At 45.6% G+C, this 56,239-nt stretch carries 57 protein-coding genes, 20 tRNA genes, 1 riboswitch and 1 other annotated feature; of the genes, 15 read left to right on the top strand and 62 right to left on the bottom strand.

The genetic code is table 11. The annotated features are described in order from the left end of the window. Window positions 1-15: 15 nt before the first annotated feature. Window positions 16-660, top strand: a complete 645-nt coding sequence (locus D2910_RS00385) for an acetoin utilization AcuB family protein (protein WP_084246543.1) — start codon at window positions 16-18, stop codon at window positions 658-660. Next, the gene (locus D2910_RS00380; protein ID WP_205854571.1) at window positions 630-1,820 is read left to right on the top strand and encodes an acetoin utilization protein AcuC; all 1,191 of its coding nucleotides are present in this window, start codon (window positions 630-632) and stop codon (window positions 1,818-1,820) included. The genes D2910_RS00385 and D2910_RS00380 overlap by 31 nt, the downstream gene beginning before the upstream one ends. Before the next feature lie 62 nt (window positions 1,821-1,882). Here D2910_RS00380 and ccpA read toward each other — a convergent pair whose 3' ends face one another. From ccpA to D2910_RS00315, 13 genes are all read right to left on the bottom strand, one after another. Further along, a complete protein-coding gene (gene ccpA, locus D2910_RS00375; protein ID WP_101801684.1) occupies window positions 1,883-2,884 on the bottom strand; it encodes a catabolite control protein A in 1,002 nt (333 codons plus the stop codon). A gap of 318 nt (window positions 2,885-3,202) precedes the next feature. Continuing rightward, window positions 3,203-4,288, bottom strand: a complete 1,086-nt coding sequence (locus D2910_RS00370) for a bifunctional 3-deoxy-7-phosphoheptulonate synthase/chorismate mutase (protein ID WP_117312043.1) — start codon at window positions 4,286-4,288, stop codon at window positions 3,203-3,205. 168 nt (window positions 4,289-4,456) lie between these two features. Beyond that, window positions 4,457-4,786 carry a bacillithiol system redox-active protein YtxJ gene (gene ytxJ, locus D2910_RS00365; protein WP_117312042.1) on the bottom strand — a complete coding sequence of 110 codons (330 nt, stop codon included), beginning with the start codon at window positions 4,784-4,786 and terminating at the stop codon, window positions 4,457-4,459. A gap of 16 nt (window positions 4,787-4,802) precedes the next feature. Next, window positions 4,803-5,612 (bottom strand): YtxH domain-containing protein, encoded by an 810-nt coding sequence (locus tag D2910_RS00360; RefSeq protein WP_117312041.1) that lies wholly within the window; start codon window positions 5,610-5,612, stop codon window positions 4,803-4,805. A 35-nt stretch (window positions 5,613-5,647) separates the two neighbouring features. Continuing rightward, window positions 5,648-6,139 carry a DUF948 domain-containing protein gene (locus tag D2910_RS00355; RefSeq protein WP_084246554.1) on the bottom strand — a complete coding sequence of 164 codons (492 nt, stop codon included), beginning with the start codon at window positions 6,137-6,139 and terminating at the stop codon, window positions 5,648-5,650. Between the two features lie 140 nt (window positions 6,140-6,279). Further along, window positions 6,280-7,593 carry a UDP-N-acetylmuramate--L-alanine ligase gene (gene murC, locus D2910_RS00350; protein WP_117312040.1) on the bottom strand — a complete coding sequence of 438 codons (1,314 nt, stop codon included), beginning with the start codon at window positions 7,591-7,593 and terminating at the stop codon, window positions 6,280-6,282. Between the two features lie 140 nt (window positions 7,594-7,733). Next, window positions 7,734-10,184, bottom strand: a complete 2,451-nt coding sequence (locus D2910_RS00345) for a DNA translocase FtsK (protein WP_117312039.1) — start codon at window positions 10,182-10,184, stop codon at window positions 7,734-7,736. 6 nt (window positions 10,185-10,190) lie between these two features. Next, complete coding sequence (ytpR, locus tag D2910_RS00340; RefSeq protein ID WP_117312038.1) at window positions 10,191-10,799, bottom strand: YtpR family tRNA-binding protein; 609 nt, start codon at window positions 10,797-10,799, stop codon at window positions 10,191-10,193. Beyond that, on the bottom strand, window positions 10,796-11,611 hold the full coding sequence (locus tag D2910_RS00335; protein WP_084246560.1) for a DUF1444 family protein: 816 nt from the start codon (window positions 11,609-11,611) through the stop codon (window positions 10,796-10,798). Before D2910_RS00335 ends, ytpR begins: the two co-directional genes overlap by 4 nt. Window positions 11,612-11,672: 61 nt before the next feature. Further along, a complete protein-coding gene (locus D2910_RS00330) occupies window positions 11,673-11,990 on the bottom strand; it encodes a thioredoxin family protein (RefSeq protein WP_117312037.1) in 318 nt (105 codons plus the stop codon). 12 nt (window positions 11,991-12,002) lie between these two features. After that, the gene (locus D2910_RS00325; RefSeq protein WP_233208542.1) at window positions 12,003-12,518 is read right to left on the bottom strand and encodes a hypothetical protein; all 516 of its coding nucleotides are present in this window, start codon (window positions 12,516-12,518) and stop codon (window positions 12,003-12,005) included. A gap of 60 nt (window positions 12,519-12,578) precedes the next feature. Then, on the bottom strand, window positions 12,579-13,100 hold the full coding sequence (locus D2910_RS00320; protein ID WP_117312036.1) for a DUF84 family protein: 522 nt from the start codon (window positions 13,098-13,100) through the stop codon (window positions 12,579-12,581). Between the two features lie 44 nt (window positions 13,101-13,144). After that, on the bottom strand, window positions 13,145-14,218 hold the full coding sequence (locus tag D2910_RS00315) for a M42 family metallopeptidase (RefSeq protein ID WP_084246568.1): 1,074 nt from the start codon (window positions 14,216-14,218) through the stop codon (window positions 13,145-13,147). A gap of 172 nt (window positions 14,219-14,390) precedes the next feature. Here D2910_RS00315 and D2910_RS00310 point away from each other — a divergent pair, with 172 nt between their 5' ends. Together D2910_RS00310 and D2910_RS00305 are read left to right on the top strand one after the other, a co-directional pair. Next, entirely contained in the window at window positions 14,391-14,705 is a 315-nt protein-coding gene (locus D2910_RS00310; protein WP_084246570.1) for a peptidase M4, read from the top strand. 97 nt (window positions 14,706-14,802) lie between these two features. Beyond that, entirely contained in the window at window positions 14,803-15,360 is a 558-nt protein-coding gene (locus D2910_RS00305) for an AAA family ATPase (protein ID WP_117312035.1), read from the top strand. Window positions 15,361-15,719: 359 nt separating this feature from the next. Here D2910_RS00305 and D2910_RS00300 read toward each other — a convergent pair whose 3' ends face one another. The 6 genes from D2910_RS00300 to pepV all read right to left on the bottom strand — a co-directional run bounded on the left by D2910_RS00300 (window position 15,720) and on the right by pepV (window position 21,168). Next, window positions 15,720-16,574 (bottom strand): YtnP family quorum-quenching lactonase, encoded by an 855-nt coding sequence (locus tag D2910_RS00300; RefSeq protein ID WP_117312034.1) that lies wholly within the window; start codon window positions 16,572-16,574, stop codon window positions 15,720-15,722. 18 nt (window positions 16,575-16,592) lie between these two features. Then, a complete protein-coding gene (gene trmB, locus D2910_RS00295; RefSeq protein WP_117312033.1) occupies window positions 16,593-17,240 on the bottom strand; it encodes a tRNA (guanosine(46)-N7)-methyltransferase TrmB in 648 nt (215 codons plus the stop codon). Between the two features lie 18 nt (window positions 17,241-17,258). Next, on the bottom strand, window positions 17,259-18,170 hold the full coding sequence (locus D2910_RS00290) for a diacylglycerol/lipid kinase family protein (protein WP_117312032.1): 912 nt from the start codon (window positions 18,168-18,170) through the stop codon (window positions 17,259-17,261). A 22-nt stretch (window positions 18,171-18,192) separates the two neighbouring features. Then, the gene (thpR, locus tag D2910_RS00285; protein WP_165850116.1) at window positions 18,193-18,732 is read right to left on the bottom strand and encodes an RNA 2',3'-cyclic phosphodiesterase; all 540 of its coding nucleotides are present in this window, start codon (window positions 18,730-18,732) and stop codon (window positions 18,193-18,195) included. 131 nt (window positions 18,733-18,863) lie between these two features. Beyond that, a complete protein-coding gene (gene dat, locus D2910_RS00280; protein WP_117312030.1) occupies window positions 18,864-19,715 on the bottom strand; it encodes a D-amino-acid transaminase in 852 nt (283 codons plus the stop codon). A gap of 73 nt (window positions 19,716-19,788) precedes the next feature. Further along, window positions 19,789-21,168, bottom strand: a complete 1,380-nt coding sequence (pepV, locus tag D2910_RS00275; RefSeq protein WP_117312029.1) for a dipeptidase PepV — start codon at window positions 21,166-21,168, stop codon at window positions 19,789-19,791. Window positions 21,169-21,478: 310 nt separating this feature from the next. Between pepV and D2910_RS00270 the strand changes: the two genes are divergently transcribed. Next, on the top strand, window positions 21,479-21,700 hold the full coding sequence (locus D2910_RS00270; RefSeq protein ID WP_084246586.1) for a DeoR family transcriptional regulator: 222 nt from the start codon (window positions 21,479-21,481) through the stop codon (window positions 21,698-21,700). Window positions 21,701-21,920: 220 nt separating this feature from the next. Here the strand turns inward: D2910_RS00270 and D2910_RS00265 are convergent, their stop codons facing one another. Both D2910_RS00265 and D2910_RS00260 read right to left on the bottom strand, forming a co-directional pair. Next, the gene (locus tag D2910_RS00265; protein ID WP_117312028.1) at window positions 21,921-22,634 is read right to left on the bottom strand and encodes a pseudouridine synthase; all 714 of its coding nucleotides are present in this window, start codon (window positions 22,632-22,634) and stop codon (window positions 21,921-21,923) included. Window positions 22,635-22,643: 9 nt separating this feature from the next. Next, window positions 22,644-24,251: a putative polysaccharide biosynthesis protein gene (locus D2910_RS00260; RefSeq protein ID WP_117312027.1), complete on the bottom strand. Its 1,608-nt coding sequence runs from the start codon at window positions 24,249-24,251 to the stop codon at window positions 22,644-22,646. Window positions 24,252-24,440: 189 nt separating this feature from the next. Between D2910_RS00260 and D2910_RS00255 the strand changes: the two genes are divergently transcribed. Next, window positions 24,441-25,706, top strand: coding sequence for a BaiN/RdsA family NAD(P)/FAD-dependent oxidoreductase (locus D2910_RS00255; protein ID WP_117312026.1), 1,266 nt, complete (start codon window positions 24,441-24,443; stop codon window positions 25,704-25,706). Between the two features lie 266 nt (window positions 25,707-25,972). Here the strand turns inward: D2910_RS00255 and leuS are convergent, their stop codons facing one another. The 4 genes from leuS to D2910_RS00235 form a co-directional block, all read right to left on the bottom strand. Beyond that, a complete protein-coding gene (gene leuS / locus D2910_RS00250) occupies window positions 25,973-28,384 on the bottom strand; it encodes a leucine--tRNA ligase (protein WP_117312025.1) in 2,412 nt (803 codons plus the stop codon). 44 nt (window positions 28,385-28,428) lie between these two features. Continuing rightward, window positions 28,429-28,635 (bottom strand) — a binding site (T-box leader). Window positions 28,636-28,680: 45 nt separating this feature from the next. After that, on the bottom strand, window positions 28,681-29,334 hold the full coding sequence (locus D2910_RS00245; RefSeq protein ID WP_117312024.1) for a 3-oxoacid CoA-transferase subunit B: 654 nt from the start codon (window positions 29,332-29,334) through the stop codon (window positions 28,681-28,683). Between the two features lie 17 nt (window positions 29,335-29,351). Then, window positions 29,352-30,044 carry a CoA transferase subunit A gene (locus D2910_RS00240; RefSeq protein ID WP_117312023.1) on the bottom strand — a complete coding sequence of 231 codons (693 nt, stop codon included), beginning with the start codon at window positions 30,042-30,044 and terminating at the stop codon, window positions 29,352-29,354. A 184-nt stretch (window positions 30,045-30,228) separates the two neighbouring features. Further along, window positions 30,229-31,431, bottom strand: coding sequence for an MDR family MFS transporter (locus D2910_RS00235; RefSeq protein ID WP_117312022.1), 1,203 nt, complete (start codon window positions 31,429-31,431; stop codon window positions 30,229-30,231). A gap of 156 nt (window positions 31,432-31,587) precedes the next feature. On the opposite strand from D2910_RS00235, the gene mnmL reads away from it, so the two are divergent. The 3 genes from mnmL (at window position 31,588) to D2910_RS00220 (ending at window position 33,584) form a co-directional block, all read left to right on the top strand. Then, window positions 31,588-32,541 (top strand): tRNA modification radical SAM protein MnmL/YtqA, encoded by a 954-nt coding sequence (mnmL, locus tag D2910_RS00230; RefSeq protein WP_101803472.1) that lies wholly within the window; start codon window positions 31,588-31,590, stop codon window positions 32,539-32,541. Then, complete coding sequence (gene mnmM, locus D2910_RS00225) at window positions 32,538-33,089, top strand: tRNA 5-(aminomethyl)-2-thiouridylate-methyltransferase MnmM (RefSeq protein WP_117312021.1); 552 nt, start codon at window positions 32,538-32,540, stop codon at window positions 33,087-33,089. The genes mnmL and mnmM overlap by 4 nt, the downstream gene beginning before the upstream one ends. Window positions 33,090-33,251: 162 nt before the next feature. Next, entirely contained in the window at window positions 33,252-33,584 is a 333-nt protein-coding gene (locus tag D2910_RS00220; protein WP_117312020.1) for a hypothetical protein, read from the top strand. 57 nt (window positions 33,585-33,641) lie between these two features. Here the strand turns inward: D2910_RS00220 and D2910_RS00215 are convergent, their stop codons facing one another. Both D2910_RS00215 and D2910_RS00210 read right to left on the bottom strand, forming a co-directional pair. Continuing rightward, the gene (locus tag D2910_RS00215; RefSeq protein ID WP_117312568.1) at window positions 33,642-34,670 is read right to left on the bottom strand and encodes an LLM class flavin-dependent oxidoreductase; all 1,029 of its coding nucleotides are present in this window, start codon (window positions 34,668-34,670) and stop codon (window positions 33,642-33,644) included. Between the two features lie 34 nt (window positions 34,671-34,704). Beyond that, the gene (locus tag D2910_RS00210; RefSeq protein WP_117312019.1) at window positions 34,705-35,508 is read right to left on the bottom strand and encodes an alpha/beta fold hydrolase; all 804 of its coding nucleotides are present in this window, start codon (window positions 35,506-35,508) and stop codon (window positions 34,705-34,707) included. A 112-nt stretch (window positions 35,509-35,620) separates the two neighbouring features. Here D2910_RS00210 and D2910_RS00205 point away from each other — a divergent pair, with 112 nt between their 5' ends. Next, on the top strand, window positions 35,621-36,133 hold the full coding sequence (locus D2910_RS00205) for a gamma carbonic anhydrase (protein ID WP_117312018.1): 513 nt from the start codon (window positions 35,621-35,623) through the stop codon (window positions 36,131-36,133). A gap of 41 nt (window positions 36,134-36,174) precedes the next feature. Here D2910_RS00205 and metK read toward each other — a convergent pair whose 3' ends face one another. Beyond that, window positions 36,175-37,371, bottom strand: a complete 1,197-nt coding sequence (gene metK / locus D2910_RS00200) for a methionine adenosyltransferase (protein ID WP_117312017.1) — start codon at window positions 37,369-37,371, stop codon at window positions 36,175-36,177. Window positions 37,372-37,574: 203 nt separating this feature from the next. After that, window positions 37,575-37,689: riboswitch (SAM riboswitch) on the bottom strand. 235 nt (window positions 37,690-37,924) lie between these two features. Here metK and pckA point away from each other — a divergent pair. After that, window positions 37,925-39,514 carry a phosphoenolpyruvate carboxykinase (ATP) gene (gene pckA, locus D2910_RS00195; RefSeq protein ID WP_117312016.1) on the top strand — a complete coding sequence of 530 codons (1,590 nt, stop codon included), beginning with the start codon at window positions 37,925-37,927 and terminating at the stop codon, window positions 39,512-39,514. 39 nt (window positions 39,515-39,553) lie between these two features. On the opposite strand, the gene D2910_RS00190 is transcribed toward pckA, so the two are convergent. The 3 genes from D2910_RS00190 to D2910_RS00180 all read right to left on the bottom strand — a co-directional run bounded on the left by D2910_RS00190 (window position 39,554) and on the right by D2910_RS00180 (window position 41,301). After that, complete coding sequence (locus D2910_RS00190; RefSeq protein WP_117312015.1) at window positions 39,554-40,345, bottom strand: alpha/beta hydrolase family protein; 792 nt, start codon at window positions 40,343-40,345, stop codon at window positions 39,554-39,556. Beyond that, window positions 40,326-40,784: an RNA deprotection pyrophosphohydrolase gene (gene ytkD / locus D2910_RS00185; protein WP_117312014.1), complete on the bottom strand. Its 459-nt coding sequence runs from the start codon at window positions 40,782-40,784 to the stop codon at window positions 40,326-40,328. The genes D2910_RS00190 and ytkD overlap by 20 nt, the downstream gene beginning before the upstream one ends. A 70-nt stretch (window positions 40,785-40,854) precedes the next feature. Beyond that, a complete protein-coding gene (locus tag D2910_RS00180) occupies window positions 40,855-41,301 on the bottom strand; it encodes a Dps family protein (protein ID WP_084246624.1) in 447 nt (148 codons plus the stop codon). A 114-nt stretch (window positions 41,302-41,415) separates the two neighbouring features. Here D2910_RS00180 and yidD point away from each other — a divergent pair, with 114 nt between their 5' ends. The 3 genes from yidD (at window position 41,416) to D2910_RS00165 (ending at window position 43,288) form a co-directional block, all read left to right on the top strand. Further along, entirely contained in the window at window positions 41,416-41,646 is a 231-nt protein-coding gene (gene yidD, locus D2910_RS00175) for a membrane protein insertion efficiency factor YidD (protein ID WP_205854570.1), read from the top strand. 88 nt (window positions 41,647-41,734) lie between these two features. After that, complete coding sequence (locus tag D2910_RS00170; RefSeq protein WP_117312012.1) at window positions 41,735-42,733, top strand: metal ABC transporter solute-binding protein, Zn/Mn family; 999 nt, start codon at window positions 41,735-41,737, stop codon at window positions 42,731-42,733. A gap of 129 nt (window positions 42,734-42,862) precedes the next feature. Further along, entirely contained in the window at window positions 42,863-43,288 is a 426-nt protein-coding gene (locus D2910_RS00165) for a hypothetical protein (protein WP_117312011.1), read from the top strand. Between the two features lie 24 nt (window positions 43,289-43,312). Here the strand turns inward: D2910_RS00165 and D2910_RS00160 are convergent, their stop codons facing one another. From D2910_RS00160 to D2910_RS00110, 11 genes are all read right to left on the bottom strand, one after another. Next, the gene (locus D2910_RS00160) at window positions 43,313-43,720 is read right to left on the bottom strand and encodes a group-specific protein (protein ID WP_117312010.1); all 408 of its coding nucleotides are present in this window, start codon (window positions 43,718-43,720) and stop codon (window positions 43,313-43,315) included. Continuing rightward, a complete protein-coding gene (locus D2910_RS00155) occupies window positions 43,720-44,298 on the bottom strand; it encodes a hypothetical protein (RefSeq protein ID WP_117312009.1) in 579 nt (192 codons plus the stop codon). Before D2910_RS00155 ends, D2910_RS00160 begins: the two co-directional genes overlap by 1 nt. Continuing rightward, window positions 44,299-45,195: a hypothetical protein gene (locus D2910_RS00150; RefSeq protein WP_117312008.1), complete on the bottom strand. Its 897-nt coding sequence runs from the start codon at window positions 45,193-45,195 to the stop codon at window positions 44,299-44,301. It abuts the gene before it with no gap. Continuing rightward, on the bottom strand, window positions 45,182-45,445 hold the full coding sequence (locus tag D2910_RS00145) for a hypothetical protein (protein WP_084246638.1): 264 nt from the start codon (window positions 45,443-45,445) through the stop codon (window positions 45,182-45,184). The genes D2910_RS00150 and D2910_RS00145 overlap by 14 nt, the downstream gene beginning before the upstream one ends. Further along, the gene (locus D2910_RS00140; protein ID WP_084246640.1) at window positions 45,442-45,666 is read right to left on the bottom strand and encodes a hypothetical protein; all 225 of its coding nucleotides are present in this window, start codon (window positions 45,664-45,666) and stop codon (window positions 45,442-45,444) included. The genes D2910_RS00145 and D2910_RS00140 overlap by 4 nt, the downstream gene beginning before the upstream one ends. Before the next feature lie 112 nt (window positions 45,667-45,778). Next, window positions 45,779-46,858 (bottom strand): o-succinylbenzoate synthase, encoded by a 1,080-nt coding sequence (gene menC / locus D2910_RS00135; RefSeq protein WP_117312007.1) that lies wholly within the window; start codon window positions 46,856-46,858, stop codon window positions 45,779-45,781. Further along, window positions 46,849-48,282 carry an o-succinylbenzoate--CoA ligase gene (locus D2910_RS00130; RefSeq protein ID WP_117312006.1) on the bottom strand — a complete coding sequence of 478 codons (1,434 nt, stop codon included), beginning with the start codon at window positions 48,280-48,282 and terminating at the stop codon, window positions 46,849-46,851. Before D2910_RS00130 ends, menC begins: the two co-directional genes overlap by 10 nt. Window positions 48,283-48,343: 61 nt before the next feature. Beyond that, window positions 48,344-49,162 carry a 1,4-dihydroxy-2-naphthoyl-CoA synthase gene (menB, locus tag D2910_RS00125; protein WP_084246646.1) on the bottom strand — a complete coding sequence of 273 codons (819 nt, stop codon included), beginning with the start codon at window positions 49,160-49,162 and terminating at the stop codon, window positions 48,344-48,346. After that, on the bottom strand, window positions 49,159-49,980 hold the full coding sequence (menH, locus tag D2910_RS00120; protein WP_084246648.1) for a 2-succinyl-6-hydroxy-2,4-cyclohexadiene-1-carboxylate synthase: 822 nt from the start codon (window positions 49,978-49,980) through the stop codon (window positions 49,159-49,161). The genes menB and menH overlap by 4 nt, the downstream gene beginning before the upstream one ends. Next, complete coding sequence (gene menD / locus D2910_RS00115; RefSeq protein ID WP_117312005.1) at window positions 49,970-51,676, bottom strand: 2-succinyl-5-enolpyruvyl-6-hydroxy-3-cyclohexene-1-carboxylic-acid synthase; 1,707 nt, start codon at window positions 51,674-51,676, stop codon at window positions 49,970-49,972. Before menD ends, menH begins: the two co-directional genes overlap by 11 nt. Next, complete coding sequence (locus D2910_RS00110) at window positions 51,663-53,054, bottom strand: isochorismate synthase (protein WP_084246652.1); 1,392 nt, start codon at window positions 53,052-53,054, stop codon at window positions 51,663-51,665. Before D2910_RS00110 ends, menD begins: the two co-directional genes overlap by 14 nt. Before the next feature lie 172 nt (window positions 53,055-53,226). Here D2910_RS00110 and D2910_RS00105 point away from each other — a divergent pair, with 172 nt between their 5' ends. After that, entirely contained in the window at window positions 53,227-54,138 is a 912-nt protein-coding gene (locus D2910_RS00105) for a 1,4-dihydroxy-2-naphthoate polyprenyltransferase (protein ID WP_117312004.1), read from the top strand. A gap of 148 nt (window positions 54,139-54,286) precedes the next feature. Here D2910_RS00105 and D2910_RS00100 read toward each other — a convergent pair. From D2910_RS00100 to D2910_RS00005, 20 genes are all read right to left on the bottom strand, one after another. Further along, window positions 54,287-54,358 (bottom strand) — tRNA-Glu (locus tag D2910_RS00100). A 6-nt stretch (window positions 54,359-54,364) separates the two neighbouring features. Then, window positions 54,365-54,455: transfer RNA gene (locus D2910_RS00095), tRNA-Ser, on the bottom strand. Between the two features lie 4 nt (window positions 54,456-54,459). Beyond that, window positions 54,460-54,534, bottom strand: a tRNA-Asn gene (locus tag D2910_RS00090). 1 nt (window position 54,535) lies between these two features. Then, window positions 54,536-54,612: transfer RNA gene (locus D2910_RS00085), tRNA-Ile, on the bottom strand. A gap of 12 nt (window positions 54,613-54,624) precedes the next feature. After that, window positions 54,625-54,698: transfer RNA gene (locus D2910_RS00080), tRNA-Gly, on the bottom strand. Between the two features lie 4 nt (window positions 54,699-54,702). Then, window positions 54,703-54,778: transfer RNA gene (locus D2910_RS00075), tRNA-Phe, on the bottom strand. 16 nt (window positions 54,779-54,794) lie between these two features. Next, window positions 54,795-54,870: transfer RNA gene (locus D2910_RS00070), tRNA-Asp, on the bottom strand. Between the two features lie 3 nt (window positions 54,871-54,873). Continuing rightward, window positions 54,874-54,950 (bottom strand) — tRNA-Met (locus D2910_RS00065). A 151-nt stretch (window positions 54,951-55,101) separates the two neighbouring features. Then, window positions 55,102-55,194 (bottom strand) — tRNA-Ser (locus D2910_RS00060). 14 nt (window positions 55,195-55,208) lie between these two features. Continuing rightward, window positions 55,209-55,285: transfer RNA gene (locus D2910_RS00055), tRNA-Ile, on the bottom strand. Between the two features lie 8 nt (window positions 55,286-55,293). Continuing rightward, window positions 55,294-55,367 (bottom strand) — tRNA-Met (locus D2910_RS00050). 22 nt (window positions 55,368-55,389) lie between these two features. Further along, a tRNA-Ala gene (locus D2910_RS00045) sits at window positions 55,390-55,462 on the bottom strand. Window positions 55,463-55,469: 7 nt separating this feature from the next. Next, a tRNA-Pro gene (locus D2910_RS00040) sits at window positions 55,470-55,546 on the bottom strand. A gap of 27 nt (window positions 55,547-55,573) precedes the next feature. Further along, a tRNA-Arg gene (locus tag D2910_RS00035) sits at window positions 55,574-55,650 on the bottom strand. A gap of 34 nt (window positions 55,651-55,684) precedes the next feature. Further along, window positions 55,685-55,773 (bottom strand) — tRNA-Leu (locus D2910_RS00030). A gap of 26 nt (window positions 55,774-55,799) precedes the next feature. Further along, a tRNA-Gly gene (locus D2910_RS00025) sits at window positions 55,800-55,874 on the bottom strand. Between the two features lie 6 nt (window positions 55,875-55,880). Further along, window positions 55,881-55,965: transfer RNA gene (locus D2910_RS00020), tRNA-Leu, on the bottom strand. Window positions 55,966-55,987: 22 nt separating this feature from the next. Beyond that, a tRNA-Lys gene (locus tag D2910_RS00015) sits at window positions 55,988-56,063 on the bottom strand. A 10-nt stretch (window positions 56,064-56,073) separates the two neighbouring features. Beyond that, window positions 56,074-56,149, bottom strand: a tRNA-Thr gene (locus D2910_RS00010). 14 nt (window positions 56,150-56,163) lie between these two features. Then, window positions 56,164-56,239: transfer RNA gene (locus D2910_RS00005), tRNA-Val, on the bottom strand.

Here is a 56,239-nt window from a genome sequence, read left to right as displayed (position 1 = left end):
TAAGGGGTGTTGTAAATGCTGTTGGAAGAAATAATGAAAACCGAAGTCCATTCGTTGAACCCTGATCAGACTGTACAGAATGTCATCGATCTATTTGAAAAAGAAAGGATTCGCCATGCACCTGTTGTTGAAGACGGAAAAGTCGTCGGTGTCGTTTCCGATCGCGATTTGAAAGACGCTCTCCCTTCCCGCTTCACAGTATCTCCCAAAGGAGATCCCTACAAGAAAACTGTCCGGGAAATCATGACTTCAGATCCAGTAATCGCCCATCCAATGGATTCTGTGGAAGAAATAGCGATGGTCTTCTACGAACAGCAGATCGGCTGCTTGCCGGTGGTCAGCGGAGGTAAACTTGCCGGATTCATAACTGAAACGGATCTGTTGTATACTTTCATCGAATTGACCGGCACCCATCAGCCGGGATCCCAAATCGAAGTCCGTGTGGCGGATCGCTCCGGTGTGCTGCTCGAAGTATCAAAAGTGTTTTACCAGCATAATATCAATGTGCTCAGTGTGCTTGTTTATCCCGATAGAGAAAAGAAAGAAAACAAAATCCTCGTCTTCCGGGTACAAACCATGAATCCCCTGGCGCTCATTAACGACTTACGTAAAGAAGGTTTTGATGTCTTATGGCCAAACATGCCGCAAATAAACGAATAAAACATGCCGTTTTCATTTATTCTGAAGACCAACTGGGCTATAAGTTCTCGGAAACCCACCCATTCAATCAGAAACGGCTCGTTTTGACAATCGATCTGCTGCGCGAAATGAATGCGCTTTCAGAAGACCTTATCGTTCCCGCCCGTATTGCTTCAGACGAAGAATTACTGTTGGCGCACGATCAGCGTTATATCGACATTGTTAAAAAGGCCAGCAATGGGGAAATTTCTTCAGAAGCCGGTGAAAGTTACGGGATCGGTACGGAAGACACCCCGATTTTTGAAAATATGCATGAAGCCAGCGCCCGGCTGGTAGGTGGAACTTTGACAGCTGTAGATTATGTCATGGAAGGCAAAGCCCAACATGCCCTTAATCTTGGCGGCGGCCTTCATCACGGTTTCCGTGGAAAAGCTTCCGGTTTCTGTATTTATAACGACAGTTCTGTTGCCATCAATTACCTTAAAAAGAAATACGGAGCGCGTGTGCTTTATATCGATACAGACGCCCATCATGGCGATGGCGTCCAGTGGTCCTTCTACGATGACCCTGATGTTTGCACCGTATCGATACACGAAACTGGACGATATCTGTTCCCAGGCACAGGAAATATCAACGAACGCGGCAACGGCCAAGGATATGGCACTTCCTTCAATTTTCCAATAGATGCATTCACGGAAGACGAATCGTTTTTGGAAATTTATCGTACAGCCATGCGTGAAATCGTCGAACATTTTAAACCTGATGTGATTCTTTCCCAAAATGGCGCAGACGCACATTACCTGGACCCGTTGACTCATTTATACGGGACGATGGAAATCTATAAGGAGATCCCTAAAATTGCTCATGAACTGGCCCACGAATATTGCGATGGCAAATGGATCGCTGTGGGCGGCGGCGGTTATGACATCTGGCGAGTAGTTCCTCGCGCATGGTCATATTTGTGGATGGAAATGAATGATATACCTCTTCCAACCGGCAATTTACCGCAAAAATGGCTGGATAAATGGCAGACGGAGTCACCTGTCCCGCTCATCAAGACCTGGGAGGATCCTGAGAATATGTATGATCCGATTCCGCGTAAAGAGGAAATCACTGAAAAAAATCATCAGATGCTGGAAAAAGCTCTATACATTATCCGGCATACTCAGAAAAATTTATGATAAATCAAAAAGCTGCAGCGGAATTAACTTCCCCTGCAGCTTTTATTTTTATGGAAAAACCATCAACCATCATTTTTAGTTGATTGGCGTTCTTCAATACGATATGGAAGAATAACCTGGTTCTCATCAATTTCTTCTTTATTCATATACTTCGTCAATAACCGCATGGAAACTGCTCCGATATCGTATAAAGGCAACGCCACAGAACTCAGCATCGGGCGTGCCATACGCGCCAGTTTGGAATTCTCGTAACTTATGATCTCGACTTCTTCAGGAATCTTTTGTCCTTCTTCCTCCACCTGGTGAATTACACCAATCGACATCTCATCATTGCTGACGAAATAAGCTGTCGGTTTGTGAGGTCTCAGTTCTTTCACCGCTTCGATTCCTTCATCGTACGAATTATTGCATTCGACCACTAATTCGGATTTAAATTCGATTTTGGCGTCTTCCAGCGCTTCCCGGTATGCCTTCATCTTATAATCCCTGTTTATCTTAGAGGTTAAAGGACCCGATACAAAAGCGATGCTCTTATGTCCATTGTCGATCAATTTCTTAACAGCTTCATAAGCCGCTCCGTAATAATCGATATTAACGGAAGCGATTTTGCCTGTCTCTTCAATTGATCCGGCCAATACAATCGGAGTAGGAGACCGTTCCAGCTCATGCAGCAATTCAGGTGTGATGACATCACTCATGAACACAATTCCATCCACTTGTTTGCCGAGCATTGTTTCAAGCAGCTGTAATTCCTTGTTTTCATTTTGGTCTGAATTGGAAAGGATAATATTATATCTGTACATCGTGGCTATATCTTCAATGCCTCTAGCCAGTTCCGCATAGGTGCTGTTCGATATATCCGGGATGATGACACCGACCGTAGTGGTCTTCTTGCTAGCTAGTCCCCGTGCTACTGCATTCGGGCGATAGCCTAATTCTTCAATTACTTTCAATACTTTTTTTCTTGTAGCCGGTTTAACGTTCTGGTTCCCATTAACTACACGTGAAACGGTTGCCATGGAAACGTTCGCTTCCCTTGCCACATCATAAATCGTTACGGTCATGTAAGCGCCCTCTTCCCTTTTCTTCAATCATACGACAATAAGTTTATGTATATCAACTAAATATGTTGATTTATATATTATGTGGACTGATATTCCGCAAAACAGCTCGCTTGCCTGGGGGCTAGCGCTGAGATCCACTCGTGCTCGTTTCACTTCGCCCGAGTGGATCTCAGCACTTCGCTTAGTCCCCTGGGCGTCTTCGCTGTTTTGCTCCATATCTTCAAAATACTCTAAGTGTCACATTTTTATATGTAGCTGATAAATTAATTTAATTTATATAAAATAAATAAAAGCCGGGGTTACGCCCGACTTTTGGCATTACATTTTCATCTCATATTGCTTCATGAATTTCATCAGCGAATCGTAGTATTCGTCGAATTGTGGAAGATTCATTTGTTGTTGAGCGTCCGATAAAGCGACTGCTGGGTCCGGATGCACTTCCGCCATCACGCCGTCTGCACCAATCGCGATTGCCGCTTTGGCAGCTGGCAATAGAAGATCACGGCGCCCAGTCGAATGCGTCACATCGACGAATACCGGCAAATGCGTTTCCTGCTTAAGAATCGGCACAGCTGATATATCCAATGTATTGCGGGTCGCTTTTTCGTAAGTGCGGATTCCGCGTTCGCAAAGAATGATCTGGCTGTTGCCGGAAGCAATGATGTATTCAGCCGCGTTGATGAATTCATCAATTGTAGCCGCCATCCCCCGCTTCAGCAATACAGGTTTATTGATGCTGCCCACAGCCTTCAATAATTCGAAGTTCTGCATATTTCGTGCACCGACCTGAACTACATCGACATAGTCAAGAGCCTCTTCCAAATGATGTGGTGTGACGATTTCAGAAACAACCGCCAAATTGTATTCATCTGCTGCTTTTTTCAGCATCTTCAGACCGTCCAACCCCAACCCCTGGAAATCATATGGAGATGTACGGGGTTTGTAAGCTCCACCGCGTATCATTTTAAGTCCTTTGCCGCCAATCGCTTCAGCTACAATCGACACCTGTTCCTGTGATTCAACTGCACATGGGCCAAAAATGAATGATGGCTCTCCTTGCCCAATTTTTTCACCATTGATATCAATTACTGTATCTTCAGCTTTTTTCTTCCGCGATACAAGCAAAGCTTTACGTGTATCTTCTTCTTGCATATCAAGCGCGGATTTGAAAATTTCCTTGAATATATGATCAACCGTTTTTTGATCCAAAGGACCATTATTATTATCTTTCAATAAATCCAGCATATGACGCTCACGAAGCGGGTCATATCTTTTCATTCCTTGTTTTTCCTTGATCTTGCCGATTTCCTGTATAACTGAAGCCCTCTCATTGATCAGGGACAGAATTTGCAGGTTTACTGCATCGACCTGTTCTCTCAGCTGTTCTAAATCCATCTGGCTCATCCTAATTTCCCCTTTCATAAATCACCTTTAATCGGTGACTTATCTTAACATGATAGGACTATTATATGCAAAGTATTCGGGAAAGTCACGAAAAATGTTTTAGCGCTTCAACGCACTAAAGTATTTTAATGTAAAAAAAGCCGGAGCACTGGGCTCCGGCCTGTCTTATCAAGCAATAAATTCTTGCATTGCCTTACTTTTGATCTTATTATGTGAGGCATGCCAGTCAACCTGCATATTTGAAAAATGCATCAGCTGAGGCGATTCGTGCTTAATTTGCGTGATTTCCGCAATTTCCTGCGATAATTCCTTATCTTCCTGAACTACAAGGAACAGGAAAGTCTGGTGTGGATGCAATGAGCAATACTCATTGTATTCATTCCATGCCGCTGCAGAAACCGGACACGTGCTGCTGTGCTTGAAAAGCCAATAGCTTTGAGTTCCTTCGACCGCCTTTTTAAGGCCGTCTAAATCCTGTACGCGTATAAGGTTTTTCATTTTATCCGCTCCCAAATCATTTTGTTGAATTGTTTTTGTTGCTGTTGGAATTGGAATTGTTTTTGTTTGAGTTATTATTGCCGGAGTTATTTTTGTTTGCATTATAGCTTCCGACATTATTTTGTTTTGAATTCGAATCTGATCCAGTGTTCTGGTTTTTATTCGAACCGTTTTTAGAATTGCCGGCATCTTTTGCCGTTGAGCCAGTAGCATAGCCTGATCCTGATTTTTTGTCCTCATTCACTTCTTCTACAGCTTCTTTTAATGCATTTGCTGTTGATGTGAATGCTTCATTGCCTGCTGCTTCAGTCTCTTTATTGGATTCATGGACTGTATTTTCGATAGTTGCGTGCATATCAATCGATTCTTCTCCTTCAGATGATGCTGTTCCATCATCCATTGGCGAAGAGCCGCCTTTCATGCCTTTTACTTTATCGACCACTTTTGAAGACTGGTCTTTCAGCTGCTGTTTCAAGCCGCCGCCTTCGTTATCTGAATCCGATTTAGAGCTTTGGGATTTTTCTTTCAGCGTAGTAACCTGGTTATTCAAGTCTCCACGGAATTCCTTGCCTGACTTAGGTGCCAGGAATAACGCTGCTGCCGCACCAATCACCGCGCCGACAAGAGCACCGGCGATGAAGCTGCCTGAACCTGACTCTTCTTCGTAATCGTAGAGATCATCATAACGGCTCGACATGCCATAAGATTGCGGCACATAATCGCTTTGCTGATAATTCTGTCCGGAATTTGAATAATAATCTTTATTGTACTGTGAGTCATTATAATTAGGTTTTTGGTTGTTGTACTCATTATTGTTACCATTCATTTTGCATTCCTCCAATTATATAAGTTGATTTTTTATTAGTATTGATCGTTATGTGGAAGCTGTTTCTGTCCTGGCACCGGCTGATATGATTCTGACTGGCGGGTGCTGTATGCTTTACGGGCTTTCCATTTATCACGGATCCCCATAGCGACATTGCTCCATTGAACTACCTGTGCGATTTTCTCTTCGTTCTGCTCTGCAGACGATGCAACAGACATGGTAATGCGTCTTACTGATGCATTCAGGTCAGTCACCGAGTTGCCGACGCCTTTGACAGCATCCACGACTCCGTTAAGCTTCTCGGTTTTCACCTGGATATCTTCAGCAAGTTCATTGGTCTTATGCAAAAGATTCGTGGTTTCGAGCGTCACCCCTTGCAGCTGATTTTCAAGCCCGGCAACTGTGCCGGAAACTTCTTTTAATGTGTTCTTCAACGAATTCAATGTCATTGCCAAAGCTACGCATAGAATTAAGAATCCGACTGCAGCCACGATAGCGGCTATGTAAAGCAGTATTTGCCAATCCATCATAATTCCTCCTTTTACATTCTGTTATATACTATTTCTACCCTTGTCGAACTGCGGATAAACACAGCCCACCTACAATAGTTCTATAAAAGTATATAAAAAACCTGCTAAAAAAGAAAAAAACAGTTTAACTTTGGAAGTTAAACTGTTTCTTCTGTCTTCAGCTGGTTTTCGAATGCTTCTTTGAATTTCGTGACATCTCCAGCACCCATGAACAGGAATACCCCATTCTTATGTTCGCTGAGCTTCGCCACTTCTTCCACCTGCAATAATTGGCTGTCTGTAATTTTCTCTTCAAGATCGCCAATCGTTAACGTCCCCGCTTCTTCGCGGGCGGAGCCGAAAATATCACACAGATAAACCTGGTCAGCTTCATTCAGGCAGTCCGCGAATTCCTGAAGGAATGTCTGCGTACGCGTGAAAGTATGCGGCTGGAATATGGCAATCACTTCGCGGTCAGGGAATTTCTGTCTTGCCGATTGCAATGTCGCGCGGATTTCTGTCGGATGATGTGCGTAATCATCTATAAGAATACGATCACCGATCTCCGTTTGAGAAAATCTGCGTTTAACGCCTTGATAGCCAGTGAATTGCTGCTGGATGATATCGGCTGGTATATTTTCATAATGGCACAGTGAAATGACTGCCAGCGCGTTCAGGATTGTATGGTCGCCGAACATAGGTATGGTGAATGTATGGAAAAATTCATTGCGGATCACTACATCGAAAGTTGTGCCTTCCGTCGTTTTAATAATATTTCTCGCCTGGAAATCATTTTCCTCACCAAATCCGTAATAAACCATAGGTACGGGCGCCTGCAGCTTTTGAAGATATTCATCATCACCACATGCGATGATGCATTTCTTCACCTGCTGAGCCATTTCTTCAAAAGCATTGAATACATCATCGATTCCGGCAAAATAATCCGGATGATCAAAATCAATATTCGTCATAATCGCGTAATCCGGGTGATAGGCCAGGAAGTGACGGCGGTATTCACAAGCTTCAACCACAAAAAAATGTGAATCCTGCATGCCGTAACCAGTTCCGTCGCCGATCAGATAGGAAACAGGCTTGTAGCCATTCAATACATGTGCCATAAGGCCGGTTGTCGACGTTTTGCCGTGTGCGCCAGTAATTGCCACAGAAACATATTGTTTCATCAAATCCCCAAGAAATTCATGATACCGGATGATTGTAGCGCCTATTTCCCGCGCTCTCACAAGTTCAGGATGCTCATCATTAAAAGCATTCCCGGCAACAATCGTCATTTCCACTGTAATGTTTTCGGGATCGAACGGAAGGATGGAGATCCCTCTTTCCCGTAAACGTTCTTCTGTAAAGAAATATTTCGCGATATCGGAACCCTGCACTTCATTTCCCATATCATGCATAATCTGAGCCAGCGGACTCATCCCTGAGCCTTTGATGCCGGTAAAATGTAAAACTGTCATAAGTGAACCTCCTGTGGAAGTTTAAAGTAGTCTATTCCATCTGTAGTTAGTGGATAGCCGAGTAGATCAAACAATCATCCGATTATATCATATTTTTATCCAAATGTGATATAATCGATATTTTAAAATAATGAAACAAATTATTGGAATACTTCTGATATATCTTCTTCGGTAATCAACACTGAACGGGCTTTGCTTCCGTTCTGCTCAGAAATGAAACCGTGCTGTTCAATCAGATCCATCAGCCTTGCTGCCCGGTTATAGCCGATATGGAATTTCCGCTGCAATAAGGAAGTAGATGCACTGCCCTGCTGCATGATAAAACGGCAGGCTTCTTCGAATAAATCATCCTGTTCAGCACCGGATGCGTTCTGTTTGATCAATTCTTCTTCTTTGAAGAAATATTCCGGCTCACCCTGTCCGCGGACATGTTCAATAATCTTTTCGATTTCTTCATCTGTCACAAAAGTTCCCTGGATACGGCTCGGAGCGGACATGCCATTTCCGAGGTACAGCATATCCCCTCTTCCGAGCAAGCGTTCCGCTCCTTGGGAATCAAGGATTGTACGGCTGTCCACTTGGGAGGAAACAGAGAAAGCAATGCGTGTCGGAATATTTGATTTGATCAATCCGGTTATGACATCGACGGACGGCCGTTGTGTCGCAATGACAAGGTGAATCCCGCATGCCCGCGCTTTTTGCGCAATCCGGCAAATCGCATCTTCAACATCAGAAGGTGACATCATCATCAAATCAGCGAGTTCATCGATGACGATCAAGATATACGGCAGATGCTGCGCGTCATTGCCTTTATCTTTGACCATCTTATTATATCGGCTGATATCTCTGACACCCGTATGGGCGAACAGCTGATATCGCCGTTCCATTTCAGTTACCGCCCATTTCAATGAAGCGGTAGCCGCTTTGACATCCGTAATGACGGGACTTACCAGATGCGGAATATGGTTGTAAGGCGCAAGCTCCACCATTTTCGGGTCGATCAATAATAATTTCAGATCCCGCGGAGATGATTTATAGAGCAGGCTGACCAGTAAAGAGTTGATGCATACGGATTTACCGGAACCTGTCGCTCCTGCAATCAAACCATGCGGCATCTTGCGCAGATCCAGCGTAACCGGTCTGCCTGTGAGATCAAGACCCAGCGCAGCTTCCAATGGTGAATCAGAAGTCTGGAATTGTGTGCTTTCTATCACTTCGGAAATTCTGACAGGACGTGATGTTCTGTTGGGAATCTCGATTCCGATCGAGCTTTTCCCTGGGATCGGCGCTTGAATACGAATATCTTTTGCAGCAAGAGCCAATTTCAGGTCATCTGCCAAGTTTCGGATTTTGCTGACTTTCACACCTTGCGCTACAGTCAATTCAAATTGAGTGACTGCCGGTCCTTGGACAATGCTCAAAATTGTCGCTTGGACCTGGAAATGCGACAAGGCTTCGACCAGCCGTTCTCCCTGCTCTTCCATCCATTCGTCGTCTTTCCGGTCATTTTCGGGAGCGGAAAGAAATTCTTTATGTGGATGTTCATAAGCTGAAATAACTGGTGCCGGAACCGCTTCAGCAACTGGAGGTTCTGTAGGAGCAAGTGGCTCCGGTTGTTTTTCAGCTGGCTGCACAGGTTTTTCGTTTAATCTGTTGTGCGTATGATGTTGGACTGGGATATTTTTCTTTGTCTTCTCCTTATCCGACTTCAGCATCAACACATTGAATGGAACCGTTTTTTCTTTCTTTTTCTCAGGAAGTATACCAGGCTCTTCCGGCTTATCCTTTGGAATTTCTTTATGTAGCGTTTCTTCATCTTCAACTTTCAATTCCGTCGTTGTCTTTTCTTCCAACGGATTCAGTTCCTGAACTTCTATTGTTTCAGGCTCATTTTGCTCAACCGGATGTTCTAATTCAGGATCATTGGCAACTTCTTCATCCTGAACAGTTTGCAATGAAGATTCTTCTTCCTTTTCAGCAAAATCGGGCTGAGAACTATTTTCTGTCACAGGCAGTTGGCGCTCCAGCTCTGTTTGTTCTGCTGATATTTGGGCTGCATCTTGATCAATGGTTTCGCTGATCGGATATTCCTGTAACGGAGAAATCGCTTTATGGAATTCTTCTTTCCGCTCTTTTTGCTCAAGCAAAATTTCTATTGGCGCTGGTTTAGGTTCATTGAAACCATGAATAGGCGACGGAACCTTGGTTGGTTCAAAGCGGCGCTTGATGGGCTCCGGTTTAGGTGTCTCTTTAACAGGTTTTGTATTAGGTGACTGGCGCTGTATCGGCTGCCGTGGTGATTGCCGCTGAATCGGCTTCGGTTCCGGTTTCGGCCGGACTTCTCTCCGAACGGGTTGCTGCGCCAATTGTGAAGGATGACGAATAAGCTCTTCCCTCACTTCAGCCATCGTCACTTTTTGGCCACTCTGTTCTTTCTTCAAAAAGATTTCTCTTTCTTCATCCGTGATCAATGGAAAGCGGAAAGGCACATGCGCACTTTTCTGCTCGACAGGCGCTGTATATTCCTGTTCTGCTTCTTCCTCGACTTCATCGGCAAACATACGATTCCATACTTTTTTAACCCAGCTCATAACAAGTCACGCCTTTACTTCAAATGCTGATCCGACTTCATTTTCATTGTCCAATACTAAAATCCCTTTTTCCGCTGGAGCATCCGGCAAAGCCAATTCCTTAGCCGAACAAATCATGCCGCTTGAAGGCACTCCGCGAAGTTCAGCGTCTTTTATGATCATACCCGAAGGCATTACCGCGCCAACTTTTGCCACAACCACTTTTTGTCCCGCTTCTACATTTGGCGCGCCGCAGACAATCTGCAATTTTTCGCTGCCGACATCAACCTGGCAGACATTCAATTTATCAGCGTTCGGATGTTTCTCTTTGGATTCCACATAACCGACGACAAATTTTGGCGACAGATCGACTTCCAGCAAATGATCGATGCTGTTTTTTTCCAGGGCATTCTGCAATTCGGTGACCAGCTGCTCGGAAACATCGATCGTTCCACTTTCCGGGAAGCTGATATATTGGCTCGCATTGAAAAGATTGAAGCCTGTGATATCACCATCGCTATTTTTGATCAGCGTTACATCGCCATTCATTTCGGTATGGATTTTTTCAGGTTTTTCAGTTTGCAGCTGAACTAGCAGTACGTCGCCTATTCCCTGCTTATTGTAAAATGCGTTCATTTTTTATCGTTCTCCTCTTCAGGTCTATTTTTAGCCAGGATGAAAATCGGTTCCAATTCACCGTCATCGTAAATGAATGACAGGGAAGTGATCGGCACTTTGCCGTTGGTGAAGAAATGCATCGCCATCTGGGCCAGCACATCATAGCCGGATTCGTTCCGGATATCACCAATGATCAACACATCCTGATGCGGGACAGAAACAGTCATATCCCCGGTAATTTTCTTTTTCATCTCTTTCAGGAAAGTCTCATTCAGGATTCGTGAGGCATCGTAGCCATCATTTTCATTGAGGAAGTAGAACACGTTTCCAGCAACGTGATCTTCTTTGACTGCAGTTTTCAGCTTTTTGACCTGGAATCTTGCCAGTTCTTTAAGCTGTTCTTCTGTCAGACTTAATGAATTTAACACATTTTCGTCAATTAAGCGATAGGCCGCCCCTGTATCAAGCGCATAAAATATACGAGTTTCAGCAGTATGATCTGTTGTGATGAAGCGGTTTCCTTCGTTCGACTCCGTAGGAAACGAGGTTGACCGAATCACTGGGTAGATATGTTCTCCCCCAGGAAGATTCCCTTCAACTTCACGTTCCATCGCATTGAAAGTTTCGTTGATTGTATAAATGATTTCTGTCAATGCTTCTTCACCTTTTGTTTCATAACGGCTTGTGATTTTCGGAAGGTCGAGGGTCAGCCCTTTACCCACTTTTATATGACGGATGTTCGCTGTATTGTTTTCCCGGTCATAACGCCATTCCAGATCCCGGCTCGGTAACCGTTCTCTTAATAGATTGAATAATTGTGTGGAATTCATATCGATCTTCCTCTCTGTCAAAAATAAACGGTTCGACCCTCACAGGCGAACCGTCTTAATATTATAAGGACAACCCTGCTATAAAGGATTCTATTTCCTCTTGTGTTTTTCGGTCACGGCTGACAAAACGGCCCAATTCCTCTCCTTCGCTCACAGCCAGGAAACTTGGGATGCCGTAAATATCATGTTCGGCACAAAGGTCTATGAACTCATCGCGGTCCACTGACACAAAATTGAATTGTCCGAATGACTCTTCCACTTCGGGCATGACCGGATCAATGACACGGCAATCCGGACACCATCCGGCAGTAAACATAAATACTGTTCCTTCACCGTTTTTATAAGCATTGAATTCTTCGGTCGACTGTAATTTTTTCATCGTTTCTTCACCTCAATTTCCCTCTTCGATGGAACGGACGGTCTTCATCATCCACTCCATATTTCCCGGAACATCCGCTTCTTCCGAAATGGTGGTCATTTTCACGCCACCCGCACTGACGACAATTTCGATCCGATCTTCAGCAATCGCTCTTAATGTTGTAAATCCGAAACGGCCATTCTGTTCAAAAGTTTCGTCAGCGATCCATTCCACTTCAGCATTCGCTTTCTGCAAATCATAGAAAAACTTGCTGTCAGCGGCTTCATTCGGATTGATGAACAAAACATAGGAATCGCTGCCTTTCGTTATAATGATATTGTTTTCATCAGAAGGCTCTTCGATATCGTAGCCGCCAGGCAGATATAATTCTGTCTCTCCCGCGGTTTCGTTTGTCTCCGTCGGCTCTTCTTCAAAAGCCGTGCGGGTTTCTGAAAGCCCTTCTGCCAATCTCTCTTCAGGAGTCGCCATGCACCCTGCCAAAAAAAATAGGGATAACACAGTTCCTGTGATTAAAACTGACCGTTTCACGCGTCTTCCTCCCCTGCTTTGCTGTCTTCTATTTTAAAGATGTTTCGGGTCACATGCAACTCAACCGCTGCCTAACCGGTACTGTCCGATAAGCATTTTTACGATATGTGCAAACATTTCTCCCCGGTGAATCAACCCATCGGTCAAAATGCCGATAGCACCTTTATATTGGCGTATTCCTGCTTCATTCGCGTAAGCATCCATGACCGGCCCGAGCTCCTGCCCATTTCTAACTTCTACCGCAATTTCTTCGGGCAAAGGTATCTGTGCTCCGCCAGCCGTGTACAGCTTGCCCGTTGAAGTGGCCAATGCACCCCAATTACAGACATACATCGTACCATCAAGTTCATAAACGCCTCCTTCAAGGCCCACAGCGAAATCATATCCACCTTCAATCGCAGAAACTGCGCGATTGACAGCTCCCTGACGCGTTTCCTTTATAGAAAATGGCTGTGCCGATACGGCTGAATCCGTTTCGACAGCTGTAATTTCACATGGGACCGCAAGTTCAGCAAGACAGTCTTCCACCGCGCTGATTTTTGCCGGATTTTTTGATGCCACAGCAATACTCATTTTTTTCATAAACACCAGTCTCCTCTACAAAAAAAAGTGCCCGAGGGCACTTTTTAAACGTTATTTTTTATCGTTTCCACTGTTGTGCGGTCAGCTGATTTCACCAGCTTCACTAATAATTCCTTCGCTGCGGCATAATCATCGGTGTGGATGATCGACGACGACGTATGGATATAACGTGAGCAAATTCCGATTACGGAACTCGGCACACCTTCGTTTGCCGTATGCACGCGTCCCGCATCCGTTCCGCCTTGTGAAATGAAATACTGATAAGGGATATTATTCGATTCAGCAGTATCAAGAACGAATTCCCGCATGCCGCGGTGGGTAACCATGCTCTTATCGAGTATGCGCAGGAGCGTCCCCTTGCCCAATTGGCCGAATTCGTTTTTATTGCCGTCGGCGTCATTCGCCGGGCTTGCATCAAGCGCAAAGAAGATGTCCGGGTTGATCATGTTTGCGGCCGTCTGTGAGCCGCGCAAACCGACTTCTTCCATAACTGTCGCGCCAGAAAACAATTCATTCGGCAGTTTTTCATCTTTCAATTCACGCAATAATTCGATGGCCAAACCACAGCCGTAGCGATTATCCCAAGCTTTAGCCATGATTTTCTTATCATTGGCCATTGGAGTGAACGGGCTGTATGGAATGATCTGCTGTCCCGGACGTACGCCGAATGACATTGCATCTTCCTTATCATCCGCCCCTATATCGATGAGCATGTTTTTGATATCCATCGGTTTGCTGCGCAGCTCTTCGCTCAATAGATGCGGCGGAATTGAACCGATGACGCCTGGTACAACTTTATCTCCGGCGATGATATCGACTCGTGTCGCCAGCATGACTTGATTCCACCAGCCGCCAAGCGGTTGGAAACGGATCATGCCGTTGTCAGTGATTTGGGTAACCATGAAGCCGACTTCATCCATATGGCCAGCTACCATGATGCGAGGCCCATTCTGTTCGCCGTGCTTGACACCGAAAATGCTGCCGAGATTATCCTGTATCAATTCATCGGATACTGCACCCAATTCCTTTTTCATGAATTTACGGACAGCATGCTCATTGCCGGGCGCACCCGGTAACTCTGTCAAGGTTTTAAATAACTCTCTGGTTTCATTATTCATGATACAACTTCCTCCTAAATGAAATGCCTTTAATCAGTTTAGAGCTTTTTTCAGTTTATTTCCACTTTTTTATTTCGAAAATCGAAAGGAACGAAATAAAGGCGCTGCTATCATTTCTCGTTTATTTATCAGTTATGGTACAATTTAGCCAGTAAGTATAGGAGGGATCTAATTGAAAAATCGTGATTTATTGATCGGCTTTGCTACAGGAGTAGCTGCAACGTTTGTCGTGAAAGAATTGGTCGACCGCAACCAGAAGCTTTACCCGGCAGATGAAGTATTGAAGCAAGTGAAGAATTCGTTTAAAGAAGAAGGTCCGATTGACGGTTCATGGATTTACATGAAAACAGAACCTTATACACAGCACGCTATTACGACAGATGTCTATAAAGGCGGCATCACTCGCCACCGCGACGATGAACTCGAGCAATTCGAATTCATGGCGGACGCTTTCACCGGCGCTGTGGTGGAAGTTTCCAAAGTTTAAATTTCAACGAACGTTTCCATCTGCAGGCATGCGCCAGAAATAGCGCTTGCCTGCAATTTTTTTCGGAAAATCTCAGTGAAAGTCCGGGTGGATGAAAATGAAGTTTGTTTTATTGTTTGGCCCCCAGGCGGTCGGCAAGATGACTGTCGGCCAGGAATTGGCGAAAATAACTGATTTAAAATTGCTGCATAATCATATGACCATCGATTTGCTGGAACCGTTTTTCGGTTTCGAAAAAGAAATGTGGAAACTGTCCACCAAATTCCGTGAAGAAATCTTCAGCGCCTTTGCCAAGAGCGATCAATACGGCATGATCTTTACATATGTATGGGCTTTCGACCAGCAGGCCGACTGGGATTTCGTCAACAGGACCTGCGCGATATTCCAGGCGCAAGGCGCAGAAATCTACTTTGTTGAACTGGAAGCTGATTTGGATGAAAGACTCTTAAGAAATAAAACCGCCAACCGCCTCCAACATAAGCCGACCAAAAGAGATACCGCTGCCTCCGAGAAGGAGATGGTGAATTCGAATAGGGTCTACCGCTTGAATTCCTTCGAAAATGAAATTCAGACAGATCATTATTTGCGGCTGAATAACTCGGGTGTCAGTCCGGATAGAGTCGCGGGCATGATTAAGGAACATTTTGGGTTGTGAGGAATCTATGGGCGGTATTTAAAATCTATAAGTGAAAAAATCGATGTTGGTTCCCATTTCGGGAGCCTTTTTAAATTGGGAATATAAGTTAATTGACGGCTGAGGATTTGAGGTGCGGGTTGAATCGTTTGGGGTGCGGCTTGGCCACTTTGGGGTGCGGGTTAAACCATCTGAGGTGCGGTTAGAACGATTTGAGGTGCGGGTAGCTCATAATCAACTTAAATTAAAGAAATATTTTCCAATATTTTTTTCTAAGTTGCGCATTTTCATCATTTAGTTGCGGTTAGATCCAAATTAGTTGCGGTTGCCCCAATCCCCACAGAAAAAGCACCGCCAAAAAGCGGTGCCTCCCCCAAAAATCAGATATTCTTCTCTTTATATTGCAGCGATTCGACAATTTCTTTGCCGTCCTTGCTCCATTTCAGCAGACGGTAATAAGCGTCGTGATAGAAAGAGAAATTATACTCGTTCTCCAAAGCCTCTTTCATCAAACGTTCTTTCGCATAGATCGAATCCATCGGATAATCGTCATAAGCCAATACCCAAAGCGGATTCTGGTGGGCATGAGTCGGCATGATGTCGCCCATGTGAAGGATCGTTTCCCCGCCGCTTTCCAGTTTAATGACCGCGTGGCCATCTGAATGGCCGCCTGTGTGGATCATCGTGATGGCGCCGAACAGCGTCAACTCATCTTCAAATGTTTCAACCTGATCTTGAATCGGCTCCCAATTTTCTTTCCAATAGGTATTGCGTGAGCGGATATTCGGATTCTTCATTTCATTCCATTCGACTGCTGAAACATAAATTTTCGCATTCGGGAATGCAGAAACGTATTCCTCTTCCTGCATTTCAGTCAAGCCGGCCGCATGGTCCCCGTGCAGATGCGTCATCAGCACCGTGTCGATATCAGCGGCAGACAAACCGAGTTCCTCCAAATTCTTATTCAGTGAAGACTCAGAAGACACCCCAAGATTCCGCTTCTGGCGATCAGTCAATTTCCCGTCGCCAAGGCCGCTGTCAATCAAAATATTATGGCCGTCAAATTGAACCAGGATCGGATGTGTCGGCAACTCGATATTATTCTTTTCATCGACCGGGTACCGTTTTGACCACACCACTTTCGGCACTACGCCGAACATTGTGCCGCCATCGAGATTCGTTGTGCCCCCATCGAGCCAAGTTAACTTCATATCATGAAAATCAAATCTATCCATCATCCCATCCCCTTCAGTTTACGAATTATATTGTGCTTCCATCCGGTAAATCGGCTGGCCTTTTTTCATGAACTTCTCTTCGTATTCCGTCATGATGTTCCACTCAGGTTCATTTGCATGCAGGTCCAGCGAAACATCCTTCAGCAGCATGCCGTATTCCGAGATGCTTGTCAGCGAATATTCGAAAAGTCCACGGTTGTCCGTCTTGAAATGAATTTCCCCATTCTTCAGCAATACTGTTTCATATAATTTCAAGAATGATTCATGCGTCAGGCGACGTTTAGCGTGGCGCGTTTTTGGCCATGGATCGGAGAAATTCAAATACAGGCGGTCCACTTCATTCTTTTCAAAAAAGCTTTCCATTTCCTGCGCGTTTACACGCAATAGACGTAAATTCGGAATGCCATTTTCCTGCTCCAGCGTTGTTTGAAGCGCCGTAACGATCACGCTGTCGAACAGTTCGATGCCGATGTAATTGATATCGGGATTCGCTATAGCCATTCCTGTGATGAAACGGCCTTTGCCGCTTCCGGCTTCAATGTGCAATGGATTCGAATTGCCGAACTCCTCTTTCCATTTGCCTTTCAATTTTGCTGGTTCCGGAATTACGATTTCCGGATGGGCTTCGATCAATTCCGCTGCCCATGGTTTATATCTTGCTCTCATTTTTTCTTCCTCTTTCTATCATTTATTTACAGAATGCCAGTCACTCGCACTGACCGAATAGCCGATGCTGCGATCTTCAGGTGTACATCCGGCACTGTCGCCGTCAACATGGCGATAAACCGGCTGGTCGGCTGACAATGAAAATCGGGTGCCCTTAATTTGATGAACTTCTTTAAACCGCAGATGCTTCCCGCTGAATACCGTACCAAAAACGAGCAGCAGTTTCAATCGGGAAAGGCAGTTGACAACGGTCAGCTCCAAAACGCCATCGTCCGGCACAGAATGGGGCGAAATTTTCATGCCGCCGCCAAAATAGGGCTGGTTACTGACTGTCGCAAACCAGACTTTATCAAAATGGAGCATTTCACCCTCCTGTTCCACAGTAAGCCGGAAAAGTCGAAATCTCAGCAGTGTAATAATGACATACACCAAATAAACCAGTTTGCCCATCCCGATTTTATTGAGCCAATGCTTGATCCTTGATCGATTGACCTTTACTGAAATTTCCGCGTCAAAGCCGATGCCTGTGCTGCTGACAAACTGATAGGCCCTGCCGTCAAAGAATTCTCCAAGATCTTTCCTGCTGGCAGCAGGATTCTTCACAAAATCAGCAATTTCCACGGCATCTTTAAAAGAATGAAAACCGCGGCCAAAATCATTGCCGGATCCGGCTGCGATGGAGCCCACAAGCACTTGTTGTGAACCTGCCGCCCCGGCAATCACTTCCCGTAAAGTGCCGTCTCCCCCGAAACCGATCACCAGAACCGGTTCCGGTGAATGTTGCAATTCCCGCACGAGCTCAGTGGCATGCCCGCTGTATTGGCTGACGGCCAATTCAAATGGAAATTCGATGGTCTCTTTGAATTTCATCCATTTCTTCATAGCCTTTCCATTGCCGGCAACCGGATTTATTATGAATATCGTCCTCATAAGACCTCGCCCACTGGCGCAATCATACGCCATCCTTCAATTTATAATTTTGTACAGCAATATAGCGTGGTGTTTGGGTCGGTTCAATCCGGAACAAGCTGAACTCCCCGACTTCGAAGCGGCCGGTCTTAAGCTCGGGAATTCCTTCCCACAGCTCTTGGCCCATCCATTTGTTCGCGAGTGTGATATGCGGAACAAACGGTTTATTGTCCGGACTCAATTGAAATTTTTTTAGGATATCTTTAACCTTCTGCTGCAAATTATTCAACGATTCATTTTCTTCGGTGGAAGCATATACCACCCGTGGACGGTCCTTTTTACCGAAATATCCTGTACCTGTAATTTTCACAGTAAAAGGGTTATGACCCACTTTCTCCAATGCTTCCGCCACTTCCTGGATTTCACCATGCGGGTCGCCGCCCAGAAACAGCAATGTGATGTGAAGATCTTCTGCCACAGGCAATCGTTTATGGCTAGACAAATGCCATGAATCACGCTGTTCCGCGAGAATTTGCGCTACAGGAAACGGTATTTTAATTCCAATAAAATAATGTTTTTCCATCTGCATCACCTTTTATCAGTTTACCATTTCTCCGGTGTTAACGGTCAGCTTGATTTTATCGGGATGATCAAAAAATCGATTCAAATCAAAAACAGCAGCCTGTAATTTCGGCTGCTGTTTTGGATAGGAGTTTATTGCACTTCAACACCCAGGTTTAATTTCGCTTCAAACGCCTGCTGCAATTTCTCAGTCAACGGGCCCCGTTCCCCATTCCCGATTTTGAAGCCATCGAGTTCTGTAAGTGGAATGATTTCAGCTGTCGTGGATGACATGAAGAACTCATCCATTTTAAGCGCCTGCACTTTTGTCATCGACGTTTCCTGTACCGTAATTCCAACCTCTTCGCAAAGACCGAGAATTGTTCTTCTCGTGATGCCGTCCAATATCAGGTTCGTGGCAGGGTGGGTATACAACACGCCGTCTTTTATGCCGTACATATTGGATGACGAGCCTTCCGTGATGATTTCACCACGGTGCAGAACTGCTTCATAGCAACCGTCCTCATACGCTTCCTGTTTCGCGAGCACATTCCCAAGCAGGTTCAGGCTCTTAATATCACATCTGAGCCAGCGCATATCTTCGATGAATTTCGCACGGGCACCGTTTCTCATCAACTCCACGGGACGTTCAACAGTCTTCGTATAGCCGACTACAACCGGCGAGCTATCTGCAGGAAACTGGTGCTGGCGTACATATGATCCTCGTGTGATCTGAACATAGACCTGCCCGTTATTGATTTCATTTTTCTCGACAAGATCGTACATCAATTTGTGGAAAACGTCCTTCGTGTAAGGCACGACAATCTTCACTTTTTCAGCACTCGCGTAAAAGCGGTCGATATGTTCTTTTGCCGTATAGAGATTTCCATTATATACACGGATCACCTCGTAGATCCCATCGCCGAATTGATACCCGCGGTCCTCTTTTGATATCTTCAGCTCATCTTCCTGAATAAACTCATCTTTGTGTAAGATCCATTCCATATCCAATCCCTCTTTCGCTTCTGATAGTGTTTTTCCATGATGAATCAATTAATGTTGTATGATTATGACATTTTCAATCTTTTTTATTGCATGCCAGCTGATAAATCGCCTCCGCATAAATCGCAACCGCTTTTGTCAGGTTGTTGATATCCACGAATTCATCCAGCTGGTGGGCTACATCTTTCTCGCCCGGGAACAGCATACCGAATGCGACGCCTTTATCCATCACTCTTGCATACGTGCCGCCTCCAATAGCCAGCAGCTCCGCCTTGTCGCCGGTCTGCTTTTCATAGGCAGACTGGAGTGTCTTGATAAACGGATCATTTTCATCGACATGATGAGGTTGTGAATTGGAATGGATATTCATCGAAAAACCTTCCACCTGAAAATCAGGCATTTTTTCATCAAACGGGTAGGAAATCGAATAGCGCATGCTTACTTCAACTTTTCCCCCTTTGGCTTTTTCAAAACGCATAATCCCTGCATTGAATGTCGTATCTCCTGATGCTTCATCCGTAAAAGCAAGTCCGAAAGCCTTGCCGCGTGTATCGCCATAAAACTTATCAGCAATAAATTCAGTAAACACCTGACCGTCTCCAGTTAGATGTTCTTTCAGGAATAAGGCGAGCATCACGCCGGCATTGAGGCCATCGTCCGGCTCCATTGCATGCGCCGCTTTGCCGTGAACGGTCAAAGTTACTTTGCCGTCTTCTTCAACTGCTGAAGAAGCAAGATCATGTTCAGCCGCAAACTTTTCAAATTCAGTTCGCCAATCAGAAAGGCTCCCTTCAACTTCAGCTTTCGCGAGATCCGGTACCATATTCGTCCGGTCACCGGATTTAAATGATATCAATTGGTCTTCTTTACCGGAATAAACTTGAGAGAAAATTAAAGCCGCTATCCCTTTTTCAGCATTGATGATCGGAAAATCCGCATCAGGTGCAAATGCCATAGTGGGCATTTCCTCTTTTTGAAAATAATTTTCTACACAGCGGAATCCGCTTTCTTCATCTGTACCGATAATAAGGCGCACGCGCTTATTGAATTCACACCCTGCATCTTTCACCAAATTCAGCGCTGTCCAGGCGGCTATCGTCGGCCCTTTATCATCGATTGCCCCACGGCCGAATAATTTGCCACTTTCAATCACACCACCGAAAGGATCTTTCGTCCACCCTTCTCCGGTAGGTACCACATCGACGTGTCCGAGGATTCCGAGCAATTCCTCACCTGATCCGATTTCCAGGTGACCAGCGATATTGTCGACATTCTTAACTTCATATCCCTTTTTACGGCCTTTATCCAGGAACCAGTCCAATGCCCTTTTCACTTCTTTGCCAAAAGGCGCATCCTCAGTCGCGTCATCACTTAAAATACTTGGAATTGCAATCAGTTCCTGCAATTCCTTCAGCATGCTTTCCTGTCTTTTCTCTGCTTCCAGCTGCCAATCCATCTCAACACCCCGCTTTTATTACAACCATTGTACACCTTTTAAAATTTATTAAAAGAAATTCCGGTTAAATATTTTTCAGATTTTAAATATAACTTTTTTGTAAACGATTTGTTAATTTAAGTAAATTAAAATAAAAACATGGATATTAAAACACTTTTTCGATATAATCAAATTGTCAGATAAATTAGACTGGCAGATAATTTTTAGGAGGATGTCTCAAACACTTGCCCTAAACCAGCCGGGTATACCCCGGCAACTCGTCCGCTAGTCTTTGCCAACGGGAAAAAAGATGAAGGAGTGGTTCTCTTTTATGAAACCTACTACGGATCGCATGCTAATTCGAATTAAAGATATGTATAAGTACATCCTCGAAAATGGGACTGTAACTACGCAAGATTTAGTCGATGAATTCGGCATCACTCCTCGCACCATTCAAAGGGATTTGAATGTGTTAGCCTTTAACGATTTGGTGACAAGTCCAAGTCGGGGCAAATGGACAACGACGCAAAAAAAAGTGAAGATGACATCTTAGAGCGAAAAGCGACGGTGCCCGCTAAGCTCTGAAAGGCATAAGACGATTTGGCGAAGCGGCGTTTCTTCAGCCGCACAGCCAAAGTGGCTTATGACCCGAAGAGCTGGGCCACCGGAGTCTAGACAAAGAAAAGCGACAGCGCCCATTAAATAAGGGCGCTTTCGACTGTCCAATATTCAAAATAAGATTTCAATCAAAAAATGACCGCCAACTTTGGCGGTCATTTTTTCTCTTTCAATCCAATCAGCTCTTCTTCCGTCAAATAGCGGTATTCGCCGAGTTCGAGATCCGGATCCAATTCCAGCGAGCCCATCGAAAGGCGTTTCAGGTAAACCACCGTTTTGCCGACACTTTCAAACATCCGCTTCACCTGATGGAACTTCCCTTCCGTAATCGTCAGTTCGATCTCCGACTCCTCGCCGCTCTCCAAGATTTTCAGGAACGCCTCTTTTGTCTGATAGCCATCATCCAAAATCACGCCATTCCGGAAAGCCTCTCCGTCTTCTTCCGTAACGACGCCATCAATCCGCGCATAATACGTCTTCGCCACATGTTTTTTCGGCGACAGCAATTCATGCGCCAATTTACCGTCATTGGTGAGCAGCAGCAGCCCTTCTGTGTCCTTATCGAGTCGACCGACCGGAAACGGTTCGAAATGGCGTTCCCCGTCACCGAGCAGATCGATGACAGTTTCGTCGTATTTATCTTCTGTAGCGGATATGACACCCGGGGGTTTATTCATCATCAGGTAGATGAATTCCACATACTCCACCTGTTCCCCGGCAACCGTTATGTTATCCGCTGTTTCGTCGACATGCTTTTTCGCATCCCGCACGACATCACCGTTCACTTCCACCGCTTTCGATTTCAAAAGAACCTTAACATCTTTCCGGGAACCAAAGCCCATATTCGATAAAAATTTATCTATTCGCATTGGTGCCTCCTATAAACCGAATTTACGTGTGTACTTCGTCAGCCGTTCGCCGAAAATTTTCTGCGCAATGCCGGTGCGCAACGAGATGAAGCCGTAAACCGCTCCGCCTATCCCACCGACAATCAGGATCCGGATAATCGACTGAATCTTGGAATCCATGCCGATGAATAGATCGAGGCCAGCCAATGCCAATAAAACAACAGCTGCCATCACAGCATTGATCAATAGGATCAGCATGATCCGGCGCACAACCATGGAAGACCGGTAATTCATCGTCACCATGATGACGCCAATATTCATGGCGATGGCTACTGAGTAACCAATGATTGTGGCCGCAATTGCACCGTCCGTTTCAAACATTTTAATCAGTGGGATATTCAATGACAATTTAAGCAATAAACCTATCATTAGATTCAACACAATCCATTTCTGCTGATTGATCCCTTGCAAAATGGAAGCCGTAACGGGGAACAAAGAAAATAGAATCGCCGCCGGGAGATAGTGTGCCAAAATTTCCGAACCGATACCACTTTGTTTATAAAAGATATGATAAAGCTCATCCGACAATAACGTCATACCGACAACTGCCGGCAATGTAAGGAAAATGATCATCTGGAAAGATTGATCCAACGTTCTTGTCAGCGACTTATGTTCATTAAGCGTAAAGTATTTGGTGATCAACGGAATCAGAGCCATTGAAAATCCTGTCGCTAGCATTACCGGAATCAGAACGAGCTTATGCGCTGTCAAATTTAGAATTCCCAAATAAAGACTTGTATTTGCGGCATTTTCAGTACTGCTCATCCCTTTATTGAATGTCAGCATATCGACAAATTGGAATAATGGATTTGCAACACCTAAAAATACGATTGGGAGTGCATAAGATAAAATTTCCTTATACATATCACGAAGACGCACATCGTAGGATTCAACAGAATTAGCACGTAATTGATCATATTCAGGCTTCCGTTTTTTCCAATAATAGAACAAAACGAGAACTCCGCCCAATGCTCCAATTGCAGCTGATAGAACTGCGAACTGTACCGCTGTCTTAGGTGTTCCACCGAAAACATGGATTACAATGAATGCACCTCCCAAAAGGAAAATGATTCTGACAATCTGTTCTATGAGTTGTGATACCGCAGTTGGCATCATATAATTATAACCCTGGAAAAAGCCTCGCCATAAACTCATGAACGGTACGACTATTAAAGCGAAACTGACCCACCGGATGACTTCAGCTACATCATTAACTGTAAATAATTTGTCCTCAGGATCAATTGTTATTTCAGCAATAACATCAGCTAGCAAAAATAGTGCTAAAAATGATATAAAACCTGTGACCATCATCGTCAAAATACCTGAACGAAGCAATCTCCTGCCGGTCTCATAATCTCCAAGACTGTTGTATTTCGCTACAAACTTCGAGAAAGCGAGCGGCGCACCTGATATAGCGACTGCCAGCATCAAGTTATATGGTATATAGGCATACTGGTAGAGTCCGATATTATCTTCCCCGACTAAATCATAAAACGGAATAATATAGATGACACCAAGTACTTTGGATAAAAACAGGCCCAAAGTCAAAATGGCGGTTCCTTTGATTAACGTTGACATTTTGCACTTCCTGACTAATTCTTGATAAAAAAAACAATCTACACGATAGTTTACACTTATAAATGGAAATACTCAACGGATTTTGAAGCATGTTATAATAAAGAAAAACAGATGCACCTGTTCAACTTTGTAAGACCCAGGCTAGGCGCAAATATCTGTACACTAAAAACGAAAGCGAGTTCTTCTTATATGTATGACGTTATAATCATCGGCGGGGGTCCCTCAGGATTGATGGCTTCCATCGCCGCAGCTTCACGCAACCAAAAAGTCCTATTAATAGAAAAAGGCAAAAAGCTTGGGAAAAAGCTGATCATATCAGGGGGTGGCCGCTGCAATGTCACCAACAGGCTGCCTCTTGACGAAATCGTAAAAAATATTCCCGGGAACGGAAGATTTCTCCACAGTCCGTTTTCCGTGTTCAATAATGAAGACATCATCTCCTTTTTTGAAGGGCTCGGCGTGGCATTGAAAGAAGAAGATCACGGCCGCATGTTCCCTGTCTCGAACCGGGCGCAGGATGTCGCCGATGCCATGTTCCGTGAAATGGACCGCCTCGGCGTTACAGTGCTGCTGGATTCCCCAGTCAAGAAATTATTGATGGACCATGATAAAGTGACGGGCGTCAGGCTGCATTCGGGCGACGAATATACGGCCAAAGCCATAGTCGTCGCTGTAGGCGGCAAGGCTGTTCCCCAAACCGGTTCGACAGGTGACGGCTATCCGTGGGCTGAAAAAGCGGGTCACACTGTCACCGATCTCTATCCGACTGAAGTGCCGCTGCTGTCTAAGGAACCTTTTATCGTGGGTCGTGATCTGCAGGGTCTAGCCCTTCGGGACGTCGCTGTTTCTGTGCTGAATAAAAAAGGGAAAGTCCTGGTGACTCACCAGATGGACATGCTGTTCACCCATTTCGGTTTAAGCGGCCCTGCTGTTCTCAGATGCAGCCAGTATGTCGTCAAGGAAATGAAGAAAACCGGCGGCGCTCCGGTTGAAATGCGCATCAACTCCATGCCGGATGAAAATGCGGAATCTGCATTTCAGCTGCTGTTCAAAATGATGAAGGATGAACCGAAGAAATCCGTGAAAAATGTTTGGAAAAGCCTTGCACAAGAACGCTGGCTCCTATTCTTACTGCAGCGGGCGGGAATCGATCCGGCTCTTACCGGTGCAGAACTTGCCAGCGACAAAGTACGGGCGCTGGCAGTCCAGCTCACTGCATTCACGATGGAAGTCACCGGCACACAGCCAATCGAAAAAGCATTCGTGACTGGCGGCGGCGTTTCCATCAAGGAAATCGAACCGAAAACAATGGCTTCGCGCAAAAAGCCCGGCCTTTATTTCTGCGGAGAGATTCTCGACATCCACGGCTATACCGGCGGCTATAACATCACCTCCGCGCTGGTGACCGGAAATGTGGCAGGACGAAGCGCAGCAGAATTCGCAAAACAGATATAAATAGTGAAAACCCTTCGCAAGCTCATGCGAAGGGTTTTTTTATGGCTTATTTGACGGCGAATCAAAGCTTTTATTTCCAAATTAAGGATTTACTGTCCGCAGAATTAAAATGCTATCCGGAACGGATCAAATACTGTCCGCATATCAAAAATACTGTCCGGAAGCGACACATTACTGTCCGGTAACAATCCAGCTCCTAATCTTCCAAATTCACCCAATAAAAAACCAGAGCTTCAGCCCTCAAGCTGAAACTCCGGTCCAAAGATTTAAGCGATAACCACATTCACCAATTTCCCTGGAATCGCGATCACTTTACGGATCTGTTTGCCTTCAGCCGCTTTTTGGATACTTTCATCCGCAAGCGCTGCCGCTTCCAATTCCTCTTTCGTGCTGTCTTTCGCCACCACAATTTTCGTTCTCACTTTGCCGTTCACCTGGACAACGACTTCCACTTCATCGTCAACCATTTTCGACTCATCGAATACTGGCCATTCCGCATAAGTGACAGTTTCTGTGTAGCCCAATTTCTCCCACAGCTCTTCCGCTACGTGCGGCGCTATCGGAGACAGCATCTTCACAAATCCTTCGACATATTCCTTTGGAATCGCATCCGCTTTATAGCCTTCATTGATGAAGACCATCATTTGCGAAATGGCTGTATTGAAACGAAGCCCTTCGAAATCCTCCGTCACCTTTTTGACTGTCTGGTGATAGACTTTTTCAAGTTTGCCGTCATTCGCATCAACAATTTTCGCGCTCAATCCATCCTCTTCGATAAACAGTCGCCATACACGGTCAAGGAAACGGCGTGCCCCTTCAAGTCCGTTGGTCGACCAGGCGATCGATGCGTCCAGCGGCCCCATGAACATTTCGTAAAGGCGCAGCGTATCCGCTCCGTGGCTTTCAATAATCTGATCGGGATTGACAACGTTTCCTTTGGATTTCGACATTTTTTCATTGCCTTCACCCAGGATCATTCCCTGGTTATACAATTTTTGGAACGGTTCTTTCGTCGGTACGACTCCGATATCAAATAACACTTTATGCCAGAAGCGTGCGTACAATAAATGAAGCACGGCATGTTCTGCTCCACCGATGTAAACGTCAACCGGCAACCAATGTTTCAATAATTCCGGATCAGCAATCGCTTCAGCATTGTCCGGATCGATATAACGCAGGTAATACCAGCAGCTGCCCGCCCATTGCGGCATTGTATTTGTTTCGCGGCGGCCTTTCATTCCGGTTTCAGGATGCACTACATTGACCCATTCCTCGATATTGGCGAGCGGAGATTCACCAGTGCCGCTCGGTTTGATATCTGTCGTCACCGGCAGCGTCAATGGAAGATCTTTTTCATCAACCGGGGTCATCGTGCCGTCTTCCCAGTGGATAATCGGAATCGGCTCTCCCCAATAACGCTGGCGGCTGAACAGCCAGTCGCGAAGACGGTAAGTGATTTTCTTCTCACCGACACCTTTTTCAACCAGCCAGTCGATCGCTTTTGCAATCGCTTCGGTTTTATTCAATCCATTAAGGAAATCCGAGTTGATCAGTTCACCGTCGCCGGCATACGCTTCTTCTTCAATATTGCCGCCGGATACGACTTCCACAATCGGCAAATCGAATTGCTTCGCAAATTCGTAATCGCGTTCGTCGTGTGCCGGAACAGCCATGATTGCGCCTGTTCCGTAAGTTGCCAATACGTAATCCGCAATCCAAATCGGCATCTTGTCGCCGCTTGCCGGATTGATGGCATAAGCTCCTGTGAACACGCCCGTTTTGGATTTCGCCAAATCCGTACGCTCCAAATCGCTCTTTGTCTTCACGTCGTCAATGTATTTTTCAACAGCTTCTTTCTGTTCCGGAGTGGTAATTGACGCCACCAATTTATGTTCCGGCGCCAATACCGCATAAGTCGCGCCGAAAATCGTATCCGGTCGAGTCGTAAATGCGCGGAAAGAATGGCCATTGCCATCGATTTGGAATTCCAATTCAGCGCCTTCAGATTTACCGATCCAATTACGCTGCATATCTTTCAAACTTTCGGGCCAGTCTAAATCATCTAAATCTTCCAGTAAACGGTCCGCATATTCTGTAATGCGCAGCACCCACTGGCGCATCGGACGGCGCTCTACCGGATGGCCGCCGCGTTCGGATACTCCATCAACCACTTCTTCGTTGGCAAGAACCGTTCCAAGTGCCGGACACCAGTTGACCGCCACTTCGTCGACATAGGCTAAGCCTTTATTGTACAGCTGGATGAAAATCCACTGCGTCCATTTATAGTATTTCGGATCCGTTGTATTGACTTCACGGTCCCAGTCATATGAAAAACCAAGTTCCTGGATTTGGCGTTTGAATGTTGCGATGTTTTTCGCCGTAAATTCGGCCGGATCGTTGCCTGTATCAAGCGCATATTGCTCAGCAGGAAGCCCGAATGCGTCCCAGCCCATCGGATGCAACACATTATAGCCCTGCATGCGTTTCATGCGGCTCAAAATATCGGTCGCTGTGTAGCCTTCCGGATGGCCTACGTGAAGACCGGCTCCTGATGGGTACGGGAACATATCAAGTGCGTAGAATTTCGGCTTGTCAAAATCCGTTTCCAATTTAAATGTCTTGTTCTGATCCCAATGTTTCTGCCATTTCTTTTCGATAACTTTGTGCTTGAATGTCATTGTCTTTTCCTCCTCAAAATAAAAAATTCCCGCCCCTTATGAAAATAAGGGACGGGAATCACCCGCGGTACCACCCAAATTAGCGATTGCTCGCCCAACTTGATTCCTTAACGCGGAGAACGGTGCATATTACTGAATTCACATACACAGACTCAAAGGCGAGTTCAACCGCTTTATCCACCGGCTTGCACCAAACGCCGGCTCTCTGGGGGAATAAAACACGATCTACTGATCCTCATCAAAGTCTTTTGCTATTACATCCTATTCTAGCTGAGCCGCTGATTTTTGGCAATAGCTCAGGATACTTTGACGTTTTCAGTGTTCAGCGGCGCATCTGTCGAATCGACGATATCCTCCACGCTGAAGCCTTCGAACACTTCCGACAGCACAAGTCCCTGCTCAGTCACTTCTATAACGGCACGCTCTGTGATGATTTTATTGACCACACCTTTACCTGTCAACGGAAGATCGCATTGCTTTTTGATTTTCGCGGAACCGTCTTTCGATACATGATCCATGATGACGATGACTTTTTTGGCGCCGTGTACAAGATCCATCGCGCCGCCCATGCCTTTGATCATTTTCCCCGGAATCATCCAGTTCGCAAGGTCGCCGTTCTCTGCAACTTCCATGCCTCCCAGGATTGCCACGTCGATATGGCCGCCGCGGATCATCGCAAACGATTCGGCGCTTGTGAAGAAAGCAGATCCCGGAATGGTCGTCACCGTTTCTTTGCCGGCATTGATCAGGTCGGGGTCGACTTGGTCTTCCGTCGGATATGGCCCGATTCCAAGAAGGCCGTTTTCAGATTGAAGCACAACTTGCTTATTGTCTGAAATGAAGTTCGCCACCAAGGTCGGCATGCCGATGCCCAAATTGACGTAGTCGCCGTCTTTGATTTCTTTTTCTGCGCGCTTTGCTATACGTTCTCTCACTAATTGCTTGTCCATATGATCGATTTCCTCCCTTAAGCCTGTCTTGTCGTTAAACGCTCGATGCGTTTTTCCTGTTTCGCTTCCAGTAAGCCTTGCACGTAGATGCTTGGTGTTTGGACATGATTCGGGTCAATCGTTCCGGTTTCGACGATTTCCTCGACTTCCGCAATGGTGATTTTACCCGCAGCAGCTGCAAGTGGATTAAAATTCTGCGCAGTCTTGTTGTACACCAAGTTGCCCATCTTATCCGCTTTAGCTGCACGCACCAACGCAAAATCCGCTCTTAGAGCATGTTCAAGCACATACTCTTTGCCGTCGAATTCACGGATTTCCTTCCCTTCCGCAACGGTTGTACCGACGCCTGCTGGAGTGAAGAATGCAGGGATCCCTGCTCCACCCGCACGCATTTTTTCTGCCAGCGTGCCTTGCGGCGTCAGCTCGACTTCAATTTCACCTGACAACACCTGACGTTCGAATTCTTTATTTTCTCCGACATAAGAGCCGATCATCTTTTTAATCTGTTTATTTTTCAGCAGCAGTCCCAGGCCCCATTCATCGACGCCGCAATTGTTCGAGATGACAGTTAGGTCTGTTACACCTTTATCTACCAGTGCCAAGATCAATTGCTCGGGAATTCCGACAAGCCCGAAGCCCCCTACCATAATTGTGGCCCCGTTCTGGATCTGTTCGACCGCTTCTTTCGCGGAAGTGTAAATAGGTTTCATCTTTATGCCCCCTTAACTTTATGTACATAGTTTTCATACTATTGAAACGCTTTCATTATTAATTTAAACAAAGTCCCCTTTGAAACGCAACATAGAGCTTATAAAGCTGTCCGGTTCATTGAAATAGGAATGAGGCAAAAAAAAAAAAAGAAAACCCCATGGTAGTAGAGTTCTCTTAATTGATTCAAATGATCGCTTTTTCCTTTTCCTGCTCCATTGCCAACTGTTTCTTCTTCAACGGAAGATCATAGACCAGCGAAGTACCGATCGCCGCGACCAGAAGTATGGTTACAAGGATAAACAATGCTGACATACCGTAAAGATCAACCATGACTCCGCCCATCAATGGGCCGATCATGCGGCCGCCGGTAGCGACGCTATTGACTATTCCCTGGTAGAATCCTTCGCGTCCCTTTGGCGCCAGTTGATTGGCCAGTGCCGGAACAGCCGGCCAGACGAACATCTCGCCGATGGTCAAAATTGCCATGGCAATGACGAACATGCTGAATTCCTCTGCAAAAGCGACGACCAAGTAAGATGCCATCATAATGACGATGCCAATCAGCAATTGCTGTTTGATATTATCTTCGATGCGTTTGATGATGGGCCGGATCAGAGGCTGTCCCAGTACGATCAGCGCACCGTTCAATGTCCACAGAAAACTATATTGCGGCAATGTGATGCCGATCTCCTGCGTATAAGCCGAAATCGTCGATTGCCACTGTACGTAGCCGACCCAGCAAAGCAGATAACCGGCAGATACAATCAGCAGCGCATAGAATGGCGCGCGGTTGCGGATTTTTTTGCCTTCATTGAAAACACTGGTATGCGATACGGCTGATATCGACATCGATTTGAAGCCGAATAATGCGATAAAGAAAAATAAGATGTACATTCCGAGATTCGCCATGAATATATAATCGAAACTTAAAGCAGCCAGCACACCAGCCATTGCCGGTCCGACCGCCACGCCAACGTTCTGTGCCAAATAAATCGCATTGAACGCTTTTCGTCCACCTTCAGGCCAGACTGTTCCGACCATGGCATACATGCTCGGAAACACGATTCCGCCGCTGAAGCCGATAATGGTATAAAACGCCACAAATGGCACAAAGTCATGCCAGATGGTCAATCCGGTCAAAGCGAAAATCGTGACAATGATTCCGCCCATAATTGATTTGTAGCCGCCGATGCGGTCAAACAGCATGCCACCGAGCAGGTTCCCGATGACAGCGGCTCCCGCGTTCACCATCAGCACAAGGCCGGCAAGTGATAATGATTTCCCCAGATGATCATGCATATAGATAGTCGTCAACGGCCAAAGGAATGAATTCCCTGTAACATTGACAAGCATTCCGATGATTAAAAGCCATACTTGTTTCGGCATCGTTCTGTCTCCTCTTAGCTCATTTCCAAGAGTCATTGTATTCCTTTTACCCACACTCTACAAGAAGATTTTTCCGGAACCGGAAATAACAGATTTTTCTGCCGTTGTGAGGCGAAAAGCGGCCATGCTACAATACAAAAAAGAGGAGTTGTTGTTATGGAAATGAACCTGCCTTTTTCTTCAGACGGCAAACGCTATTACACATGGAACCGCCACCTGCGGGACCATTTTGGCCATAAAGTGATGAAAATTGCGCTTGACGCGGGATTTGACTGCCCCAATAGGGACGGCACTGTCGCATTCGGCGGATGCACTTTCTGTTCAGTGGCAGGGTCCGGCGATTTTGCGGGCGACCGCGTCGATCCGATTCCGGTCCAATTCGAACAGATCAAAGCCAAAATGCATAAGAAATGGAAAGACGGTAAATACATCGCTTATTTTCAGGCATACACAAATACCCATGCCCCGCTTCCGGTCATCAAAGGAAAATTCGAAGCGGCGCTCGCACAGGAGAATGTCATCGGACTCAGCATCGCCACCCGCCCTGACTGCCTGCCGGATGACGTGGTCGATTATCTGGCCGAATTGAATGAACGGACTTATTTATGGATTGAACTTGGTCTGCAGACAGTCCATGATAAAACCGCCCGCTTAATAAACCGGGCACACGATTTTTCCTTATATATAGAAGGAGTCGAAAAATTGCGCAGACGCGGCATCCGTGTCTGCACCCATATCATCAATGGTTTGCCTCTCGAAGACCGTGACATGATGATGGAGACTGCCCGTGAAGTTGCAAAATTGGATGTCCAGGGCATAAAGATCCACCTCCTGCATCTATTAAAAGGCACGCCAATGGTCAAACAGTACGAGAAAGGCATGGTCGAATTCCTTGAAAAAGATGAATATATCAAACTCGTAGCCGATCAGCTTGAAGTGATTCCCCCCGAAATGATTGTCCAGCGCATAACAGGTGACGGTCCTATCGAATTGATGATCGGCCCGATGTGGAGCGTCAATAAATGGGATGTGCTCAATGGCATAGACGCTGAGCTTGAAAAGCGTGGGAGCTGGCAAGGGAAACACTACAAAGGGATGGTGGAAGCATGACATTGATGCGCGTACTGCCATTCACGAAATCTTTATTGGAACAGGCTGTTGCTGAAGGCGACAAAGTGATTGACGCGACTGCCGGAAACGGACATGACACATTGTTTTTGGCGCAATTGGCCGGAGATGCCGGAAAAGTTTACGCTTTCGATATTCAGGAAGACGCGATTGAAGCAACGAAAGCGCGGGTCAAAGACCACCGGAATGTGGAAACGGTTCTCGACAGCCACGCCAATATCGATCAGTATGTCACCGAAGAAATTGCTGCCGCGGTCTTCAATCTTGGCTATCTGCCGAAAGGCGATCACAGCATCATCACGAAAGCGGAAACAACGCTTTTGGCTATCTCGCACTGCCTGGACCTTTTGAAAAAGAAAGGCCTTGTTGCAATCGTCATCTATTCGGGACATGAAGGCGGCAGCGAAGAACGCGATGCCGTGATGGACTTTGTATCACAACTGCCACAAACTAAATTCGATGTGATGAAATATCAGTTTATCAACCAGCAGCATTCCCCGCCGTTCCTGGTTGCGATAGAAAAGAAATGACAAAGAGCGATTGTGTCTTCTACACAATCGCTCTTTTCCTGCGCTCAAATTAAAAACAGAAAATTCCAGAAATAAATGAAACTTCCTTCCGCTGAAACCGTATATTTTATTAGTTCACAATAAAGCGCACACCGAACTAGTTTTCGAAAGGAGGAAAATACAATGAAAAATATAAGTATAATTTTATTGACTGCAGTTATAATCGGAGCCTTGAACTGGGTTGCTTCGCTGCTGCTGGATATGTCCTTTCTCGATATTTCCATTCCCGTCGGCGGTATTGCCCTTATCCTCATCTATTTTGTCACTAATAAAGGCGGCATGGCTTCAAGGCAGATGGACATGTCGATCCAAGGGCAGACCGGAATCCGCATGGAACACAAAGCCCCCGTTTCTGAGCGCTCTTATGTCCTGATCGGTTCCATCATTTATGTCGCCGTTATGCTGGTAGTTTCATTCATTGCCTATCGTGAATATTTTCTGGGAATAGGTATCTAGCTTCTTATGTATCCTTTTTAAAAAACCGCTTGGCGCAAATGCAGCCAAACGGTTTTTTCACTGTTCTATTTTAGTATGGGAATTTCTTTTCTTCATTTCTTCAGCAACCAGCTCAAATGTCTTCAATTTATCATTGAAATCATAAGCCATTGAGACCAGCATCACTTCATCTGCCTGATATTCTTCCGTCAACGCTTCCAAACGTTCCCCTACCATCGCAGGCGTGCCGACGATCATGCGGCGCCGATTCTCTTCAACAAGCAGCTTCTCAAACTTGGTATATTTATAAGCAAGCGCCCTTTCGGGTGGCGGCGTTCCTTTTGACGGCATACCTTGCGCCCCCATTGAAAGCGCGAGATCCAAAGATGACGCGACCCTTTCGGCTTCCTCTTCAGTTTCCTGGCAAATGACGAAAATCGCATACCCGACATATGGACGGCTGTCTGCGCCGGATCTGAAACGTTCTCTGTAAGTATGTGTGAAATCCTGGCCGCCTTCACCGTTGATGAAATGAGCGAACATATACGGCAAACCTTTTTCTGCCGCCAATAAAGCCGACGTCATGCTCGAACCCAGTATCCATATCGGAGGCGCAGAATCGGTCAGCGGGGTCGCTTTCATGCCGTGGTACATATGGTCTTCCGGAATGGCATCATTCAGATACATGGATAATTCGTCTATCTGGTCCGGAAAACGGTCGATGTTCCTGGCCCTTCCTTCATTCAGCGCCAGTGAAGCGCGTGGCATTCCGCCCGGCGCCCGGCCGACGCCGGCATCGATCCTGCCTGGATACAAGGCTTCCAGCAATTTGAAATTCTCAGCAATTTTAAAGGAGGAATAATGCGGCAGCATTACGCCCCCAGAACCCAGCCGGATTTTTTCGGTCACCGCCCCCAAATGGGAAATTAAAATCTCAGGAGACGACCCTGCCAATGTCGCTGCGTCGTGATGCTCTGAAACCCAAAAACGGGTATAGCCCCATTTTTCTGCAGACTGTGCCAGTCGAACTGTCTGCTTTAAGGCTTCTCCAGGGCTGCTGCCTTCGGATACAGGTGATTGATCGAGAATACTATAGCGCAGAACCACATTCATCCACTCCCTTCAGACCTAGTTATCATCCTTATTTCACTAAATAGCCGATCGAGCGCAACACATTTTTTATGAATAGATGAGAGGTGATGAATACATCTTCGCGTTCAGGCTCCTGAAAAAGATCATGATAGGCGCCCTTCCATTCCTTGTAACTGAATTCTTTCAGATTCTGCTGCTTCAACCAGTTTTTCGAAACTTCTTTATCAGCAATTAAATCTTTTTCGGCTGTCTGCACGAATGTCGGGATATCGGGGTAAGTCTGTTTCCCGTTAACAGCCTGTTTCATATACGCCTGCAACTCGCGGTACCAGCCGATCGATATCAGCGGTTTATATAATTCATCGTCCTTTTCAAGTTCGATCACTTCAGGATTCCGGGTCAGATCTTCAATTGTAATTTCGTGTTTTATTTTAATCTGTGAAGTAAGTTTCGGTACCCCGGATAAAGCGCTGGATAATTTGGATGGTGTTCTCAGCAAATGGAGCCATGGCGATGTAAATACAGCACCGGCAACTTCATGGGAATGTTTGCTCAAATAATTTATGGCCAACGCAGCACCCAGACCATGCGCCACGATGAACACCGGCATCTCAAGTTCAATTGCCACATCCAGCATTTCGCTGACGGCCTTTTCATAGGCTTCGAATGACTCACTATGCGCTTTTTGAATCGTCCCGTTTTTTCCGTGGCCGGGCAAATCACCCATCACCACTTCAAACCCTGAACTTCTCCATTCCTTGATCTGCCAGGCGTAACGCAGATGATGTTCATATGCACTGTGAATGATTACAATCACTGCCTTCGCCTGGCCTTCAGCTTGCCATTTCCACATTTGCCAACGCCCCCTTTAATCTATCTTCTAGTAATATCAGATCTTAAAGTTGACCTTTGAGAAGGTTTTGCTACCATTAAAGATATCTTATCTTGATTAAAGGAGTTTTACCATGATTTACCCATACAAAGACAAACACCCGCAAATAGACCCATCAGCTTTTATCGCTGATTACACTACCATCACCGGCGATGTAAAAATCGGTGAGGAATCATCCGTCTGGTTCAATACTGTCGTCCGCGGAGATGTAGCTCCAACCGTTATCGGCAATAAAACAAATATCCAGGATCTCTGCATGCTGCACCAGAGCCCCAATAATCCATTGATTCTCGAAGACAATGTCACAGTGGGACACCAGGTGACGCTCCATAGCTGCATCATCCGTAAGAATGCATTGATCGGCATGGGATCTGTCATCCTCGACGGCGCTGAAATCGGCGAAGGTGCATTTATCGGAGCCGGAAGCCTCGTACCGCAAGGAAAAGTCATTCCACCAGGCAAACTGGCATTCGGGCGCCCCGCTAAAGTCATCCGGGATCTCAACGAAGACGACATCGCCGACATGGAACGCATCGTCCGTGAATATGCTGAGAAAGCCGCTTATTATAAATCTTTGCAGCAATAATAAAAACCGCCAAGCCAAAGCTTGAGCGGTTTTTGTTTGCATTAAATTCCTGATTGTTCTTTCAAAGCTTCAGCTTTGTCAGTGCGCTCCCAAGGAAGATCCACATCTGTGCGGCCGAAATGGCCGTATGCTGCAGTCTGCTTGTAGATCGGGCGGCGAAGATCAAGCATCTTGATCAGGCCTGCCGGACGCAAGTCGAAATTATTGCGGACAAGATCGATCAACTGGTCTTCACTGATTTTGCCTGTGCCGAATGTATCAACTGAAATGGAAACCGGATGTGCTACACCGATCGCATAAGCCAGTTGCACTTCACATTTATCCGCAAGGCCTGAAGCGACAATGTTTTTCGCTACATAGCGCGCTGCATATGCACCCGAACGGTCAACTTTCGTCGCGTCCTTACCGGAGAAAGCGCCGCCGCCGTGGCGTGCATAGCCACCGTAAGTATCAACGATGATTTTGCGGCCTGTAAGACCCGCGTCTCCTTGAGGTCCACCGATTACAAAACGGCCTGTCGGGTTGATGAAGTATTTTGTTTCATCATCCAGCAAATTAGCCGGAACGACTTCATCGATGACATATTCCTTAATATTGCGCTGGATCTGCTCAAGTGTAACTTCCGGATGATGCTGAGTGGAAATGACAATTGTATCCACACGCAGCGGCTTGTCATTTTCATCATATTCAACCGTAACTTGTGTCTTGCCGTCAGGACGCAGATATGGAAGAATTTCTTCCTTGCGGACTTCTGCCAGACGGCGAGCCAGTTTATGTGCCAATGAAATCGGCAGCGGCATCAATTCCTCGGTTTCATTGTTCGCGTAACCGAACATCAAACCTTGGTCTCCTGCTCCGATATCATCCAATTCTTTATCTGTCATTTGGCCTTCACGGGATTCAAGAGCCACGTTCACTCCTGCAGCGATATCCGGCGATTGCTCATCAATTGCAGTCAATACCGCACTTGTTTCAGAGTCAAAGCCATATTTCGCCCGTGTATAACCGATATCCTTAACAGTCTGGCGCACCACTTTCGGGATGTCGACATATGTTGTTGTTGTAATTTCACCTGCTACAAGAACAAGTCCTGTAGTAACGGTAGTTTCGCACGCTACTCGTGCATTCGGGTCTTCTGCGAGGATCGCGTCCAGGATGGCATCTGAGATTTGGTCACAGATCTTATCCGGATGTCCTTCTGTTACTGATTCTGATGTGAATAATCGACGGTTTGTCAAAAAATGTTCCTCCTTATATCCTGCGAGATTGCTCTCGAAATTGATACGGTACTCGTTTTCCCATGTCAAGTCCGTTCCAAACATTCTGGATTGAACTTCAAGCCGTTGTGGCCTTTGTACACGAGGATTAAGGGCGATTCATAAAAAAATCCCTTCACTCATCATTCAATGAGGAAAGGAGAAATCATCATAAGCACCTTTCACTCTTATCATCCAAGGCCTGTGAGCCTTGCTTCAGGTTGGGCACCAGCGCTGCATCATTGCAGCAGGTTGCCGGGTTTCATAGGGCCTGCCCCCTCCACCAGCTCGGAATAAGAGTATCCGTTCAATTTTTCATCATACGGAATTGGTTAAATGATGTCAACGTTTTTTATGTTTTATTCGCATTAGATGCATGAAAACATCCCATTTCGGGTATTAATTATGCACAAATGATGAATTTTCAATTCCTCCGGGTTATTAGTATAGACTAATCGAGTTAATGTGTTATACTATTGTTCGAATATAACTCTTCCCCAATGCCTTGGGAATAACCGAAAAGGAAGGTACATATATGAACTCAGTTAACTTAGCAAGCGATTTGAAAGATCTTTTAAACGGCCCCAACGTCAATGTCCAATGGTCGGTTCCACAATTGGTGGAGGCAGCAACTTCACGTGGAGAAGCAATTTTGACGCGTGAAGGCGCAGTCAAAGCCGAAACGGGTAAATACACTGGCCGCTCACCTAAAGATAAGTATATGGTAGAAGAAGATATTTCGAAAGATAAAATTGACTGGGGTACTGTAAACCGTCCGATTTCTTCTGAGGTTTTTGAAAACCTGTATGCAAAAGTGCTGAAGCACCTGAAAGAAAGAGAAGAACTTTTTGTCTTTAAAGGATTCGCAGGGGCAGACCCGGAATCACGCCTTCATATCCAGACGATCAACGAATACGCGTGGCATAATCTGTTTGCCCACCAATTATTCATCCGTCCAACTGAAGAGGAAATGAAAATCCATGACGCAGAGTTCACTGTCGTTTATGCACCGACTTTCAAAGCTGATCCGGCTGTCGATGGCACTGATTCCGAAACATTCATCATCGTTTCCATGGAAAAGAAAGTAATTTTGATCGGCGGAACTGAATATGCCGGAGAAATGAAAAAATCCATTTTCTCAATCATGAACTATATTCTTCCTGAAAAAGGCATTTTGCCGATGCACTGCTCTGCTAACGTTGGACAGGAAGGCGACGTTGCTTTATTCTTCGGTTTGTCCGGAACAGGGAAAACGACGCTTTCGGCTGATCAGGACCGCAAATTAATCGGTGATGACGAGCACGGCTGGTCTGATAACGGTGTCTTCAATATCGAAGGCGGCTGCTACGCTAAAACGATCAACCTTTCACGTGAAAATGAACCACAGATTTTCGATGCAATCCGTTTTGGATCTGTTCTTGAAAATGTTGTCGTTGATCCGGAAACACGCATTCCCGATTACGATGATGGTTCATTGACTGAAAACACACGTGCAGCTTATCCGATTGATGCGATCGATAACAGCATCCACCCTTCAATGGCTGGACATCCGAAAACGATCGTCTTCCTGACTGCTGATGCATTCGGCGTATTGCCTCCTATCAGCAAACTGACGAAAGAACAGGCGATGTATCATTTCCTTAGCGGCTATACATCAAAACTGGCAGGCACAGAACGCGGCATCACTTCTCCGGAAGCGACGTTCTCGACTTGCTTCGGTTCACCTTTCCTGCCATTGCATGCAACTGTCTACGCAGAAATGCTCGGCAATAAAATCGATGAACACGAAGTGGAAGTATTCCTTGTAAACACGGGCTGGACTGGCGGCGAATACGGCGTCGGCAACCGCATGAAACTTTCTTATACACGTACTATGGTCCGCGCAGCGATCAAAGGCGAATTGAACGACGTTCAGACTGAACAGGAAGCAGTCTTCGGACTCAGCATTCCACAGGCAATCCCTGGCGTGCCAACTGAGGTTCTTAACCCTCGCGATGCATGGTCTGACAAAGAAGCTTACGATGCGAAAGCACAGGAGCTTGCTCAGAAATTCCAGGACAACTTCAAGAAATTCGGTTCCGTATCAGCTGACATCAGCGCTCAAGGCGGACCATTGAATAATTGATAAGCAAAAGCACATCCGGCAACCTGCCGGATGTGCTTTTTAATTTGCAGATTCCTGTTCTTTCTCCTTCATCCAATGCGCTAACGCTTCAACTGTCTTCCGATTGGCCGCCGGTGGAAAGAAATGCGTGTACTCCGGGAAATACCAGGTTTGATGGGGATGATCATTCAGCTTCAATGCTTCTTCCAATAAGTAAGCCTGCGCCGGCAGGACATTTTCATCTTGCAGTCCGTGAATGATCAGCATCGGTGCTGTCGCTTCTTCAAGCCGCATCAGCGGATTCCGTTCTTCATAGGCCGTCAATGCGGTATTCGGCGTCCCACCGTAAATACGTTTCATCATGCGGCGCATATCCGGTCGCTCTTTGTAGGTTAAAACAGTATCAGTAACGCCTGCCCATGTTACAAGTGATGTAATATCATCCCGCAGCACCGCTGTCCACAGCGCCATGATGCCGCCTCTTGAAAATGCCAGCAGATGTACATGCCCATTGCAGAACTGTTTCAATACATCCACTGCACAGACCGCATCCCAGCGGTCGGCACCTGCAAATTCATCACGCCCTTCTCCCCCTCTGTTGCCCCTGTAATAAGGCGCAAAGACAACAAATCCCTGAGCCGCGTATTGGGCAGCCCTTGCCGGCCTTACCATGCCGATGGACTGGATGCCTCCGCGCAAGTACAGCAATCCGCTGTAATTTCCAGGTTTTTTGGGTTCGGCAAGCAGTCCTTTGACTTTCAAGCCTTCCGACCAATAAACGATTTCCGTCAGCTTCACATGGGGGTTCGGTGAAGGATATATCCTTTTTGATTTAATCATCCCATTTTCCATCCAGTTTCACCCGCTCCATAATTTGTTTCATTCCTTCATCTTTCATCAAAAAGCTGAATTTGCTGTCCACATCCAAATCGTCTGCCAGCACAGCTCCCTTAGTTTCCAACAGTTCTATCTTTTCGATGGCTGAAACCGTTCCGGTGAAAACGGTTTTAGTAAAAGGCGGCTCGCTTTGAACCATATATTCCGCAAACCATTCAAGATCTTCGATTAAGCCGCCTGTCTCCTCGTATACTTCCCTTTTAGCGGCATGGGCCAAACTTTCTCCTGTCTCAGCTTTGCCCCCCGGAAATTCCAGGCCACGTTCCTTGTGTTCAGTCAACAGCCATTTCCCATTGAATTTCGCTATGACCAGCACATGACGGCTTTCGATTTGAAAAACACCTTTATTAAACGATAGGCTGCAAGCAAAGCCATTTAAATCCGTATATTCCATCCTGTCTCACTCCTGAACAAATAAAAAAAGCGCACACAAATCGAAACGTGTGCGCTTGTGTACTTTTATTCTACTTCTTTTCGCCAAGGAATGCAGAAAGCATCCAAGAATGCTTCTCAAGATTCTGGTGGATGGCGTTCAACATATCTTCCGTCATATCGTCGCCGTCTTCAGCGGCATATTCCATGCCTTTTTTCAGTGAAGCCATGATCTTATCATAATCACTTACGATGGTTTCAACCATCTCTTCAGCACTTTCCTTGCTGCTCGCTTCAGTTACCACAGACAAGTCAAGCTGCTCTTTCATCGTTGCGACCGGTTTGCCCCCAAGTGCAAGCAAGCGTTCTGCAATTTCGTCCATATAAGCTGTAGCTTCATTATAAAGTTCCTCAAATTTCACATGAAGCGTGAAAAATGACGGCCCTTTTACATACCAGTGAAAATTATGTAATTTCGTATAAACCACCGACCACGTCGCGACCTGTACGTTCAATTCCTGATTTAATTCGTTAGACATCCAAATCCACTCTCCATTCGATATAATAAGTTCTTATACTTTATTAATACCTTTAAAGCCCCTACAATAAACATGAAGAGTTCCCAAACATATGGAAAGAAGAAGGCGACCTGCATGAAAATGATACTGATTAAAATTTTCCGCTTCTACCAGCGGTTCATATCCCCCCTGTCACCACCCAGCTGCCGGTTCTACCCTACATGCTCCCATTACGGCATCGAAGCCGTCGAAAAACATGGAGCTTTGAAAGGCGGATACTTGGCAATAAAGCGGATACTCAGCTGCCATCCTTTCAATAAAGGCGGCGTTGATTTCGTACCTGAAGAATGGCCTCCAAAGAAATAAGTTGGAGGTTTTTCTTGTGTTTAAATTTGGTTTGCGGTAAGATACTCAATGTAATTAAAACGTAATCGTTACATTTTGGAGGATTTATATGAAAAAAACACTTCTCTTTATACTATTAATATTTATACTTCTCTTGGCCGCTTGCGGCGATTCCGGTGCAGACAATGCTGATACACCGGCAGACGGTTCGAAAATCCAAGTGTTCACGACTGTCTATCCGATCACTTATTTCACTGAACGGATTGGTGGAGACCAAGTGGAAGTCAAATCCGTCTACCCGGCTGGAGCCAATGAACATACTTTTGAACCCACCCAGCAGGATATGATCGCTATTGCGGAAGCAGATCTTATGTTCTACATCGGCCTTGGACTTGAAGGTTTTATTGACAGCGCGAAAAGTACGCTTGAAGGTGAGGATGTCAAGTTTGCGGCACTTGCGGATTCAATCACGGATGAGCAATTGGAAGCTGCGCTCGAACATGACGGTGAAGAAGCCCATGAGGATGAACAAGAAGAACATGATGAGCAATCTGAAGAAGCCGATCATGAAGGCCACGACCACGGCTCGACAGATCCACATATCTGGATGTCGCCGCAACTCAGCCAGCAGCTGGCAGCTTCCATCAAAGAATCGTTGATTGCCGAAGACCCGGATAATACAGAACTTTATGAAACAAACCATGCCGAGCTTGTCGAGGAGCTCGAACAATTGGACTCATCATTCAGCCAATTGCAGGAACGTGTATCCAAGGATACTTTTTTTGTTTCCCATGCCGCTTTCACTTATTTAGCGGAACCATACGGCTTTGAACAGGTGGCTGTCGCCGGCCTGAACAGCCAGGATGAACCGTCCCAGAAAGAATTGACGGAAATCGTCGACTTGGCACGGGAGAAGAACATCGAGTACATCGTTTTCGAACAGAACGTTTCTTCCAACCTGACAGAAGTTGTCCAGAAAGAAGTCGGCGCGGAAGCCGTCCAAATGCATAATCTTGGTGTGTTGACCCAGGAAGATATCGATAATGGGGAAACCTACTTCACTTTGATGGAAAAAAATCTGGAAGTCCTTGAAAAGATCCTGAAATAGAAGCGTACCCTTCATGGGTATGCTTTTTTCATTTCCGGAACTATCAAAGCTTCATGTCGGATCTATTTTCGAAATTTTCATTTTTATTGTATACTGGCAGTAACTTCTTTTTTGAAAAGGATGGTCCAGATGAAAAAAATACTTGCCGCCTTAACAATCGCAGCGGTCCTGACAAGTCTGATTTTGAACCGATCCATGTATGTTGAACAGTTTGAAATACCGATTATTGTCATCGGAACTGCTCTTCTTGCTCTAATGCTCAAGTTTCCGGAAGATCGCAAGGAAAAAATGCTGGCTCATGGCATGCGGGTTTTTGCCGCATTCGTAATTGGCTGGATATTGTCCACTCTCGATCTTCTGCTCGACCATCTGTTCTATTATCAGCCAACAGGCTTCGAAGACGGCGCCTATCTGACTTTGGCCTTCAAGTACGAGGAATTTGCCGACAGCTTCTTTTTATTGGCTGTCACATGTATGGCCGCAACATCTGTTTTCATCCTGGTTCAACTTCTTTTCAAAGCATTGAAATCGTCCCGAAATCCCGTTTTTAAATGAAATGCAGAAAGCGTCCGATGACAGTCATCGGACGCTTTTTTGCTGTGTTATGAATTTTTGGACCGTTTCGATATTGTCTCTCAATTTTCCCACTAGTATCCTGACTTCCGGTAAATAATAGAAAGTACTGGTAACCTCAAAATCGAACAGCTCTTCACTTTCTGATAGAAGATACACGGTTTTTCCTTGTCCAAGCGCTATTCCCAATTCAATATGGCTGCCTTTTCCTGCTGGCAATAAAACGATCAGAAAATCTGCCTCAAGCACCGCTTTCTTCTCCAACGTTCCATACAGCTCCAAATCTTCAACCGAAGATGCACGCAAATTCACTGTCCAGTCAAAGGTCTGCACGTGTCCCGCCCCTCTAAGAATACTTGCAGCTTCCCTGACCTTATCTTTATTGGCAAAACTCGAAGCGATGTAAAATTTCATCAGTTTTCCTTACTCCCTTCACCCAATTCAAACGTAAGCGGCTTTTCATCTTTAACGGCTTTTCGAAAAGCGATAAGAAGAAAAATAAATGCGATATTTAACATCAACAAGACGATTATCAGCAGTAATGCCAATATGTGCAGACTTTCATTTACAAAAGCTATCATGACAGCACTTAAACCAAACATCAGCAAATTTATGGGAATATAAATATTGAATAAACGCTGTGTTCTATTAAACAATCCCATTTCCCCATTCTCAGCAGCCAACTTCATTAACATCCTGAACAGATAAAAGGTCAGAACAATTTCTCCAGCAAATAAAAAATTGGCGTAATAATGCCACGGCCCATTGTCAACAAGATTAAAATCAATGAACACCGAAGGGATTGAGATAAAAATCAATCCAATGGAGATATATGCTGCCTTACTGCCGTCTTCAATAACTTCCCCGATTTTATAGCAACCGGCTGCAATCAGGCAATATCCTATCGGATCCGCCAAGATGTCAACTCCAATACGGATAGCGAGAAAAATGAAGACGTATCCATATAAAATCTGTCCCAACGATCTTTTCATTTATTTACCCGCTCCTTTCCGTTCTATAATTGTACGACTATCCTCCCGCGTCAAGATCGGAATGTGATATAGAGAAGCTGGAAATCTTATAGCAGTGCCGTTTTTATCTTCACCATCAATCATTGCCCATGAATTCAATACATATTTTATGTTTCCTCTATTCTGAATCGAGAGTGCAAAACCCTCATTTTTCTTAAGGTTTAAAGGGAACTCCAAGTCCTGTATTTCAACACCATTTCCTTCTTTAAGCCGTTTCTCAACTTTCTTTACGTAATTAACTTCATTAAAGGAATCTTCAGCACTCGGTAGATGAACCGTTAGATCAGGCATACCATAAGGAGGCAAATGTGGTTCAAAACCATTTATCGTTATTTCTTCTTCCGCCTCCAGATAGGAAACTGTCAAATCACCATCTCCTGAAGACACTTGGGATAGATAAGGTTTTGTTGACTCTTCTGCAGGATGTATTACGATTTCACCAATGTCAGCAGTATATGAGTCACCATTAGTCAAATAAACGGTGATTTCGTTTATAACAGCTTTCTCTTTTAACTGACTTAGCTCATATGGATCCATTTTGACACTGAGCGTCCTTAATTCATGCAAGCCGAATTGCTGCACATAGGATGTCCCTTCCTGAAAGTCTTCAATGAAAGCCGGTAAATCGCCTAGGGTTATCATGTTTACTGTTTCATTATCATCCTTATTCGTTATGTAATAGAATTGCATTTGCAAATTTTCATGTGCATAGTTCTCAAAATAATGATCCAGATAAACCGGCTGTTCCAGCTCCTGCGAAAAAGCATAGGTGGCTGCAGCTATCCAGCCGATAATTATCACGAACAATATACTAAAAAACAATCTTGGATTCATAGCGCTCATTTTACTTTGCTTCATTGGCTAGTTCCTTTTGTGTTTTAATGTATTTTCGTTCCATCCGCCATTTCTCCAAAAATTCCAGCAGATTGTATAATCCATAAAGCAAAACAGCAAAAATTATAATCTCCAGTAAGAACTTTATTGGAGTTGCCCATTGAAATACATCTGCCTTAAATAAGCTGTACTGAAAGAAATCAAGTTTAAGATAAGTAAAATCAGCGATCGTGCTGACAATAAAAAACGAAATCATGAATTTCCAGAAATTCATGAAATGTCCTCTCCTTTTTGGGTATATTGATAATCCCGCTCTAACCAGAATGCGATAAAAAATATAGCCGCCACACATAATCCACAGATAATCAAAAGTGAGTAGCCGACTTCACTTTGACCGCCTCTCTCAGCATTGATGGCTACGGCAATTACATTTCCAGTAAAACAGATGGAACCAATTAAGAGCAGAACCATTGATGCAAGAAATCTTTTCATCATCTTTTCACGACTCCTTTTCTTTACACTGAATTAAATTACGCACTATACAGAAAGTTCCAATTAATCGTATCATATTTTACCTATAAAAAAACAAAAAAATAAAGCCAGACTCTTAGAGCCCAGCTTTATTTAAGTCCACACTATAGCCTATTCCTGCCTGTTGCTTCAATTCGATTTTCCCATCGACAACTTCAATCTCAGGTACAATCAGGTCTTCTTCCCAAAAATGCCGGGAATTTGAGAAATCGCCAGGCAGCACTATATCTGGCAGCGAAGCCAACGCGAGGTTATGGGCTTTTGAAATACCGAATTCAATCATGCCTCCAACCCACATTCCAATACCATTGCTGCGGCATAACTCCACGATTTTCAACGTTTCATGCCAGCCACCAAACCTTCCCATTTTCAGTACAATGATATCGGCTGCCTGCATCACGATCATCCGCTCTACATCATGGAAACTTTTAATGCTTTCATCCAGGCAAATCGGCGTTTTCATCTGTTTTTTTGCCTGTGTGTGCAGATCCCATTCCTGTTCGCCAAAAGGCTGTTCAATCAATGTGAATCCGATAGCGTCAAAAAGAATGAACTGGTCAAAACTGTCTTTATTGAATCCGCCATTTGCATCAGCAAAAAACAATATATCAGGATAACGGCTGATTGCCCCCTTCAATAAAGCAACATCGGATTCCGGGGTGATTTTGATCTTGATGCGGCTATAGCCATTAGAAGCAGCAAGATCGATGTCATCAACAAGGCGGTCAGGATTGGCGGCCACCACGACACCTGCCGGAATATCCTTATGGATTCCGCCAATATACTGCCATAACGGAACCTTTTCATATTTTGCAAACAGGTCCCAAACAGCCATTTCGATGGCCGCTTTCGCCATATTATTGCCTTTGACCGGTGTAAAGGCAGTAGCCACTTCGTGAGGTGATGACAGGGTCCTATCCAGCAATAACGGCTTTAAAACCCGCTCCATCACAAAAGCACAGCTTTCCACCGTTTCTTCCGTGTACCAGGGAGTTGAGAATGCCACACATTCTCCAAAACCTTCTAACCCGCTGTCAGATACGACTGTTACTATGATTGCTTCACGCTCGTTCACAGTCTGCAAGGAAGTGACAAACGGTTTCTTAAGCTTTTTATGGATTCGTTGAAAACTGATTTCCCGGATCATTACACCCATGATTTCAACTCTCTTCTCAGCACTTTATTCGAAGCATTTCGCGGCAATGAATGGACTGCGCGGATCACTTTCGGAATTTTATAGCCGGCAATTTGTGATTTCAGAAAATCCTTCAAATCTTCCATTGCCGCTTCTCCATTAAGCACGACAAAAGCCGCCGGCACTTCTCCCCATTGCTCGTCCGGCATGCCGCAAACCCCGGCTTCCCGGACTGCCGGATGCCCAAGCAAGGCCTTTTCAATCTCCGCCGGATATACATTTTCACCACCGGATACAATCAGGTCCGAACGCCGGTCAACGACAAACAGGAAACCTTCTTCATCCAGATAACCGATGTCTCCGGTATGGAACCAGCCTTCTTCCTGCACGTCCCGCTCCGCAAATTTGCCGATATACCCCGGTGTCACCTGCGGTCCCCGAATCAGTATTTCCGCTTTTTCGCCCGGCGCTGAATCTTCACCAATCTTTATTTGGTATAAAAATAAAGGCTTGCCGGAAGAACCGATTTTCCGTTTGGCATCTGCTGGCTGCAATGTGGTCGTTTGTGAGGAAGTCTCAGTCATACCGTATGTCTGCAGAACAGAGATGCCGAACTTCTCAGCCCGTTCCATATAGGAACTCGGAACCGGACCACCGCCGGCTAGCATCGCTTTGAAGTTTGGCGAAACGTGGAGGTTTGCCGCTTCCAGCTCACTCAAAACACGTTCCAGTGTCACTGCCACCACAGACATATGAGTCACGGTTCCGGCGCTTAATTCATGAGCACAGACTTTTGCATCGAATTTCGGATGAAGCTGTACGCCCATACCATAGATGAGTGACCGCATCAGTATCGAAAAGCCACTGATATGAAATAAAGGCATGACACAGAGCCAGACGTCCCCAGGCGAAATGCCAATATTCAATGCCGAGGAAACGGCACTTGAGAAATGGTTCTCCGCGGTTTGCCTTACACCTTTTGGATAGCCTGTCGTGCCGGATGTATACATGATTGAAATCGTCCGATCCTCTGCCCAATCTTTTTCCGTTGTGAATTTGGAAGGTGCTACATTTTGAATCTCGGAAAAACTGATTTTATTGCTGAAATCGAGTTTCTCTTGCAGTTCTTCATCCACCAATAAATAAGCAGCTTCCGAATCTTGCAATTGATAATCCAATTCCGTCGCTGAAAGCCGTTCATTCAGCATGACCATTTCACAGCCGATATGAAGACATGCATACATAACAAACACAGACTCAGGATGCGATTTGGCGAGAATTGCAACTCTTGTTTCGGAAGTGATGCCAAGAGAAGTCAATCTGCCTGCATAATTTTTCGCCACATCATTGATTTCCGCGAATGTCCATTGCTGCCCGCCATATGAGAGCGCCATTCGGCTGCCGCTTAAATGTGCCCGTTGGCTTAGCCAGTTCGGATAAGTCATGAAAAAAATCCTTTCTTGAAAAAAAGCTGCCCCCGAGAGGACAGCTTTCAATTATTTAAGATCAAGGGAAACGCGGGAATTGACCGAAGTCTGGTTTGCGTTTTTCTTTGAACGCGTCGCGGCCTTCTTTCGCTTCGTCTGTTGTATAGTAAAGCAATGTCGCGTCACCAGCCATTTGCTGAAGACCAGCAAGGCCGTCTGTGTCAGCGTTCATCGCCGCTTTTACGAAACGAAGTGCAGTCGGGCTCATTTCAAGCATCTCTTCGCACCATTTCACTGTTTCATCTTCAAGCTGCTCCAAAGGAACAACAGTATTTACCAAGCCCATATCAAGTGCTTCCTGAGCGTCGTACTGACGGCACAGGTACCAGATTTCGCGCGCTTTCTTGTGTCCGATGATGCGAGCAAGGTAACCTGAACCATAGCCAGCGTCAAACGAACCGACACGAGGACCAGTTTGGCCGAAACGTGCGTTGTCAGCAGCGATCGTCAAATCACATACAACGTGCAATACGTGCCCGCCGCCGATTGCATATCCAGCAACCATCGCTACCACCGGTTTAGGAATTACACGGATCAACCGCTGAAGATCAAGAACGTTCAAACGTGGAATCTCATCTTCCCCAACATAACCGCCATGTCCGCGGACGCTTTGGTCGCCGCCTGAACAGAAGGCTTTTTCCCCTTCGCCAGTCAATACGATAACGCCAACGTCAGAATTATCGCGAGCGCGTGAAAACGCGTCGATCAATTCATGGACCGTTTTTGGACGGAATGCATTGCGCACTTCCGGACGGTTGATTGTAATCTTCGCAATCCCGTTATAAATTTCATATTTGATATCTTCATATGTACGTTCACTTACCCATTCACGTGTCATGATTTTCCTCCTAAAAAATTCATTTTTAAATACTCCCCTACTATTGTAGCAAATTCAGCAGGTTTTTCCACATGTAAAGCATGTCCCGCCATAATCTCCCTGTGTTCGGCATTCGGCATCAAAGAAACCATCTCTTCCGCAATCGCCGTAAACTTCTCATCCATCTGTCCTGTAACCAATAAAACCGGCTGCTGCAGCTGGCTGATTGCTTCCCAATAGGATACTTGCGCACCCGTGCCCATGCCGATCAGGCTGTTTGCCAAACCGATTGGATCTTGAGCCAGCCGTTCTTCCCTGACTTCTGCTTTAACATGCTCGGGCAATGCGTCCTGTGTTCTAAAAAGCGGAATCTTCTCCCAACTGTCAACAAATGATATGATGCCGCCAGATACAATCCGTTCGGCCAATCTGCCATCATTCCTTCTTCTCTCGCTGCGCTGCTCTTCAGTCTTTAAACCAGGCGAAGAACTTTCCAGCAATAAAACCGAAAGCCTGTCAGGAAATGTACAGGCATAGGCAAGAGCCGTTCTTCCGCCCATCGAGTAACCGCCCAAGACAAAGTTTTTCAGCTTCAAATGATCAAATATCTTTTCCAAGTCTTGCAGCTGCAGCTCCATCGAATACCGTTCGGGATCTTTCGGACTGTCGGTGCCGCCATGGCCAAGCAAATCGATAAGCACGATTTTATATTGTTTGAAATCAGTAATTACCTTGTGCCAAGTTTTGGTGCTTCCTGTAAAGCCATGGAGAAGTACCAGCGTCTGATCTTTATTTTCATTCATCAGTTCAATATGATAATTGACGCCTTCAATTTCCATGGCCGTCCAGCTCCTCAATCAGCCGATTCCATAACTCTCTATGGACCCGCACATTCGTTTCGCGGTCCGTAAACACTTCGACAATCTTAACGGCCTTTTGTTTTTTCGTATGAAGCGCTTCAACAAATTGCTCTTTCGTTTCGACAGCTGCGTAATCAGCATCATACATTCTCGCTGCATCCTCAAATTTCAACCCCGTAGGAGTACCGAACAGTTCTTCAAAATAACGTTCTTCCTGTGACTGCGGCAGATACGAGAAGATTCCGCCGCCGTCGTTGTTCATCACAATTATCGTCAAATCCGTCTCCTGCATTTTTGAAGCAATCAACCCGTTCATGTCATGCAGGAACGACAAATCCCCGATAAACAGATAAGCCGGACGCTTCTTCGCTGCCTGTAAGCCGAATGCCGTCGACACGACGCCGTCAATGCCATTGGCCCCGCGGTTTGCATAAATCATGACATCACGTGATGTCGTCTTGAAATAAGTATCCGTGTCACGGATCGGCATGCTGCTGCTGACAATAAGGTCACAATTGTCGAGTTCATCAAAAAGAACTTTCGCAAGCACACCTTCATCCAATTTTTCATTGCAATGGACTTCTGCAAGTTCCCAGAATAACTCGGAAGCAGCTGTCCATTTCTCGGTATAAGAATTGGATTTCTTAACCTCGATCGGCAGTTGCCAAAGACCATCTGTAGAAGCCTGAATATGATGGGTAACAACAGATTGCGCATCCCGCATCATCGGTGATTCATCAAAAACAGCGTACGTTTTCGGTTTTACAGCAGCCAAATAAAGCGTTAAAGGTTTTGAGACAGGCTGTGGACCGATACGAATGACCACATCAGGCTCCATCACCCCTTTAAATACTTCGCTTTTCAGAATGGCGTCATAGCTGTCGATTATTAAATCCTTGCAGTTATCCTCTACATTCCCGCGAACATTTGACAAAGGATCTGCAAGCACCGGCCAATTCAATTTACGGATAAATGACCAAAACTCAGCAGGCATCTTCTCGGTCATTTCACCGATAACCAGGAGCCCCTTGTCAGTCTGTACAGTTTCCATTAAGAATTGCTCAACCGACTGCGATAATCGTGCCTCACCTTTCAAGTGAGTTATTTCACCTGCACTGTCATATTGCTGTTCGAAATCCAGGATCAACGGTTCACGGAAAGGCACATTTAAGTGAACCGGACCTCTCGGCTCAGAGACAGCACTTTTAACTGAACGGTGTAGATGGCGCACCAAAAAATCCAAACGGTTTTCAGGTTCAGGCATCGGCAAATCGACCGACCATTTAACATGTGATCCGAAAAGATCGATTTGATTGATTGCCTGGGGCGCTCCGACTTCCCGAAGCTCATGCGGACGGTCAGCCGTCACAACGATCAAGGGAATTCTGGCATAGAAAGCTTCGACTATTGCAGGAAAGTAATTTGCCGCTGCCGTTCCTGATGTGCAAAGAAGCATTACCGGTTCTCCCGATGCCTTCGCCATTCCCAGTGCAAAATAAGCCGCCGACCGCTCATCAATTTGCCGGTAAACAGTCAGCCCCTCTTCCTTCATACAGGCATAAGCCAGTGGTGTCGACCGCGAACCCGGACTGATCACCACATTCTTCACGCCCTGATTCACCAAGCTATGCGTGAACGCAGAGACGTATTCTGTAAGATATTTACGATTCGTCACTCAATTGACCTCCCAAGGCACGAAGCATCGGACGGAATTTCACCCAAGTCTCAGCATACTCCGACTCCGGAGTGGAATCTTCGACGATTCCACCCCCTGCATATAAATAAGCTTCTTTCCCATCCAATAAAGCTGAACGGATCGCCACGGCAAACTCGCCATCGCCTTTCGCATCTATCCAGCCGATTGGTGCAGCATAGAAGCCCCGATTCATCGTTTCATACTGTCTGATAAGGCTAAGGGCCGACTGGCGCGGTTCCCCGCCAAGTGCCGGTGTCGGGTGAAGGTCCCGTACAAGGTCTATCAGATTCGATCCTTGCTTCAATTCACCTTCAACCGGTGTATAAAGATGCTGGATATCCCTGACCTTCATCAATTTTGGTTTTTTTGGCACAAACTGTTCGCTGCAATGAATTGAAAAAACTTTACTGATCATGTCCACTACATACTGATGTTCAGAACGATTCTTTCTGTCATTCAATAATTCATTGCCAAGCTCATTATCTTTTTCGACAGTTTTCCCTCTTGGAGTTGAGCCAGCCAGACAAGTGGATAAAGCCTGTCGATCTTCAACTTTCACAAGACGTTCAGGCGTAGCGCCAAAAAAGAATTGTTCTTCAGATTCAAGTCCGAAAAGGAAGCTTTCAGGCTGTTCTTTCGAAACCTGATATAGGGCTGATGAAGAGGATAAAGATTTGTCAAAGTCCAACCTTAATACTCTGGCTATAACGACTTTATCCGCCTGTTTTGCCTTAATCACTCCAGTCACTTTATCGATTGAAGAAAGATATGAATCTTTCTTCAGCTCTTCCCTACCGGTGACTTCAGGTTTTTTATAAGCAACAGGTTCAGATACTTGTGCAGCATGGATCAACTTATCCCGTTCTTTCCGCAATGCTTCAAATTCAGGGAAAGTATCTTCTTTTTTAGTAATCAAGTGAATGCTGATATATGCACGGTCATTTTTTATCACCAACTGGAAAGTCGGCACTGCGAAATAAGCTTCAGGAAACTCGCGCCATATACTTTTCGACTTGTTTAAAGGATCAAACGAAAAACCGCCAAATAGAATCGGCTCTACGAAATGTTCTTCATTAACAATTTGCTTGCATAAGCTTTGCCAATTACTTTTGACATCTTCAAACCGCCCTTGGTGATTCGACGCCGTTAATACATGTGCATGTCCCAGGCCGACAAGGGTAAAAGTTTTCTCCGGGTTTTGCCAGAAGAATCGTTTTCCTTTGTAAAAAGTTTCCCCTGCTTCGAAAAATGCCAAAGCTGACATTCTGTTTACCTCAATCGTTTCTGTATAAAAGCGATATGCGACATACCTTGAATTATCTTGTTTTTCGGCCGATGAATACTGTGGTCGATTCATCAAATTACCTCCGTTTATATGGTAGCCCCCAGTATTCCTGGACAAGCTCACAAACTTTTTAATCTCTACCCTCTATCATACTCTTTTCTCCTAAAATCAGCACAACATTTGCTGTAATCCGAACAAATTTGCAGTACAATATAATATGGAATATATAGAGGAGAGATACAACATGACAACAACTTTACATGCGGACAGCGGCTGGCGCGTCTGGTGGCAGTTAACCCGTCCGCACACTTTGACAGCGTCATTTGCTCCAGTTTTCTTAGGAACGATGATCGCTATAAGAGATACACAGATTGATTGGCTTTTATTTGCTGCAATGCTCGTTGCCAGCCTATTGATACAAGCAGCAACCAATATGTTCAATGAGTATTACGATTTTGCCCGTGGCTTGGACAACGAAAAGTCTGTAGGGATTGGCGGAGCAATTGTTCGTAATGGTGTGAAACCCAAAACTGTTCTTGCTCTTGCGTTCATTTTGTACGCTATAGCTGGTATTCTTGGCATCTATATTTGCATGGAAACCAGCTGGTGGCTGATAGCGGTGGGCGGAATAGCCATGATGGTCGGTTATTTATATACTGGTGGTCCCTACCCTATTGCTTATACTCCTTTTGGGGAACTGTTTTCCGGATTGTTCATGGGTTTTCTTATCGTCATTATTGCTTTTTACATCCAAACTGGCACGGTTACAACGGATGCCATTCTATTATCTGTACCCAGTACACTTCTTGTAGCGGCTATTATGATGTCTAATAATATCAGGGACATAGTCGGTGATGCTGCAAGCGGCCGTAAAACCCTGGCGATCCTTGTCGGTCGTCCGGCTGCAGTTAATATACTGCTGGCATTCTTCGTTCTTTCATATGCCTGGATAGCTGCTATGGTATTATTCGGTATGATCACTCCATGGGCACTATTAGTTTTCCTTAGCATCATCAAGCCAGTTAAAATCATACAGATTTTCAAACGCTTTACGGAGCCTATAAAAGTAATGCCTGCAATGAAAGATACGGGAATCACAAATACTCTCTTTGCCTTCTTACTGGCGATAGGTTTATTGCTCGGGCACATTTTGTAAAACATATTAAAGCATTCTCATAATGAGGATGCTTTTTATAATTATTCTAATTCTATTTAAGTCTTCAACCAATTATCAATCCAAATAAAATTTTAGACAATAAAAAAAAACGCTCTGCATTTTATTGCAGAGCGTTTTTTATAAGGTATGACCCCTACGGGATTCGAACCCGTGTTACCGCCGTGAAAGGGCGGTGTCTTAACCGCTTGACCAAGGGGCCAATTACTGGCGGAGAAGGAGGGATTTGAACCCTCGCGCCGGTTGCCCGACCTACACCCTTAGCAGGGGCGCCTCTTCAGCCACTTGAGTACTTCCCCAGTATGGCTCCGAAGGTAGGACTCGAACCTACGACCATCGCATTAACAGTGCGGTGCTCTACCACTGAGCTACTTCGGAATGGTGGGCCTAAATGGACTCGAACCATCGACCTCACGCTTATCAGGCGTGCGCTCTAACCAGCTGAGCTATAGGCCCATAATGCTAAAATGGAGCGGGTGAAGGGAATCGAACCCTCATCATCAGCTTGGAAGGCTGAGGTTTTACCACTAAACTACACCCGCAAAATGGTGGGTCAGGACGGAATCGAACCGCCGACACTTAGAGCTTCAATCTAATGCTCTACCAACTGAGCTACTGACCCATATTTTTTGTAAAAATGGCGGTCCCGACCGGGATCGAACCGGCGATCTCCTGCGTGACAGGCAGGCATGTTAACCGCTACACCACGGGACCATTTGGTTGCGGGGGCAGGATTTGAACCTGCGACCTCCGGGTTATGAGCCCGACGAGCTACCGAACTGCTCTACCCCGCGATAATAATATTTACGAAGATTCTTTATACTCATTGCTTATCGCTGATGACACCTGCATCGCCTTCGGCTGCTTCGGTGTTACTTCGCCGTCTTCGTACGGCTCGTTGCTCTATCCCGCGATAATAAATAGTTGTCCACTCACTTTTAAAAATGGAGGAGGAAGAGGGATTCGAACCCCCGCGGGATTTGACTCCCCTGTCGGTTTTCAAGACCGATCCCTTCAGCCAAACTTGGGTATTCCTCCGTGATAATATATGGTGGTGGACCTTGCAGGACTCGAACCTGCGACCGGACGGTTATGAGCCGTCTGCTCTAACCAACTGAGCTAAAGGTCCTAATAAAGTGGCGGCAGAGGGGATCGAACCCCCGACCTCACGGGTATGAACCGTACGCTCTAGCCAGCTGAGCTACGCCGCCTGGATCTTTAATATAAAAATTGTGGAGCCTAGCGGGATCGAACCGCTGACCTCCTGCGTGCAAGGCAGGCGCTCTCCCAGCTGAGCTAAGGCCCCGTGAAAATGGTCGGGAAGACAGGATTCGAACCTGCGACCCCTTGGTCCCAAACCAAGTGCTCTACCAAGCTGAGCTACTTCCCGGACTATCAATGCTGGATGTAAAAAATATGGCGCGCCCGAGAGGACTCGAACCTCTAACCGCTTGATTCGTAGTCAAGTACTCTATCCAATTGAGCTACGGGCGCTTGTTATGGTGCTGCTGTTTTTTTGTCAAACAAATGGTGCCGAGGACCGGAATCGAACCGGTACGGTAGTCACCTACCGCAGGATTTTAAGTCCTGTGCGTCTGCCAGTTCCGCCACCCCGGCTTAGGGTCGGCTTGTCTGCAAAAAAATGGAGCGGAAGACGGGGGTCGAACCCGCGACCTCCACCTTGGCAAGGTGGCGTTCTACCACTGAACTACTTCCGCAAAAAATGGTGCGGGTGAAGGGAGTCGAACCCCCACGCCCGAAGGCGCTAGATCCTAAGTCTAGTGCGTCTGCCAGTTCCGCCACACCCGCGTGGCAAATATGAAATTAAAAATGGTGAGCCATGAAGGATTCGAACCTTCGACCCTCTGATTAAAAGTCAGATGCTCTACCAACTGAGCTAATGGCTCATGCAATGAGTGGTGCCGGAGAAAGGACTTGAACCCTCAACCTACTGATTACAAGTCAGTTGCTCTACCAGTTGAGCTACTCCGGCGAAAGAGAAAGAAATGGTGGAGGATGACGGGATCGAACCGCCGACCCTCTGCTTGTAAGGCAGATGCTCTCCCAGCTGAGCTAATCCTCC

It is taken from the genome of Planomicrobium okeanokoites, assembly GCF_003428875.1.
GTDB classification, from domain to species: Bacteria; Bacillota; Bacilli; order Bacillales_A; family Planococcaceae; genus Planococcus; species Planococcus okeanokoites.
This window is presented reverse-complemented; position numbering and strand designations above follow the sequence as displayed.

Coding starts and splice junctions, on each gene's coding strand:
- D2910_RS00385 (WP_084246543.1), top strand. CDS start 16: ATGCTGTTGGAAGAAATAATGAAAACCGAAGTCCATTCGTTGAACCCT.
- D2910_RS00380 (WP_205854571.1), top strand. CDS start 630: ATGGCCAAACATGCCGCAAATAAACGAATAAAACATGCCGTTTTCATT.
- ccpA (WP_101801684.1), bottom strand. CDS start 2,884: ATGACCGTAACGATTTATGATGTGGCAAGGGAAGCGAACGTTTCCATG.
- D2910_RS00370 (WP_117312043.1), bottom strand. CDS start 4,288: ATGAGCCAGATGGATTTAGAACAGCTGAGAGAACAGGTCGATGCAGTA.
- ytxJ (WP_117312042.1), bottom strand. CDS start 4,786: ATGAAAAACCTTATACGCGTACAGGATTTAGACGGCCTTAAAAAGGCG.
- D2910_RS00360 (WP_117312041.1), bottom strand. CDS start 5,612: ATGAATGGTAACAATAATGAGTACAACAACCAAAAACCTAATTATAAT.
- D2910_RS00355 (WP_084246554.1), bottom strand. CDS start 6,139: ATGGATTGGCAAATACTGCTTTACATAGCCGCTATCGTGGCTGCAGTC.
- murC (WP_117312040.1), bottom strand. CDS start 7,593: ATGACAGTTTTACATTTTACCGGCATCAAAGGCTCAGGGATGAGTCCG.
- D2910_RS00345 (WP_117312039.1), bottom strand. CDS start 10,184: ATGAGCTGGGTTAAAAAAGTATGGAATCGTATGTTTGCCGATGAAGTC.
- ytpR (WP_117312038.1), bottom strand. CDS start 10,799: ATGAACGCATTTTACAATAAGCAGGGAATAGGCGACGTACTGCTAGTT.
- D2910_RS00335 (WP_084246560.1), bottom strand. CDS start 11,611: ATGAATTCCACACAATTATTCAATCTATTAAGAGAACGGTTACCGAGC.
- D2910_RS00330 (WP_117312037.1), bottom strand. CDS start 11,990: ATGAAAAAATTACAGTCGACCGAAGAATTCAATGCTTATAAAAACGGT.
- D2910_RS00320 (WP_117312036.1), bottom strand. CDS start 13,100: ATGAAAAAAATGAGTATTGCTGTGGCATCAAAAAATCCGGCAAAAATC.
- D2910_RS00315 (WP_084246568.1), bottom strand. CDS start 14,218: ATGAATAATGAAACCAGAGAGTTATTTAAAACCTTGACAGAGTTACCG.
- D2910_RS00305 (WP_117312035.1), top strand. CDS start 14,803: ATGAAGTTTGTTTTATTGTTTGGCCCCCAGGCGGTCGGCAAGATGACT.
- D2910_RS00300 (WP_117312034.1), bottom strand. CDS start 16,574: ATGGATAGATTTGATTTTCATGATATGAAGTTAACTTGGCTCGATGGG.
- trmB (WP_117312033.1), bottom strand. CDS start 17,240: ATGAGAGCAAGATATAAACCATGGGCAGCGGAATTGATCGAAGCCCAT.
- D2910_RS00290 (WP_117312032.1), bottom strand. CDS start 18,170: ATGAGGACGATATTCATAATAAATCCGGTTGCCGGCAATGGAAAGGCT.
- thpR (WP_165850116.1), bottom strand. CDS start 18,732: ATGGAAAAACATTATTTTATTGGAATTAAAATACCGTTTCCTGTAGCG.
- dat (WP_117312030.1), bottom strand. CDS start 19,715: ATGGAATGGATCTTACACAAAGATGAGTTTATTCAGGAAGATGAGCTG.
- pepV (WP_117312029.1), bottom strand. CDS start 21,168: ATGGATTGGCAGCTGGAAGCAGAGAAAAGACAGGAAAGCATGCTGAAG.
- D2910_RS00270 (WP_084246586.1), top strand. CDS start 21,479: ATGAAACCTACTACGGATCGCATGCTAATTCGAATTAAAGATATGTAT.
- D2910_RS00265 (WP_117312028.1), bottom strand. CDS start 22,634: ATGCGAATAGATAAATTTTTATCGAATATGGGCTTTGGTTCCCGGAAA.
- D2910_RS00260 (WP_117312027.1), bottom strand. CDS start 24,251: ATGTCAACGTTAATCAAAGGAACCGCCATTTTGACTTTGGGCCTGTTT.
- D2910_RS00255 (WP_117312026.1), top strand. CDS start 24,441: ATGTATGACGTTATAATCATCGGCGGGGGTCCCTCAGGATTGATGGCT.
- leuS (WP_117312025.1), bottom strand. CDS start 28,384: ATGACATTCAAGCACAAAGTTATCGAAAAGAAATGGCAGAAACATTGG.
- D2910_RS00245 (WP_117312024.1), bottom strand. CDS start 29,334: ATGGACAAGCAATTAGTGAGAGAACGTATAGCAAAGCGCGCAGAAAAA.
- D2910_RS00240 (WP_117312023.1), bottom strand. CDS start 30,044: ATGAAACCTATTTACACTTCCGCGAAAGAAGCGGTCGAACAGATCCAG.
- D2910_RS00235 (WP_117312022.1), bottom strand. CDS start 31,431: ATGCCGAAACAAGTATGGCTTTTAATCATCGGAATGCTTGTCAATGTT.
- mnmL (WP_101803472.1), top strand. CDS start 31,588: ATGGAAATGAACCTGCCTTTTTCTTCAGACGGCAAACGCTATTACACA.
- mnmM (WP_117312021.1), top strand. CDS start 32,538: ATGACATTGATGCGCGTACTGCCATTCACGAAATCTTTATTGGAACAG.
- D2910_RS00220 (WP_117312020.1), top strand. CDS start 33,252: ATGAAAAATATAAGTATAATTTTATTGACTGCAGTTATAATCGGAGCC.
- D2910_RS00210 (WP_117312019.1), bottom strand. CDS start 35,508: ATGTGGAAATGGCAAGCTGAAGGCCAGGCGAAGGCAGTGATTGTAATC.
- D2910_RS00205 (WP_117312018.1), top strand. CDS start 35,621: ATGATTTACCCATACAAAGACAAACACCCGCAAATAGACCCATCAGCT.
- pckA (WP_117312016.1), top strand. CDS start 37,925: ATGAACTCAGTTAACTTAGCAAGCGATTTGAAAGATCTTTTAAACGGC.
- D2910_RS00190 (WP_117312015.1), bottom strand. CDS start 40,345: ATGGAAAATGGGATGATTAAATCAAAAAGGATATATCCTTCACCGAAC.
- ytkD (WP_117312014.1), bottom strand. CDS start 40,784: ATGGAATATACGGATTTAAATGGCTTTGCTTGCAGCCTATCGTTTAAT.
- D2910_RS00180 (WP_084246624.1), bottom strand. CDS start 41,301: ATGTCTAACGAATTAAATCAGGAATTGAACGTACAGGTCGCGACGTGG.
- yidD (WP_205854570.1), top strand. CDS start 41,416: ATGAAAATGATACTGATTAAAATTTTCCGCTTCTACCAGCGGTTCATA.
- D2910_RS00170 (WP_117312012.1), top strand. CDS start 41,735: ATGAAAAAAACACTTCTCTTTATACTATTAATATTTATACTTCTCTTG.
- D2910_RS00165 (WP_117312011.1), top strand. CDS start 42,863: ATGAAAAAAATACTTGCCGCCTTAACAATCGCAGCGGTCCTGACAAGT.
- D2910_RS00160 (WP_117312010.1), bottom strand. CDS start 43,720: ATGAAATTTTACATCGCTTCGAGTTTTGCCAATAAAGATAAGGTCAGG.
- D2910_RS00155 (WP_117312009.1), bottom strand. CDS start 44,298: ATGAAAAGATCGTTGGGACAGATTTTATATGGATACGTCTTCATTTTT.
- D2910_RS00150 (WP_117312008.1), bottom strand. CDS start 45,195: ATGAAGCAAAGTAAAATGAGCGCTATGAATCCAAGATTGTTTTTTAGT.
- D2910_RS00145 (WP_084246638.1), bottom strand. CDS start 45,445: ATGAATTTCTGGAAATTCATGATTTCGTTTTTTATTGTCAGCACGATC.
- D2910_RS00140 (WP_084246640.1), bottom strand. CDS start 45,666: ATGATGAAAAGATTTCTTGCATCAATGGTTCTGCTCTTAATTGGTTCC.
- menC (WP_117312007.1), bottom strand. CDS start 46,858: ATGGGTGTAATGATCCGGGAAATCAGTTTTCAACGAATCCATAAAAAG.
- D2910_RS00130 (WP_117312006.1), bottom strand. CDS start 48,282: ATGACTTATCCGAACTGGCTAAGCCAACGGGCACATTTAAGCGGCAGC.
- menB (WP_084246646.1), bottom strand. CDS start 49,162: ATGACACGTGAATGGGTAAGTGAACGTACATATGAAGATATCAAATAT.
- menH (WP_084246648.1), bottom strand. CDS start 49,980: ATGGAAATTGAAGGCGTCAATTATCATATTGAACTGATGAATGAAAAT.
- D2910_RS00110 (WP_084246652.1), bottom strand. CDS start 53,054: ATGAATCGACCACAGTATTCATCGGCCGAAAAACAAGATAATTCAAGG.
- D2910_RS00105 (WP_117312004.1), top strand. CDS start 53,227: ATGACAACAACTTTACATGCGGACAGCGGCTGGCGCGTCTGGTGGCAG.